Here is a 57,671-nt window from a genome sequence, read left to right on the forward strand (position 1 = left end):
CCACTTTTTATAAGACCTCTGTGTACACCAGCAATCACACCAGATAACAGACCTACGAAGGGACCCCCTATAAGTCCACCTGTAGCCACACCTATAATCCGTGTATTTATAAGTCCGCCATAATATTCAAAACTAAAATACGTTCCCACTATACCAAAAATTCCAAAAACAATTGACAATAATATTTTATCAGATAAATTGATATTTTTTTTGGCAACTAAACTTCTAAAGGGTTTTAATCTCGATAATACAAAGGCAAATATAAATAAAATCCCTAATTTATTTCCAAGCAAAGTTATTAAATCCAGCTCCATTTTAGACCCCTTTCAAAAATTAACATCAATTGCAATTACTCAATATATTACTCTATAGCCTAATTATATCATAATATTCGTATAAATGCTTTTTTAGGTCTCCCCGATAAAAAAACCTTCCTAATTAACCTTTTAATAATTAGGAAGGTTGATATTTTTATATTTAATAATTCTTACCTAAGATCATGTATATCAGGTGATTAGTAACCTCTATACTGTCTCCAGAACAGTAATTTTTCCTATACTCATCTTCTAGCCTGTTAAATTTGTCCCGGGTAAAAGGTTTACTATTGGACAAAGCACTATTGGCACCTATACCCTTTATCATTTTTAAAAAATCCATCACGCAGTGATAATTTTCCTTTATCCTTTCCTCTTCAGCAGCAAGTATCTTGTATTTGTCATCCAAAACTTTTTTTAGATCTTCAAGGGATATGAAGTTTTGCGAATATTCCAAGTCTGGATCAATGGACTTAAGACTTTCCCTTAGCTCAAAGTATGTATCCTTACCAAAGGTTGAAAATAAAATGAGCCCACCAGGTTTGAGAAAAGAGTCTAAATGATCAAACAGCCCCTTTTTATTTTGTATCCACTGAAATGTAGCATTGGAGAAAATAAGATCATATTTTTTTTGAGGTTGATATTTTTCAATATCCTCCACTATAAAATTCAAATTTTCTTTAGAACCTATTTTATCCTTGACATTTTTTATCATATCATGAGATATGTCTAAAAAATCTATGTTTGAATTAGGAAATTTATTCAGTATTTTTTCTGAAAATATACCTGTTCCGCATCCTATCTCAAGTATATTAAAAACTTCTTCTGAATCTTCAATAAATATGCCTAATTTATCAGCCATGTGTCTTTGGATTAAAGCGTATTCGTCATAGGTTTTAGCACCTTTGGAAAAATTTCGATTCACTTTTTTCTTATCAATCATAGGTATTCCCCTTTTCTAAATTATGACCACATTTTTTTTATATTTTCAATGAATGCAAAATCTTCTTCAGCAGTTCTTCCCTTAACTGTAAGATAACCTCCTACGAGCATCCCATTAGCACCACTCATAAAAGCCATCCCCATAAAGTCTTTTAAGATTCCTTCTCTTCCTGCGCCTATTTTAATAACTTTATCTTTGAATATTATCCTGTAAACAGCTATAGTTTTGAGTATTTCATCCATAGAAAGGTGTTCTCTGTCTCCTAAAGGCGTCCCCTCTATAGGATTCAAAATATTTATAGGTATCCCGTCTACCTCCAACTCTTTTAGTGTAAAGGCCATGTCTATCCTGTCCTCCCAGGTCTCACCCATGCCGATTATACCGCCACTGCATACTTCCATACCTATTTTCTTAGCAGCTTTTATAGTTTCTAGTCTGTCATCTATCTTATGTGTTGTTGCCACTATTTTGTTGTAAGCACTTATAGAAGTCTGCATGTTGCTATGAAACCTAGTTACACCAGTATCTTTCAGTTCTTTTAGTTCATTTTCATCAAGGAGACCTATAGAACAGCAGATATTTGTATTTATGTTTTCTTCTTTAGCATCTCTTACAAAATCTTTTATACTGTCAAATTCTTCAGATCCTTTTTTTATACTTCTTCCACTTGTTACCAGTCCAAATTTACTGCTTCCAAGCTGTTCTGCTCTTTTATATTCAGACATGAGAGTGTCTTTTTCTTTCAAATCATAGGTTGTAAGGTTGGTATTATAGTGAGCCGACTGGGCACAAAATTTACAGTCTTCTTCACATTCTCCTGATTTTGCATTGGAAATGGTACAGGTATGAATGGTGTTTCCACAATATTTTTCTCTTATTTCATTTGCAACGGAAAAAAGCTCATTTAATTTGGATCCTTTTACTTTAAAAAGCTCTAAGGCTTCCTCTTTTGTTATATCTTCATTTATAAATCTCTTTAAATTCATAAGTTCCCAACGACTCCTTCACAGTTTAAAAAAATTCCCTCAAAAGAGCCCTTAAAGCTGCATTTGAGGGAATCTGTAAATTTTATCCAAATAATGAAAGTAGTACACCTGCAGATACTGCAGATCCTATTACTCCTGCAACGTTTGGTCCCATTGCATGCATCAGTAGGAAGTTTGATGGGTCAGCTTTCTGTCCCACTACCTGTGATACCCTTGCTGCCATTGGTACTGCAGATACTCCTGCAGATCCTAGTAATGGATTTATAGGGGTCTTGCTCATCTTATTCATAAGCTTAGCAAGAAGTACTCCTGATCCTGTTCCTATTCCAAAGGCAACTACTCCTAGTGCTAGGATAGCTAGAGTTTCTACTTTTAGGAAGGCTTCAGCTGTTGCTGTTGCTCCAACTGTTACACCTAGGAAGATTGTGATAATGTTGATAAGCGCATTCTTTGCTGTATCTTCTAGTCTTCCTACTACTCCACATTCTCTGAATAGGTTTCCAAGCATTAACATTCCGATTAGAGTTGCTGCTGGAGGTACTATTAGAGATACTATGATAGTAACTACGATAGGGAAGATTACCTTCTCTTTCTTTGTTACCATTCTTAGTTGAGACATCTTTATCTTTCTCTCTTTTTCACTTGTAAGAGCTGTCATGATAGGCGGCTGAATGATTGGTACAAGCGCCATATATGAATAAGCTGCTACAGCTATTGGTCCCATTAGGTGCGGAGCCAGTTTTGAAGAAAGGAAGATCGCAGTAGGTCCATCTGCTCCTCCGATAATTCCGATTGAAGCTGCTTCCTGAGCTGTAAACAGTCCAGAACCTATAGCTCCTAAGAAAGTAACGAAGATACCAAACTGAGCTGCTGCTCCAAGAAGAAGTGATTTAGGATTTGCAATTAACGGACCAAAGTCTGTCATCGCCCCTACACCCATAAAGATTAATGGAGGGAATATTCCCAAGTGATCTCCTTGGAATAAGTAATAAAGTAATCCTCCAGGTTCTGCTGTATGAACTACATACTGCACAGCTCCTGAAGCTGTTATATGCTCTTTTACTTCCATTAAAGGCTCTGCCATCATACCTGCAAATGGAAGGTTAGTAAGAAGCATTCCGAAAGAGATAGGAACCAATAATAGAGGCTCAAATCCTTTTACTATAGCAAGGTAAAGGAAAATACAGGCAACTATCATCATTAAGATGGAACCTATATTTATACCATAAAAACCTGTACTAGTATAAAAATCCATTAAAGCTTGTAACATAACAATTGTCCCCCTCTAGATTTAAGATAATACTACTAGTATATCTCCTGCATTAACTGAAGCACCTTGCTGCACTCTTACTTCAGAAACTGTTCCGTCATGAGGAGCCATAATTTCATTTTCCATTTTCATTGCTTCTAATACTACTAAGATGTCACCTTTAGAAACTTTTGCTCCTGCGTGGCATCCTACGTTGATTATTGTACCAGGCATAGGTGCAGTTACTGTATTTGTTCCTGCTCCTGCCCCTGCTGCAGTAGTTACTGGTTTTGGTGCTGCTGCTGGCTTTGGTGCTGCTGGCTTTGGCGCTGCTGGCGCTGCTGCAGGTCTTGCTGCTGGTGCAGAAGATACTCCTCCGATTTCTTCTACTGCTACATCATACTCATTTCCATTAACTACTATTTTGAAGTTTTTCATAATTTAATTTTTCCTCCCTAAGATTCATTTAAAATCAAAATGTTTTTTTAATCTACTAAAAATTAAAATCTTGTGCTCATCTGATCTACAATACCTGCTTTTCCCCATGCTGGAGCAGCATCTGCAACTCTTCTGATGTTTCTTACAACAAGGTTACTTGTTGAAGTTCCTAACTGAGCCGCTACTGCAGCAGCTATTACAGCCACTAGCTCTTCATCATTTGTTGCAACCTCTTCTTCCTGTACTGGTGCAGATTGAGCAGGTGTTGCAGATGGTGTACTCTCTGCTACTGGTTTTGGCTTTTCAGCCATAACGCTTGTCATAAATCCTATTAAATACATTATAAATATAAGTGCTAACACTGTGATACCCATTCCTAGTATTACAGTTACACCTACACCCATCATTTTATCCCCGGCACTAAGGGATTTGATGGTTTCAGGATTACCAAACAACTTCATAAGTTCTGCAATATTCATCTATTCATCACTCCAATTGGTTTTTATAAAGGGATATTTCCATGCTTTTTAGCAGGTAATTTTTCCCTCTTACCTTCAAGCATATTAAAGGCGTCAGCTAGTCTCTGCCTAGTAGTCTTAGGTTCGATTACGTCATCGACCATACCTCTTTTTGCTGCTTGATATGGACTGGCAAATTCTTCAGTATACTCGTCAAATCTTTTCTTAGCCATAGCATCCTTGTCTGCGGCTGCTTTGATGTCATTTCTGAAGATTATGTTAACAGCTCCAGCTGCTCCCATTACTGCGATTTCAGCTGTAGGCCAAGCTAACACTACATCTGCTCCCATAGCCTTAGAACTCATAGCAAGGTATGCTCCACCGTAAGCTTTACGAGTAATTAATGTGATTTTTGGTACAGTTGCTTCACTGTAAGCATAAAGCATTTTTGCTCCATGTCTGATGATTCCCCCGTATTCCTGAGTAGTTCCAGGAAGGAATCCAGGTACGTCAACTATTGTTAATAGAGGAATGTTGAATGCGTCACAAGTTCTTACAAACTTAGCACATTTATCCCCTGCGTTCATATCCAAGCATCCAGCCATTACTTTAGGTTGGTTTGCTACGATACCTACAGATTTACCGTTGATTCTAGCAAAACAAGTTATTAGGTTTTTAGAGTAGTGTGGCTGATATTCCATGTAGTCTCCGTCATCAACTAACTGAGATATTACATCAAACATCTCATAAGCTCTGTTCGGGCTGTCTGGAATAATTGTATTTAGATCATCTAACATAACATTTAAATCACCATCGAAAGCAAATTCAGGTGCTTTTTCCATGTTATTTGATGGTAAGAATCCGATTAGTCTTCTGATATCGTCAAGACAAGCTTTGTCGTCTTGTGATACAAATTGAGCACATCCACTTACAGAGTTGTGAGTCATAGCTCCACCAAGCTCTTCAGCCGTAACTATTTCTCCAGTTACAGTTTTGATAACTTGAGGTCCTGTGATGAACATCTGAGAAGTTTGATCTACCATGAATATAAAGTCAGTAAGAGCTGGTGAATAAACTGCTCCTCCTGCACAAGGTCCCATTATTGCAGAGATTTGAGGTATAACACCAGAGTATATAGAGTTTCTGTAGAAGATATCTCCGTATCCAGAAAGTGCATCTACAGCCTCTTGTATTCTAGCTCCACCTGAATCGTTTAACCCTACGAAAGGGGCTCCTACTTTAGCAGACATCTCCATTGCTTTACATATTTTTTTTGCGTGCATTTCACCAAGTGATCCACCAGTTACAGTAAAGTCTTGTGAAAAAGCATATACAAGTCTTCCGTCAATCATTCCGTAACCAGTTACTACTGATTCAGATGGAAGATCTTGTTTGTCCATTCCAAAGTTTGTACATCTGTGTTGTACGAAAGCATCGATTTCTACAAAACTTCCAGCATCAAAGAAATACTCAAGTCTCTCACGAGCTGTCATTTTACCTTTTTCGTGTTGTTTTTCTATTCTCTTAGCACCACCGCCAAGAGAAATTTTTTCTTTCATTTTTAGCATCTTCTCTAATTTAGAAGCAGCAACAGACATAATTTTATAGCCCCCTTAGTTTTTATTGTCTTTCACTTAATTCGATTAATACTCCGCAAGTTCCCTTTGGATGCATAAATGCTATTTTTGCTCCTCCAGCACCATATCTAGGAGATTCGTCGATCATTCTGTATCCTTTTTCTTTCATATCTGCAATAGCTTCCTCAATGTTTTCTACTTTAAAAGCTACGTGTTGAACTCCTTCACCTTTTTTGTCGATGAATTTTGCAATAGGACCGTCTGGAGAAGTAGACTCTAATAATTCAATCTCAGTGTCTCCAACTGGCATAAAAGCAACTCTTACTTTTTGCTCTTCTACAGTTTCGATTCCGTGTAGTGGGATACCCATTACGTCCTCATAAAATTTTACAACAGCGTCAAGATCTTTTACAGCAATACCAATGTGATCTACTTTTAATGCTTTCATTTTTACCTCCCATTTATTTTTATTAATTCATATTTATTTTTTCTAATATCATTTCTGCAGCTGAATAAGGATCTGTTTCCTTTTTGGCAACCTTTTGAGATAAATCATCTATAACTTCACCGTTATATGTTTTCTCAAAAAGCTTTCTTGTCATTCTTTCTTTAACTATTGTCAAAAGCTCACTTTTTCTGTTCTCTACTCTTCTGACATGACCTTTTCCACTACCAGTCATATATTCACGGTGTTCAAATATAGAGTCAAGCAGCTCTTTAATACCCTGATTTTCAACAGCAATAGCCATATTAACCGGAGGATTCCACTCATTTTTATTGAATTCGAGCATCATCCGAATTTCACGTGCTGTTTTTTCAGCTCCGTCTCTGTCTGCTTTGTTTATTACAAACACATCTCCGATTTCCATAACTCCTGCTTTGATTGCCTGGATATCGTCCCCTAATCCTGGGACCATTACCATAAGTGTTGTATCACATGATTTTACGATGTCAACTTCTGACTGTCCTACTCCCACAGTTTCAACAAATATGTACTCGCAGCCGTATATATCCAATACATCCACAGCTACTCCTGTAGCCTCTGAGATTCCTCCCAGATTTCCTCTAGCACCCATTGATCTTATAAAAACACCTGGGTCTGTATTAAGATCGCTCATTCTTATTCTATCACCAAGGATAGCTCCACCTGTGAATGGACTTGTAGGGTCTACTGCAATAACTCCTACTTTGTGTCCTGCGGCTCTGCATACTTTTACAAGTTTGTCTGTCAAAGTACTTTTTCCTGCCCCAGGAGGGCCGGTAACACCTATAACATAGGCGTTACCAGTTTTGTGATAAAGCTCTTTTATCACATCTAAAGCCTCTTGTTGTCCGTTTTCACCCATGGATATCAATCTAGCAGCAGCCCTTTTCTTCCCTTCTAAAAGTCCTTGCTTAAAATCTTCCATAGCACTTCTCCTAAGAAACTATTTTTTTACGTTAGCTTTGATATAATCAATTGTAACTGATGTTGGAGTTCCTGGAGTGAATATTTCTGCACAACCATTTTCTTTTAAGAAAGGGATGTCATCTGCAGGGATTACTCCTCCACCTACGAATAATACATCGTCTGCTCCTTCAGCTTTAAGTAATTTTGCAATTTTTGGAAGTAGTGTGCTGTGAGCTCCTGAAAGGATGCTGCAAGCAACTACGTCTACATCTTCTTGTATAGCAGCATTTACGATTTCTTCAGGTGTTTGACGAAGTCCAGTATAGATAACTTCCATTCCTGCATCTCTAAGTGCTCTTGCTACAACTTTTGCTCCTCTATCATGTCCATCAAGACCTGGTTTAGCTACTAAAACTCTAATAGGTTTATCCATTTTTAAATCCTCCTAAAATCTATTATTAATTATTATAACTTGATGCTTTGCTTGTACTCTCCGAATACCTCTCTCATAACTCCACAGATTTCTCCAAGAGTTCCGTATGCTCTTACAGCATCAACAATGTAAGGCATTAGGTTTTCATCTGTAGAACAAGCAGCTTTTAGAGCAGCTAGTTTTTCAGCAACTGCATCGTTGTCTCTCTTAGCCTTAAGTGCGTTTATTTTATCAGTCTGCATTTGTCCAACAGCTGGATCAACTTTTAATAGATCTTTTGGTGCGTCTTCCTTGATTATGTATTTGTTCATACCAACGATGACTCTGTCACCTTTTTCGATATCCATTTGGTAGTTGTAAGCAGCATCCATGATCTCTTCTTGGATATAACCTTTTTCGATAGCAGCTGGTGCTCCACCAAGCTCGTCAATTTTCTTGATGAACTCCATAGCTTTATCTTCGATATCTTTTGTTTTTGCTTCGATGTAGTAAGATCCTGCTAATGGATCTACTGTATTAGTAACTCCACTTTCTTCTGCAACTATTTGTTGAGTTCTAAGTGCAACCATAACTGATGCTTCAGTAGGAAGAGCTAGAGCCTCATCTTTAGAGTTTGTATGTAGAGATTGAGTTCCACCCATTACAGCAGCAAGAGTTTGGATAGCAACTCTTACGATGTTGTTTTCAGGCTGTTGTGCAGTAAGAGTAGATCCTCCTGTTTGAGTATGGAATTTAAGAGCCATTGATTTTGCACTCTTAGCTCCAAATCTTTCTTTCATGATCTTAGCCCAAAGTCTTCTAGCAGCTCTGTATTTTGCTACTTCTTCTAAAAGGTCATTGTGAGCATTGAAGAAGAATGAAAGTCTAGGAGCAAATGTATCTACGTCTAGTCCAGCTTTTACAGCTGCATCAACGTATGCGATACCATCAGCAAGAGTGAATCCTACTTCTTGAGCAGCTGTAGATCCAGCTTCTCTGATATGGTATCCAGATATTGAGATTGTATTCCACTGAGGTACTTCTTTTGAACAATATTCGAAAATATTAGTTATAAGTCTCATTGATGGAGTAGGTGGGAATATGTAAGTTCCTCTAGCAATGTATTCTTTTAAGATATCGTTTTGGATAGTTCCTCTAAGTTTATCAGCAGAAACTCCTTGCTTTTCAGCAACTACGATGTACATAGCAAGTAGTACAGACGCAGGTCCGTTGATTGTCATTGAAGTACTTACTTTACCAAGATCGATTCCTCCGAATAGGATCTCCATGTCAGCTAGTGAATCGATAGCAACTCCAACTTTTCCAACTTCTCCTTCAGATAATTCGTGATCTGAGTCATAACCTATCTGTGTAGGAAGGTCAAATGCAACTGAAAGTCCCATTGATCCTTGCTCGATAAGATACTTGTATCTCTTGTTTGATTCTTCTGCAGTTGAGAATCCAGCGTACATTCTCATTGTCCAGAATCTACCTCTATACATTGTAGGCTGTACCCCTCTTGTAAACGGATATTCTCCAGGGAAACCTAATTCTGAAAGGTAATCTACACCCTCTACATCAGCAGGTGTATAAAGTCTTTCAATTTCTTCTCCTGATCCAGTTACAAACTGGGATCTCATTTCAGGTCTTTTTTCTAGACCTTTTTTTGTTTTCTCGTCGTACTTTGCAAATCCTTCTTTCACTTCAGCGAGTTTTTCCGCTTTGAACATATGAAGTTCCTCCTTGAATAAAATAATTAGTTTGTTGGAAATTTATCTATTTAATTTTCATGCTGCCAGTTTTAACGAACCTATCATGCCAAGAAAGTGACTCACCAATAATGTGCGGCTCGTGACCTCCAACCTCTTTCTCAGCTCTTTCAAGATAATCAAGTAATGCAGGTCTATAGTCAGGGTGAGCACAGTTATTTATTATAGCTCTAGCTCTTTCTCTTGCAGTAAGACCTCTAAGGTCAGCTGTACCCTGCTCAGTAACAATTACCTGCACATCATGCTCAGTATGATCTACATGAGATACCATAGGTACGATTGAAGAGATGTCTCCTCCTTTAGCTGTAGAAACAGTTGTGTATATTGAAATATAAGCATTTCTAGTAAAGTCTCCAGACCCACCTAAACCATTCATCATTCTGTTACCCATGATCATAGTTGAGTTTACATGTCCGTACATATCTACTTCTATAGCTGTGTTCATTGCTATTACACCAAGCTGTCTTGTTAAGATTGGGTTGTTAGAAATTTCCATCGGTCTTAGTATACAGTATTTTGCATAATGTTTCATGTTTTCTTTTAATTTTACCAATCCTGTGTCAGAAGGTGTGAATGAAGTTCCTGATGCAACCCTTACTTTTCCTGCATCGATAAGGTCAAACATTGAATCCTGAATAACCTCTGTATAACATGTAAGATCTTTAAAATCAGAATCTACTAGTCCACCTAGTACTGCGTTTGCAACAGATCCCACTCCCGATTGAAGCGGTAGAAGATTTTCAGGAAGTCTTCCCTCTGCAACCTCTTTTTTGAAGAATTCTATTATGTTTGCTGATATTTTTTTAGAATCCTCATCTATTGCTCCTAGAGGTCTAACGTTATCAGGAATGTCACATTCTACGATTGCTGCGATTTTAGCAGGATCACATGGAATATAAGTAGTTCCTATTCTGTCTCCTGGATCTTTTAATGGAATAGGCTCACTAAATGGTGGCTTTTTCACTGAATATATGTCATGACAACCTTCAAGTTCCATAGGTTGAGTCGAGTTGATTTCAACGATTACGATATCTGCATTTGCTATTCCTTGTGGAGATACTCCTACTGATGTTGTAGGTATAATTCCTCCGTCTTCAGTTATTGCAATTGCCTCTACAATGGCTATATCTATGTTTCCAAAGAAACCATAGTCAATATATCTAGGTACATGGCTAAGGTGCATATCTTGGTATGCCACTGTTCCTGCATTTAGTGCTTTTCTCATATCTTTGTTTGTCTGATATGGGAATCTTCTTGCGATCGCTCCTGCTCTAGTCAGTGCTCCGTCTAACTCATCCCCTACAGATGCTCCTGTAATAAGAGTAAGGTCATATTTTTCCTCTGAAGCTTCTGCCATCTTTGCTAATGCAAGAGGTACAGCTTTAGGATAACCTGCTGGCGTGAATCCACTTGTAACAAGAGTCATTCCAGGTTTTACAAGCTTTGCAGCTTCTTCTGCTGTGGTAACTTTTTTCTTCAGTTCTTCGCAACGAATACGTTCTTTTAACATATACTTTATCCCACCTCGTCTTATAATATGTTTTTGCTATTTATTTAGAGTTCAATACACTAAAATATATTTTAAAAATAAAACTGATTTCAAATTACTGAGTTTATTTTGAGCAGAACACAGATATTGTTGTTTTCAAATCTGTGTTCTGCCATTTTTTATTACATAGGCATTTTATGTAAGATTATTGTGAACAGTACCATTCCAAAGAGTGCAAATGGATATGTAGCTCCGTATCCTGCTGCTGGGTCATCATTACCTACTGCATCGATTGCCACTCCTAGTCCAGGAGTAGATGTCATACCACCACAGATAGCTCCTGAAAGCATGATCCAGTTGATTCCCATAGCGTATTTACCTACGATGAATCCGATTGTCATTGCAATGATTCCAACCATTAGTGAAACAAATGCTAGGAAAAGTCCTGATCCAGTAAGTGAATCAATAACTGCAAATCCATATCTAAGTCCTACTATTGCTAAGAAAAGAGCAAGTCCTACTTCTCTTATAGCTGCAAGGATTTTCTTATCCATTCTAAAGTGGAACATTCCAACTTTACCAATGTAACCAAATACTAGAGATGCTATTAGTACTCCTCCTGTAGAACCAAGTCCGAAGTAACCTAGAGGTCCTAAGAATATTTTGATCTTACCGATAAAGTAACCTACTGCACATGCAAGTATAAATGCTGTAAGGTCAAAAGTTACTGTTTCTATCTCTTTTACTCCGCCAGCTGCTTCTGCTGCTGCCATCTCTTCGTTAAACTTTTTATATTCTTCATCTACATTAAGTCTGAATAAAATTGGGAAGAATCTCATAGCTAAGATAACTATTATTACTCCGAATGGATATCCGATAGCATGTCCTACTCCAACTCCTGCTTCTGCTTTTACTACGAATTCATCAATTTGTTCTGGTGTAAGAGAAGCTGTATTTTCAAGTGTTACTGCCTCTTCACCAAGGATGTTTAGTATTCTTTCTTTATTATGATCATTTTGGTTGCTATAGTCTTCAGCCCATCCTCTAGCGTGCTCTCTAGCTGTCTCGATGGCTGCTGCCAGTCCTGGAGAACTTGTAAGAGCTCCTGTATAAACACCTGAAACCTCATAAGGGCTTGCACTTTTACTCATAAGAGTAAGTCCGTAAGTAGTAGCCGCTCCTAAAAGAGTGATGATAAATCCAAGAATTATGAATTTTGCACCGTATTTTTTAATAATAATACCGATCTTGTCTGCTGCAAGAAGTCCAACCGCTGCAACGAATAGTATCAAGAAAAGTAAAAAGAACATTTTATCTACAACTGATATCTTTAGAAGCTTGTGAGCCGCTTTTACATGACTAGCAACATCTCCTGCTGCGACAGTATCTACTGCCATCTTTCTTACTGCCCATCCCATTCCAAGTCCTGTAAAAAGGGTCCCTGAAGTTCCTATTTTTAAAAGTTTACCAAGTATCATTCCTGTAACAACTGCGACGAACATCAGAACAAACTGGTCCATCATAAAAGTCATCAAATCAAATTTCATAATTCCTCCCTCGTTATGTTTTGGTGAAAATAATAACTCATAAAGCTATAGTATTCCTAAAAGATGTACACGCAAGGTCAGCAAAGCTGCCCCGAAAGATTCTTAAGATGCTGTTAGGGTCCGGATCCTATTTTCTCAAGAAAATTTTAGTATGTTTCTATAAAATAAAAAAGTTGATATACTCTCTCCTCGGTCCATACATTATAGCGGTTACATAAAAATGTTTCACGCCTAATATACTTCTCTTAAAGAAAGTAAATCAACTTTTATTTTACCGTTTAAAGAACAAAGGGTCGCTTTATTCCCGCGGCAAAACCGTCACTTACTAGTTTCCAGGGCTTTTCTGTTTTCTAAAGCTTTGAGGTATCGATCACAACATATTTTCGTCGCAGTTATTAATGCCTTCCTAGTGGAGCCATGATAATCGTTTTTGAATTTATGCTCGAGAGCACTGATATCAGTCAGCTTCTCTCCTTCAAGTATCCTCTTTACAAATTCTCTAGCTAATTTCGTTACCAGCGAACAGTCTGCTTTAATAATTTCTCCAGTTTCTACATCTACTTCCATGCTAACACCTATAACGGAATAAACGTCAGATGCAGAAATTCCTCCTGGTATTTTTGAATACCCTGTGACTAACACTCTATTTCCCATTGCAACACCCCTGAGAAAATTTTCTGTAATTATCGTTTAGTAACATCATTCACATTAAAGGTATACCTCTTTTTTAGCATTATATTCAATCACTTTTTATCAATGTTAGTCATATATAGAGTATATATTACCCCTCTGCCCCTGTGATACCAAAGAAATTAATTCTATAATCGCTTTTAAAAAAAATTAAAAAAACATAAAAAATGTTTTGATTACACACGTTTTGAAATTTCTTCGAATTCAAAACATTTATAAAATTTATCTTTAGAATTCTTTTTGTAAATAATTCAAGCTGTAACTTTTTTTGAAATACAGTTATATAATTCACAATCTATAACAAAAAATAAAATCAGTGCACTGAAAACTGCTATTTATACACTGATTTTTAAATAAAAACAATTTAGGGTATTCATTCTGGGAAAATATTAGCTCTGAAAATTACTGTACAGTGAACTCTCTAGATTCCAAAATTACTCCGTTATCGTCGGTCAAATCGACTATCCAGCTCCCTTTGTCATATAAATTTTTGGATGACCATGTACGCCATCTATAACCTTTTATTTTAAGTGAAACAGATGCCATCATTTCTTTTGTTCCGTCGTCTTTTAATAGATACCAGTTATGAAAAACTTTTTTTTCATCTGTTCCTATATCTGTAAGTTCCGTAAAAAATACCGCTCGCTCTCCAAAATAAAACAAATTTCTATGGGGAGCAGGTTCTTTTTGAACTATAGCGTCAGTCAGAACAGATCTCGAGACGTTATAGGATGTCTCTCCATAGGCTAAACTTAAAACTGCCATAAAAAATATCAAACTTAATATTTTCTTCATGATAAATACCTCCCTAGTTTAAAAGAAATACCCTTTAGTATCTCAATGTTATTATTTTTTTATTCATTGGTAAAAAACCTGTGATTATAAATATTATATACTAAATTTAAATCCAATACTTTTTTTAATAAAATTTAATTAAAAAAACACAATTTTGACACATAGGATACCTAGTATTTTATTTAGTTATTATCTAATTTAAAATTTTTATTTAAATGGAGGTATGCCTATGAAAAAAATGTTGATTGTATTGATGTTACTGGGGTGTTTTTCTTTTTCCCAGGCAAGACCCTTTGAACATGTTCACTTTAGTAAAGATCCACTGCTAATTCCTTTTGCAGCAGCAGTTACCATATTTGGACTGGTAACTTTAAACAATCAAAATGACTATAGGGAATTTGAAAACGGAATAAAAGAGACTGTATTCCTTATAGACGAGGCTGACAATATTGAAGAATTGACCAGAATAAAGGCCACCCACTCAAAATATTTTACAGAATCTGTAGAAAGCCTTTATCATGACAAAAAAAGAAGTCTTGAAAGTACAAAATACATCTCTGAAAATCTCAATAAAGAGGAAGAGCTTACAATATTTCTTATACATGATGCAGAAAGTATAGAGGAACTAGAAATTATAAAAGAAAAAAGATTAAAATATTTTTCAGAAGATGTTCAGGATGAATATTTTTCCAAGAAAAAATTCATCTTGAAAAATTAATAATCAAATTTGCATTTTATTTTAAGGGCTCCTATATAGGGGCTCTTTTATATTTAGATATTATTTCAAGATTCTTCATATAAATATATCCGAAAGATCAAAATCTTACAATTTTATCAAAAGAAATTATTAGTTGTTTATACTTTTGATATAATATCTGTTATTTTCTTTTTGTAAATCAATTTTTATATCAAAAATTTTAGATAAATTTTTTGAATTAAGTATTTCGTTTTTCTTTCCCTGTTTAAAAATTGTTTTGTTGTGCATCAAAGCCACATGGGTAATTTCCTGAAAAATTTCTTCGATATGGTGCGTAACTAGTATAATAGTAGTTTTTCTAGAAAGCTTTTGTATAAATTTTATAAAACTGTCCTGAGCTTTTATATCCAATCCCACTGTGGGTTCATCTAGTATCAATGCCTTGGGATCGTGAATCAATGCCCTTCCTATAATACAACGCCTCAACTGTCCTGTACTCATCTGATGGACTTTTTTATCTTTTATTTCTAAAATCTCAAGAAATTCTAAAACCTCCAAAACCTTTTCATGCTGTTCTTTTGTAAAGTCGTGATATTTGTAGATTCCAATAGAACTATAATATCCGCTTAAGACTACCTCATAGGCAGTTTCAAATTTTCCATGGATGCCAAAATGATTATGAAGGTCATTTGTGATAATCCCAAGTCTTTTTCTGATTTCAAATAAACTCCATCTGTCTTCTCCGAATAATTTTTTTCTAAAGGGGTAACCTGTATTTGGATGCAGATCATTTGAGATCAATTTAATCAAGGTTGATTTCCCACTTCCATTGGCTCCTAAAATAGCCCAGTGCTCATCTGTATTGATTTTGAGGTTAATATTCTCTAGAACCGGTTGGCCCACTTCATAATTTATATGTATATTTTCAAAATCAATTATATTTTTTAAAAAATCTTTATCTTTCTCCAAATTTTTGACCTCCTATATTGTTTATTTTAAATTTTAATCTTAAATTACTATTATATCTTATCATATATCTGATATTTTATTAAAGTTAATCGAAATCATATTATTTTAAGTAGTCACGTCTTTAATTTAGATAATGGAAAAAAAATAGAAAAAATAACCTATCTCATAATACATTTAATACATTATTTTTTGGTAGAGTAATTTTTTTATTCTATTTTATGATATAATCATATTATTAAACAGACTTTTTTAACAAGTATATAGTTTTATGATTTATATAGTAGTAAAGGAGAGTATCATGGAAAATAAAGATATCTTGGGGGATTGTTCTAACGGAGCTATCTGTCATATGGCATATACAATGAATAGAATCGCTGGAAAATGGAAGTTGGTTATTTTGTGGCATATCTATGACAAAGAAGTTATCAGATATGGAGAGTTAAAAAGAAATATTGGAAAAATAACACATAAGATGCTCAGTAATCAACTTAAAGAGCTTGTAAGTGACGGTATAATTCACAAAGAAATTTATCATCAGGTTCCTCCAAAGGTAGAGTATTCACTTACTGAATATGGTAAAACTTTGGCCCCTATAATGGACATGCTATATGAATGGGGAAAGAAAAACAGAAAAGATTGACTTTTTTATCCAAATGTTCAAAAAATTTGATATTAACTTCTGGATTAATGTAGCGTCGCATTAATCTGGAAGTTTTTTATTTTACCTGTATATCTGTCAAAAATAATCAAAACAAAAGTTATAATAATTACAAATTGTTATCTTTTGTACAACTTTACCACAGGATCACTATTTAAAAAATTATATTTTTTATAAATAGTATTAGCGTCCCATTAAACAGCCTTTTAAAATCCAAATTTTGAGGACAAAATATAAAATATATATAACTAACATCCTATCATTCAACTAGACATAAAATACCACATATGGTATCATCTAATTTAGATTTAAACTAAATATAGGGGGTTTCTCATGTTTGTTATAAAAAGAGACGGAACAAAAGTTCCCTTCAACAAAGAAAAAATAATCAATGCCATTGAAAAGGCTGGAATTGCAGCAGGTAAAGATATACCTAAAGAATTTTCAGTGACTGCGGCGTCAAAAATACTGAATTTAAGTTCAGATACAGAAGTAGAGTCTATTCAGGATATGGTAGAAAAAGAACTAATGCAGGAATATCCGGAAGTTGCAAAAAAATACATCTTGTACAGAGATATGAGAAATGTAGAAAGGCACAAAAGAACACACATAAAAAAAGCCTTTGACGGAATTGTCACAGTGGAAAAAAATAATATCAACAAAGAAAATGCAAATATGGCCGGGGACACACCAAGTGGTCAGATGATGACATTTGCCAGTGAGACTACCAAAGACTATACACATAAATATCTTCTTAACCAGGAATATTCAAGGGCCCATATGAGCGGCGATATCCATATACATGATCTGGACTATTACCCGACTAAAACGTCTACCTGTGTGCAGTACGATTTGAAGAAACTTTTTGATAACGGCTTCTCATCTAAGCATGGAAAAATAAGAGAACCAAAATCTATATCAACTTATGCTGTACTTGCTACAATTATCTTTCAGACAAATCAAAATGAACAGCACGGTGGTCAGGCAATTCCTGCTTTTGATTTCTTCATGGCTCCTGGAGTTTTAAAGTCTTTCAGAAGGCATTTTAGATATAGAGCCCTCACTTTTTTAGAATTTGACTATATAGAAGAGAAAAGCAAAGAGGTCAAATTAATAGTAAACAGCCTTGTGACTACTATAGATGTAGATGATAAGACAAAGGAAAAATTGGCATCTGAGTTAAATCTGCCTTTAAAGACAGTAAACAGACTTGTTACTATTGCATATAACGATACAAAAAATGAGACTCATCAGGCTATGGAAGGATTTATACACAACCTCAATACAATGCATTCTAGAGGAGGTAATCAGGTAGTATTCAGTTCTATAAACTATGGTACCGATACTTCTCCAGAGGGAAGAATGGTTGCTTTTGAACTTTTAAACTCTACTGAAGAGGGACTAGGGGATTCTGAAACACCAATATTCCCAATACAGATACTCAAGATAAAAGAAGGAATAACTTATTCTGAAAAAGATTTTAAATTAGCCTGCCAAAACTGGGATAAGGCTATAAAGGGTAAACTAGAGTTTGAAACTCCTAACTTTGATCTATTTATAAGATCATGTGAAGTTTCTTCAAAGAGACTTTTCCCTAATTTTGTATTTTTAGATGCACCATTTAACCATAATGAAAAATGGGATATAAATGACCCAGACAGATACAAGTACGAAATAGCCACAATGGGCTGCAGAACAAGGGTATTTGAAAATGTAAACGGAGAAAAGACATCTGTAGGAAGAGGTAACATCTCATTTACATCTATAAATATGCCTAGACTTGCAATCAGGGCGAAGTTAGATGCAGAAAGAGAACTAAATGGTGCTTCTGAAAATGAAATCCAAAAATTAGCCATAGAAAAATTTTATGACAGAGTAAAAAATATGTCTCTGTTTGTAGGAAAACAGCTAGCTGACAGATTTTCCTTTCAAAAGACCGCTCTTGCCAGACAGTTCCCATTTATGATGAGTAACGGCATATGGAACGGCGGAGAAACTCTAGGTCTAAATGAGGAAGTAGGAGACGCACTGTCTAGCGGTACTTTAGGAATCGGTTTTATCGGCGGACATAACGCAATGATGGCTCTTTTTGGTAAAGGCCATGGTTCAGACGACACAGCCTACGAAACTCTGTATAACGCTGTAAAAATAATCAAGGACACTGCTGAAGAACTTAGTAAAAAACATAAATTAAACTTCTCTGCTCTTGCGACTCCTGCGGAAGGTTTATCTGGTAGATTTACAAAAATAGATAAGCAGGTATTCGGTGAGATAACTGGAGTAAACGACAGAGACTACTATATAAATTCTTTCCACGTAGATGTAAAAGAAGATATCTCAGCAATTGAAAAAATAAAAAAAGAAGCCCCTTTCCATGAATTGACAAGAGGTGGGCACATTACATACATAGAACTAGACGGTGAGGCAAAGAAAAATGTACTGGCTATCATGAAGCTTGTAAAAGAGATGCACGAAGCCGGTATTGGTTACGGTTCTATAAATCATCCTGTAGATAGATGCAAAGAGTGCGGTTACAAAGGAATAGTCCAGGACAACTGCCCTGTTTGTGGGAGTACGAATATCTCAAAAACAAGAAGAATCACAGGTTATCTTACTGGAGACCTTGACAACTGGAACTCTTATAAACAAAAAGAAGAAGAGGACAGAGTCAAACACGGAATGTAATAATATAAATTTTAAAGGGGGAGAGATACTATTCCCCCCTTTAAATTGATCAAAAATCAAAAGTAATTTTTATTAAATATTTTTCATGTAATCAGGAAGGGATATAATTTGGAGTTAAAAGGTCTGTTTGAGCTAGAATCAGCTCTAAAGAAAATTAACGATAATGGTACAATAAACAAATATAAGGAAATTTTTTCTGAAAATTTTATGATAGATAACACACAATTTGATGATATAGAGGACTTTTTCTACTTTGGCAAAATAGAGATAAAACCTATAGAGGAATACAGCACCGTTGAAATATGGATGATAGATGAAGCGGTTGATAAGTACACTGATTTTTCTACTTGGGATGAATTTTTTAAAGCTGCTAAAGGAAAAGGTTAAACTTTATCTTTATGAGGTATAGAGGACAGAAAGCACAGGTGTAAGTAATTTTGAAAATAATAAAAATATTTAAAGAGACCATCTCAGACGGACCTGGATTCAGATATAGTATTTATTTTTCCGGGTGCAGCCATTATTGCCAAGGATGCCATAATCCCGAGACATGGAAGGGAGATATAGGGGAAGTCTTAGATGAAACCTATATGAAAAAAATAATATCTCAGATAAGCAACAACCCCCTTTTAGATGGCGTAACTCTTTCTGGAGGAGATCCGTTTTTCATTCCTGAAGAGCTTTTAGGCTTTCTGAGACGTCTCAAAGAGGAAACACATAAAAATATATGGGCATATACTGGATACACCTTTGAAGAATTGCTTAAAAAGGATATCACAAAAAAATGCCTAGAATATATAGATGTCCTAGTGGATGGTAGGTTTGAGAAAAATCTTGCAAATCCTGAGCTTTTTTACAGAGGAAGCTCAAATCAAAGACTTGTGGATGTAAAGGCTTCCCTCAGTGAGGGTATAGTCTGTACAAAAGATTATGACTAATAGAGGAGGAAAGAGATGTTAAAGGTTTTTAACACCAGGGTATACGGGTTGGAAGAGAGCATCATCGCGGGGGGATATCCCATGAGGGCTGATGAGATAACAGAATGGAGTGATGATGAAGTCCAACTTACTGAAAAAGATGTATCAAGAGCTATTAAACTAGGTACAGTCCCTACAGGGAGTGGACACGATAATTTTTTGAAGGGAATAGTCGTACAGTATGACGTGAGATACCCCAACTACTGGACACCTCAATTTCAGAGATATTCATTTCACGACATAGTATCTTCAAACAGTAAGATGCATAGAATGACCAAAATGAACCTAAAAGAGTGCTGCAACAAATATGTGGACGATATTGTTATCGAAAACCTTCAGAAATGGGTAGATATCTACAATTCTTTTGAGGCTGGGATGAATGAGATTCGTATAGAGGGTAAAGCCTATTCTAAGTACGAGATCTTTATGAAGGTCATCTCAAATGCTCCTCTAGGATTTGAGCAAACCATGAGAGTCACTTCAAACTATCTCCAGCTAAAGACAATCTATTTGCAAAGAAGACATCATAAGCTTAAAGAGGATTGGGGAAGCTTTTGTGAGTGGTGTGAAACTCTGCCTCATTTCAAGGAATTTTGTCTAAAAAAATAAAGTCGGTTTCCCGACTTTTTTTATTTTCTCCAAAAAATAAAAATGGCGACCCTGGCGCGATTCGAACGCACGGCCTACGCCTTAGGAGGGCGCCGCTCTATCCATCTGAGCTACAGGGTCAACGAAATAAGTATACAATATTTTCAGATAAAAATAAAGATTTTTTTGTAAAAAAACCATTGTTTATGAAAACTCTAGACTTAGAGAATTTTTTTTCTATATTCCTCATATATCATAAATCCTTAATAAAATATATAAAAAATATTCCCTTTATACAGGGAATATTTTTTACTTGCTCAAATCTTTTTAAATTAACCAACAAGTTTTCTTTTGCTTTCTTCATACTGATTAAAAGTATCTTCGCTCTTGCAGACTATGTAAATATTTTCTATTTCATTTTCTTCGCTGTTCAGAAACTCTGAAATTGTATTTAAAGCAATCTCACTGGCCGTGTCCAAAGGAAACTTATGCCCTCCTGTACTTATAGAAGGAAAAGCAATTGATTTTACTTTTAACTCTATGGCTTTTTTCAACGAACTAACATAGGATTTACGCAGTAGACTTTCTTCGTCAAAAAAACCTCCTCTCCATATGGGCCCTGGAGTATGAATTATATACTCTGCATTCAGGTTATACGCTTTTGTCACTCTGGCTTCTCCAGTAGGGCACCCATGAAATTTTTTACATTCTTTTAAAAGCTCTGGACCTGCTGCCTTATGGATAGCTCCGTCCACTCCACCGCCTCCTAGTAAAGATACATTGGCGGCATTAACTATCACGTCAGCTTTTTGCTTTGTGATATCGCCTCTTACTATACTTAATTTACTCCAATCCCACATAAAAACACTCCCATTTTTCTGCATTAAACTACTCTGAAATTAATTTCTGCGTTACCTCTACTAATAACATATAATTATTATTTTTAAAAATTAAATAATTATATGTAACATATATCAAAGGTAAATATAATAAGTTTTATTTATACAACTCTTCATATCTTTCTTTGAGCATGACATAGTGTAAGTGATCTTCCCATTTTCCATTAATTTTCAGATATTTTTCTGAAATTCCCTCTTTTATAAAACCGACTCTTTCTACAGCCTTTATTCCTAGGTTATTCTGTGGCATTAAATTAACCTCTATCCTGTGTAATTTCATTACATCAAAGTAAAAAGCCATCCCCTCCTTCAACGCTTCAGTCATATATCCTTTCCCTGTTTCATCTTTATCTAATTTGTAACCTAAAAAACATGAATCAAAGGCTCCTCTAATTATATTCCCAAAATTTAAAAACCCAATAATTTTATTATTTTTCCTGTTAAAAATCCATAATTTCATTCTGTTACCGTTTTCAATATCCTCTTGTTCTAATTTTAAAAGCATCTTTTGATATGATTCTGAAAAAAAATCATCCCTTTTTGAGCTTTCCCATCTTTTGAAAAAATCTCTATTTCTCTTATAATATTCTGCTACTTGTGAAACTGCTTCTTCTCCAAGAACTTTTAGATATAATCTTTCTGTTTTCAATGTAACCATTAGACTGCTCCCTTCGAATATTTAACTTTTTTATATCTAATTTAATTATACTAGATACAGCTCTAAAACCCAAAAAAATACATAGCAAACATTAAAAATACACTTTTCTAAACCAAGGAAAAATACAGATGAAGATTCAAATAATTTTCTAATTATCAAATTTAAACTAGGTTACTGCCTATATCTGAATTAAAGTAATGAATTTCTCCAAAAGCTTCTGTTACTTTTCCTTGATGAAAAGTAACCAAAAATCAAGGCCTGTGAAAAATAAGCTAAATGCCTTCGGAAATCTAAGTAAAAATCAAAACTCGCTTTGCTCAAACAGTTGATTTTTCTAGAGATTTCTCTCAGTCATTCTTAACGCTTATTTTATCAATGGCCAAGTAGATCAAAAGATTTTGAATATTGTAAATCTAAACATAGCTATAGGAGTATTTTTTATTTTTTTTGAATTTCAAGTCGCAGGGCTTATACAGGAAAGAACCTGCGCTCAGCCGTTCTACAGAATAAGTTAAGGGAGTTCAAGGAGCGATAGCGACTATGAAACACCTTATCCTGTGGATGAGCAGGGAACCGAGGACTGTAGCTTACAAAGGCGATAAAAGAAATACCTACTTCCTAGACATTTGAAAATTCTTGAACTTTTGGTTACTTTTTTTTCAAGAGAAAAGTAACAGGTTCAAATAAAGTCAGTAATTTATAAAAACTTCTCTCAAATACAGCTAAAGTAAATATATATAATTTAAAAGTTTGTTGACTTTTTTTTTACCATATGATACTATTTTTCTGTCCTGAATACACCAATTTGATCTGGAGTTAAGTTTTCCTGTCAGTGTATCATGCATGGGGATATAGCTCAGTTGGGAGAGCGTCGCACTTGCACTGCGAAGGTCAGCGGTTCGACTCCGCTTATCTCCACCATTTATATGCCTAGATAGCTCAGTTGGCTAGAGCACACGGTTCATACCCGTGCGGTCGGTGGTTCGAATCCACTTCTAGGCACCATCTTGAAGTTAAAATGCATCTTTGTTCTTTGAAGGATGCTTTTTTTATTTGTATTATTATTTTATTAACTTACTATGAAAAATACTATTTAAGAATTACAGTTGTTATTTTTTTCTTGATTTAAAGGAAAATCAATTTACTTAAAAAAAAAGTTGTGATATAATTTTCAAAATCTTCATCATCAGATTTTCAGGGGGAACAAATAGTGAACAATTTAGGAGAAAAAATTAAATTTTGCAGAAAAGAAAAGGGGCTTACTCTAAAAAAGCTTTCAGATATGACTGGGTTGTCCGTTGGCTTTATCAGCAACATTGAAAGAAACCAAAACAGTCCTTCTGTTTCTAATCTTCAGCAAATTTGTGCGGCGCTTTCTATCAATTTAATGGAGATCCTACAGGTTAACTCTGATTCATCTCCAGTGGTAAAAAAAGAAGATAGAAAAGAAGTTTTTTCTTCTAACAGCGACCACACAAAAATTGAGCTACTCACAAAGGGATCACATAAACTTAATAGTATTGCCATTACCATCGATGGAAACAGTGACTACAGCGATCTTTCTTGGGGACACGATTATGATGAAATAGGAGTTGTAATCAAAGGAGCTCTAGAGATAGAGGTGAATAATGAAATTTTCAATCTAAACGAAGGAGATTCTGTCTATTTGGAAAAATTTACCCCTCATAAATATAGAAACCCCTTTAAAGACCCCAGTGTTGTTTACTGGTTTTCTGTAAAAAAATAAAAGAGTTCCGAATTTTTATTTCGGAACTCTTTTATTTTAATATAATTATCAGCTATTATTCTCTCTATACCACTGTACAAACTTTCTTATCCCATCCTTAAACTCAGTCTTGGGATTATAACCTAAAATCTCTTTTGCTTTACTTATGTCTGCATAAGTCTTCTCAACGTCTCCAGGCTGCATAGGCTGTCTGTTTATCTTCGCCTCTATACCTAGCTCTTCCTCTATAGTTCCTACCATCTCCTTGAGAGATATAGTGTGAGATTCCCCCAGGTTAAAGATTTCATATACATTATCGTTATTTTCGAGGTATCTTATTGATTTCACTATTCCGTCTATAATATCATCTATATAAGTATAGTCCCTCTGAGTTGTCCCGTCACCATAGAAAGGAATTGCTTCTCCAGCTGTTATCATCCCTGTAAACTTATGTATAGCAAGATCCGGTCTCTGCCTAGGACCATACACTGTAAAGAACCTTAGCTGGATCATATCGATGTTATAGAGGTAATGATACACATGCCCCATCACTTCTCCGGATTTTTTTGTTGCAGCATAGGGGGATATGGCAAAATCCACCACTGCCGTTTCCTTAAATGGCACTTTTTTGTTATTACCATACACCGATGAAGAGGATGCCTGAATAAATTTATTTATACCATTAGCCTTACTAAGCTCTAAAAGGTTCATTAGGCCCCTTATATTTACCTCTTCATAAAGCATCGGGTTCTCTAGAGAAGGTCTGATCCCAGCCATGGCTGCCAGATTTATAACTGCATCTATCTTTTCATCTTGAAATATCTTTTTGAGAAAATCAATATCCCTTATATCCCCTCTATACAACTTGTAGTTTGGATTATCTAGATTACTCCCTACATTTCTTTCTTTTATTTCCACATCATAATAGGCATTAAAATTATCTACAACCACTACTTTGTGTCCTCTATCGAGCAAGTAGTCGCATAGATGTGAGCCTATGAATCCTGCTCCACCAGTTACAAGGTATTTTTTCATTAGATCATCTCCTAATCTATATTTTCCAACCTTTATCCCTCAAGATCTTCTTATTCTTTTTTATCTTTGCCACTATGGGATTTCTTTTAAAAAATTTCACTAAAAGTACGAGATAATAAAAAATATTTTTCCTATACGGGTATATCATCTCCTTATAAGAGTCATTTTTCATAGTGACCATATCATAATGTGCCCTGTAATTTCCAAAACACATTTTTTTGGCCTGAGTATCTATCACCTTGACACCTTCTTTTGTAATTATAAAATTACTCGGATTACAGTCTCCATGATAGACTCCGTACTTATGCATTTCTTTTGTAGCCTCTACCGCCATATGCTTATTTTTTAAAACAGCTTCCCCGTCTGCCATCTCGAAAATTATACAGGATTCTTCAATCATACCATATTTTCTATTTACAATAGCTCCTAGAGGCATAGCAAAGATATCCAAACCTTTTTCTTTTAAGATATTAATATTTTTAAGGGTCTCCACTGCTTCTCCAGACTTGAAAAGAGTAAAAAATTTCCTCTGGGGTATTCTAAATTCGTTTCTTGGAGATTTCATAACATAATCTTTACCATCATAATTTATTTTCACTACATAATTACGCAGAGTATTTTTAAACTCCTCTTTTATTTCAATGTCATTATCTGCTATTTTTTTTAAAATATTTTCGATTTCGGAATCATAAAAAAACAATTTATATCCCTTATACTCTTTTTCTATAAAATCATTCATAAGGTTCCTTTCAAAGTTAAAAACAGAAAATTATCTTTTCTCAACATACCTGTCTATCATATCGTCCAGTTTTTCTATTACATGACTGGGCTTTATATCAAAATATTCTTTAGCCCCTATATCCTTTGTTTCTATACCCTGATGCCTGTCATTTGCATTGGATAGCCACTCCTTTTTAGAAGCACTAGGACTGAATATAGCGAGACTTGGAATATCTAAGGCCTGTGCTATATGCCTTGGCCCCCCCTCGTTTCCCGTAAAAAAGTCACAGTTTGCAAGAAGCATGGCCAGTTCTCTTATAGATTTAGTCTCTACGTTGGAAAATATATTTTCATTCCAATTCATTATCTCGTGGGTTTCCTTGGCATAGGCCTTTTCCGCTGGAGAATAATAGAATATTATCTGAGCATTATATTTTTCTATACAATGCTTTATAACCTCCATCATATGCTCTTTTTTCCATATTTTATGAGGCCTTCTGGAATTTATAGCGAAGGCAAACACAGGCCTGTCAAAATCTACGCCTGATTTCTCCATTCTTTTTTTGAAAATATTTTTCTCTTCAACGCTTACATAGATTTTATAATCTGAATCATATTTCACGTCTATTCCGTCATTTTCAAGAGGTTTCAGCATTTTCAGAAATTTATCCACTTTGTCCTTTGCATCTTTTGGTTCGTCCGTTTTGTGAGTATATGTATAACCCCTCTTTGGCTTTCTTCTCCCTATCCTGTATTTTGCACCTGGAGATAAAAGAGTGAAAACTTCACTCTTTGGAGTGGACATTATATCAATAACTATATCGTACTTTTTCCTGGTAACCTTCCATACCTTGGAAAGATATTTAAAAGGATTTTTCTGTTCCTCTCTTGTTATGGATATTACATTGTCTATACAGGGATGATTTTCAAAAAGAGGAGCTATATGCTCATATACCACGTAATCTATTTCACTGTCTGGATATGTTTTTTTTAAACTTCCGCAGATAGGGGTTGCCAATACAGAGTCCCCTATCTGCTTAAATCTGACTACTAGTATTTTCATTAGTACGCTCCATTTATTTTTTTTACCAACCTAATTCCTTACGGACTCTAAAAACTTGACTTTTCAAATAGTGATCAAATTCTTTTCCAAGATTTGTCTCCATATATGTTCTTCTAGCTAATTTGTAAATAACATATTTTTTAAATTTTTTTGTAACAACTAATTTCGTTCTATAGGAATCAAAATCTATTAGATAAAGCTCATCATTATTTACTAAAGTTCCTTTATAGTTATAATCAGTAGGATATATACCATTTTTACAAAGTCTTATAAAATAATCAAAAAATTTATCTAGAAGTTTCATATTTTGATGAAAATTTGAAATTTCTACAAGCGGCACTCCTCCATCTTTTGTTACCAATATCGACTCTCTTTCAAAAAATGATTTTTTGTTAATAATTACAAACTCCGGCTTTATATGTGGGATGTCTAGTTTTTCTAGTTTTCCCGATATAAATTTATAGTGTTCCGCCCTGTCTCTTTGAAGCCCAAAAGCTATGGATCTTTTTCTTTGTTTCCGTGGTATGTATTTTTTTATATAATATTTTTCCCCATTAATTTCTTCCATAAATACAATTCTTCTATTTTTTGTATTTTGTATACACTTTTTTTCTTTTGTTTTATTTTCATCAAAATATTCTAAAAATTTTTCCCTATTTACCATATTTCCCGCCACCTCGTAAACAACTATTTTTCACAATACATATTCTCATAGTATTTTACATAGTCTCCACTAACCACTTCCTTTACCCATTCCTGATTATCAAGATACCACTTTATAGTTTTTTCTATCCCTACTACAAATGAAGTTTCTGGATAGAAACCTAATTCTCTTACTGTCTTAGTAGGATCTATGGCATATCTTGCATCGTGTCCAAGTCTATCATGTACATGAGCAATTAAATTATGATTTATATTCTCTAAACTAGTCTTTAAAATCTTCTGATAATTTGGCTGTTCTTTCATGAGTCGAGCTATAGTATCTATAGTTAACTTCACTATAGTTATATTTTGCTCTTCATTAAATCCACCTATATTGTATGGTTCTCCAAGTCTGCCACTATTGATTACCATGTCTATCCCTTTACAGTGGTCTTCCACATAAAGCCAGTCTCTTACTTGCTTTCCGTCACCATACAAAGGAAGTTTTTTCCCTTCTAATATATTTTTTATAATCAATGGAATTAATTTTTCCGGAAAATGGTACGGTCCATAGTTATTTGAACATCTGGTTACATTAACCGGCATATGATAGGTTTCCCAATATGCCCTCACAAGCATATCAGCACCAGCCTTAGATGTGGCATAAGGAGAACTCGGATCAAGGGATGTTTTTTCTGTAAAGAAATTTTCTCCAAAAATCCTTGGCATTACTTCTCTGTCCTTAAGTATAACTTTCAACTCTTCAGTTTCAACTTTCAACTCTGTACCTTCAGGTATGTCTCTCTCAAGACTTCCATAAACTTCATCTGTTGATACTTGGAGGAATTTTTTACCATCTTTATATAGAGGGTATCCTTTTTCATCTTTTCCAATTGTCCAATGTGCCTTGGCTGCATCCAGTAAAGTCTGCGTCCCTATGATATTGGTTTTCAAAAATATACCTGGATTTTCTATACTTCTGTCCACATGAGATTCTGCTGCAAAGTTTACAACGCAATCTATATCATATTTCATAAATATATTTTCAACTAATTCCCTATTACAGATATCACCTTTTACAAAGGTAACTCTATTATCTGAAAGTTCCTCTTTGATTGTTCCCAGATTTCCAGCATAGGTAAGCTTATCTAAAATTATTATGCTTATTTTTTTATATTTTTTCAAAATATATTTTATGAAATTGGCACCTATAAAACCAGCTCCGCCTGTCACTAAATAATTCATTTTATACCCCTTTATTTTATCAAGTTTATCAAATACTGTCCATAATGTGTTTTTAAAAGTGGTTCTGTTAACGCTTTAATTTTTTCTTTGGATATCCACCCTTTTAGATATGCTATCTCCTCGGGACAAGCTATCATTATCCCCTGCCTGTCTTGCACAGCCTTGACAAAATTTGTGGCATCTAAAAGTCCCTCAAATGTCCCTGTATCCAGCCAAGCCATACCTCTCCCAAGGTTTATACAGCTCAGATTCTCTTCTTCAAGATAAAGTCTATTTATATCTGTTATCTCTAATTCGCCCCTGACAGATGGTTTTATTTTTTTAGCTTTTCCAACAACTGTTTTATCATAAAAATAGAGACCAGGTATTGCATAGTTAGATTTTGGTTGCTCAGGCTTTTCTTCGAGTGAAATAACCATTCCACTTGAATCAAATTCCACCACTCCAAAAGCACTTGGATTTTTGACGTAATACCCGAAAATTTTTGCCCCTTCTGATAATTTACCGGCATTCCCCAATATACTTCCAAATCCATACCCGTAAAAAATATTATCCCCTAAAACAAGGGCTACACTGTCATTCCCAATGAATTCTTCCCCAATTATAAAAGCCTCGGCTAGACCATTTGGTTTCTCCTGGACAGCATACTCAATTTTTAATCCAAAATCACTCCCATCCCCCAAGAGCTCCTTAAATACACTTATATCTCTCGGGGTTGATATCACCAGTATCTCCCTTATACCAGCTAGCATCAAAACCGATAGAGGATAATAAATCATTGGTTTATCATATATTGGTGTTATCTGTTTACTTATAGCTTTCGTTACTGGATAAAGCCTTGTTCCTGAGCCACCGGCAAGTATTATTCCCTTCAAATCATTTCTCCCCCCTAACTTGAATACAAATTTATTAAACTAACTGGCATTTTTTAATACTATCTAAAATATAATTAATATCTTGGATATTTAAAGATCCATACATTGGTAAAGTTAAAATTCTTTCTCCAACATATTTTGAATTTTTTAAATTTTCTGTTTTATATTTACTCCTGTAGCACTCGTATTCTGTAATAATTGGATAAAAATATTTTCTTGTGAAAATATTATATTCTTTTAATTTATCATGCAACTCATCTCTAGTTATGCCAAATTTCTCTTCATTTACCAAAATTGGAAAATAAGCATAATTATGTCTCACTCCTGGAATATCTTTTAAAAATCTAATACCAGAAATATCTTTAAGACCATCCCTATATTTTTCTGCAACTTTTTCTCTACTCTTTATCTCTTTATCTACATACCTTAAATTTACAATCCCCATTGCTGCTTGAAATTCATTCATTTTTGAATTTCCACCCACAGTTACAACTTCTTCTGGACCTGTTATTCCAAAATTTTTTAAATTCTTAAGGTTTTTTCCTAAAGTTTCGTCTCTATAAGTTAAAATCCCTCCCTCTATTGAATGGAAAACTTTTGTGGCATGAAGTGAAAACATGGATATATCGCCAAAACTTCCTATTCCTTTGCCATCGATTTCAACTCCAAATGTGTGGGCAGCGTCATAGAGAACCTTTATGTTATATTTTTTGGCTATCTCTTCGACTTTTTTAACATTACATGGGTTACCAAATACATGAACCGGAACAATCGCTACTGTTTTTTCAGTTATAAGTTTTTCTATTTTTTCAACATCTATATTATAAGTATCTAATTCAATATCGCAGAATACAGGTTTAAATCCGCAGTTTACAATCGCATGAGTTGTAGATGCAAAGGTAAACGGAGTGGTTATTACCTCTCCCCCCTCTTTTAATTCCAAAGACTTTAAAGCAATTTCAAGTGATTGATGACCATTAACAAAAAGAGAAATGTTCTCGCACTTTAAATACTTTTTCAGTTTTAATTTAAACTCCTGGTGAATGGGTCCCATATTGGTAAGCCAGTTTGTCTCCCAAATTCTTTCTATCTCTTTTTTATATTCTTCTATTGGCGGAAGAAAAGATTTTGTTATCATAATAGGGGAATCAGATTTTTTTCTCATAATTTTTCCTCTCTTTAATAATCATTTTCAAATTCTTTAACTTTTTCAAGAAGTTCTTTTTTTCTATCTCTAATTTTGATTGCTGGAGAACCACTGTATATGGACCATCCTTTCAACTTTTTATAAACTAAGCTATTCGCTCCAACAGCTACCCCTTCTTCAAGATACGCCCCTGGTAAAAGTATTGTTCCAGTTCCTAAAACGGTATATTTTTCTAAGATTACCTTCCGTGACTTAATTCGCCTGTATTTTTCTGGTATAATTGGACCTATTAAAGCTGCTCCAGTGTAGTCATCGGATACAGCATATATTGAACATCTAGAAGATAATCCTACAAAATCTTTTAATACTATTCCTGCATTACCAGCAAAAATATAATTTCCTGCAGCTATATGAATATGAGATCCTATACTTATAACCCCACTAAGTATACAAAAATCATCTATTCTTACATTATCACCAATAGAAATATTTTCAGCCCCGTATATACTCGTTTTTCTGCTAATTAAAACATTTTCACCAAAACTTTTTAATCCGATACCCTTGAGTTCTTCTTTATTATAAAAAGACATCTCGCCTCCTGTTATATAGTTTGTTTAATATTCGACTTATACAAAAAATTTATTTTACATTATTTAGCTTTATATTTTTGAGGTGCCACACATATGACACATAATTTTGAAATAATAATAGAGCAAAAGCTTTTTAAGGTTAAAATTTAAAAGTTACTTTTTAAAAAGCAGTACTTAAAAGAACTAAAAGTTTAAATATTTAAGCAAAAATTGAACAGGGAGATAGTTTTTAAACCCTATTATTATAATATTAAATTTTCACAGGTTGAATAAATTATTATTTATAGATTTTTTTATTTTTTTCTTATATAGGCTATATCTTAAATTATCAAGTGGAGAAAATATATTATATAAAAATAAGCTTACCTTTTCTTCTAGATTTAAAGAGTTTCTATATTTTTTAAAATCTTTTTTTTCTTTTTTTAAAATTTTTATATGTGCCTTTCTTCTTCTGTTTAGATAGCAATTTATAAAAAATGAATATTCTGATCCATAATATTTTTTTATTCCTATTATAACTTTTTCCAATTCAATATTCTGTTTAATTGCTGCCATTGATGAAAAAGAAGTAGAGTCACTTTTTATGTATCTATAAGCACCTGTTTTCTCTTTTAAATTGTAAAATTTACCTAATTTAATTAAAAAAGCAAAAAGAGGTAAATCTCCGATTATATTGCTAGTTGTAAGAAATTCCTCTATTCCTCTGCCATCACAATTGTTTTCTTTATTTTCTAAAAAAATATTTTTAAAAAGAATTGTTCCTGTGGGAATTCCATTTCTGTTTAAGATTAACTCCTTTATATTATTTATTGTGTATATAGGTTGGAATTTTTCCCCTACTATATTACCATTTTCATCAACTGTATGAGAATATGAAAAACACAATATCCCATCTTCATTATCTTCTAAAACTTTTATTTGCTTTTGAATTTTTTTGGTGTCTGTCCAAAAATCATCCCCCTCTAAAACAGCTATATACTCACCTTTAGCTTTTTTAAATAGATCATATAAATTTTTAGTAGCTCCAATATTCTTTTTTCTGTTCAGAATAATAAATCTTTTATCATTTTCATATTCTTTTAATACTCTTTCTGTGCTATCAGGAGACTTATCATTTCCTACTAGAATTTCCAGTTGAAAATCTCCTTTCTGTTCTAATATACTATCCAAACATTTTCTAATATACTTTTCTTGGTTATACGTTATAACCAAAACACTTATAAGCATTTATCTCACCCCTGCTTTTTTTCATAATTTAGCCTTAAAATCGCCACTCAAAATTTCTAGAAATTTTTTTCTACCTTCAAGGTTTAAATGATCGAAATCATTAAACAAGTCCCTATTATTGGCAATATATTTATTGTCTGAATAGTTTAAATAAGTAGCATTGTGCTTTGTGGCAAAATTATTTAAATAAGTAAAAAAAACTAGTAATTCATCCTTTGAGAAAAAATTATTATATTCTCTATAGAATGGAGTAGTGATTAAGAAAATCTTACAATCCTTTTTTTGTAAAAGATATATTATTTCTGATAAGAGACTTTCATTATGTTTTAAATATTTTTTATCTCTAAAAAGTTTTACATGTCCTTCAATTCTTTGTTCTCTAGTTTTTTTAACCCTGATTTTCTTTTTATTTAATTTCTTTTTTAAACTGTAAAATAAAGGAAAAAAATTATAAAAAATATATTCTAATTTTATTTTCCCTTTAAAATCTCCTAACGAAAATGTTTTTAAATATTTAATCAAGTCACGAGATGACCACAATTCATTGCTTGAAAAAGAGAAATAACTTACAGGTAGTAATACTGTTGCCCCCTCTTGAATATTCGAATATATTTTTTTCAAAACTTTTAAATCATAATAAAATGTCTGGGAGTCCTGAGCTCCATTAAATTCATTTTTCCCTGTATGGTCAAAAGAAAATACCCCATGTGAACTTCCAAGGTTTAATTTTTTTATGTCTCGAGGCAAACTTCTAAGAAAAGACCCTTTCCGGTTTTTTTTGAAGATAATGTAACTCCAAAGTATGTAAAAAAATAGATAAATCATAATAAGACTCCCTTTGAAATAAATGTTTCTGTTGACTTACATTGCATTTGAGTCACTCCCGACTTACAAATATAATTTAAATTAATTTAAAATTTTAAGATGAATTTTATTATCATTCTTAGATGAATTTTTATATCCATTTACACACCTGTAGTTTTTTCTTGAAATTTCTTCTTTTCTTTTCCTATAATATCTTTCATTCGGACTTTCCTTTTTACTTTTCTCATGATGATGCCACATATGAATAGGAGGCATATCAAAAAATATAGGTTTTGACGCAAAGCCAGCTTTATAGAGTCTATTAAAAAGGTCATCATCTTCATGCCCCCACCCTTCAAAATTTTCATCAAACCCATTGACTTTTATAAAGTCATTTTTATTTATAGAAAATATCATTGAAGGAATCTTAGCACCTCTACTTCTTAATTTTATAGAGTAAAGAAAATTATAAAAAATATCTTTATTGTTTTTCTGCTTTCTTTGTTTTATTTTTTCTCTATAGTCAACATCTTTATAAATTTTTGAATATTTTCCATCTAAATTAATTAATTCTTCTATTCTTAATTTTTCATTTTCTGTACTATTAATAGCTCTAGAAAAAATAAATTTCCCTTCTTGACTATCATTTAAAAATTTTTCTATAAAATTATCAGGGAATATAACATCTTGATCCATGAACAATAGTATGTCCCCTTCCGCTTCTCTTGCACCATTATTTCTATTTTTTGATGCTCTAAATCCTAAATCTTCTTGATATATATGCTTTATTTTAAAATTGCATTTAGGTATCAAATCCTTTACTGCATCAAATAAATTTTCCTTAGATCCATCATCTGCAAAAATTAATTCGTGTATCGTGCATGTCTGATTTATAAGACATTTTAAGATGTTTCTTGCATATTCAAACCTGTTATAAACAGTTACAATTACACTTATTTTCACTTTTATTCACCCGTCTTAAAGTTTCTTTTCTTTGAAAAGTTTTAAGTAAATATCTTTAACTTCTTTCTTATGGTCTTCTGTCAATATAGTAGTCAACCTAACACCAATTTTTTCTGTATTTTTTCAAACTCAACAGGGGAGACATTTCCTAAGAAACTGTGTCTCCTCTCTTTATTATAAAATTCTATGTAATCAAATACCATTGCCTTCATATACCTTTTAGTTACTAAACCTTCTACATAAATCATCTCTTTCTTCAAAGAAGCATGAAAGGATTCTATTACTGCATTATCATAACAGTTCCCACGTCTACTCATAGATTGGATTAATCCTAGCTTCTTTACAAGGTTAGAGTACTCCCTACTCGAATATTGCGATCCTTGATCACTATGAATTATCAGTTCTTCCTCTGGTTCCTCCAGTAAAAATGACCTTGTTAAAGTATCTATTACTAACTCACTAGTCATGCGCTTACCTATATCGTAGGCGATAATCCTTCTAGAAAAAAGATCCATAATTGTGCTTAAATATAGCCAACCTTCGCTTGTCCAAATATATGTGATATCTGTAACCCAGACCTCATTTTTTCTACCTACTTTGAATTTTCTTTTTACAATATTTCCTGTGATATTTTCTCTTTTACTCTTTTCATTTCCTGTTTTAAACTTCTTGGTAGAATTAACTGATATATCATTTTCTTTCATTATTCTATTTATTCGTCTTTCGCTTGTTATTATGCCATATTCATCTTTGAGCTCAACCTTTAGTCTAGGGGCTCCATAGCTCCTCTTATGTCTGTTCTTTCTGACCTCTAGAATACTATCTAGAATCCCTTGATCCTTTTTCTTTCTCTCAGTAGTTTTGTTATTCTGAAACTTATTAAAACCACTTCGAGAGACTTCTAGGGCTCTACATATCTGAGATATAGAATGAACATTTCTGTGTATTTCAACGAAGATAAAGAGTTCCCTCTTAGTTATCTTTTTTTCCTTGAGAATATGGCTGTAGCCTTTTTTAAGATCTCTATATCCTCTTCTTTTTCCTTAAGTAGATTTTTCAACCTGATAATTTCTTTGTCTTGAGCGCTTAACTCCATGTCCTTCTTAGGACCTCCAAAGTATTTCTTTTCCCAGGCAGCAACAGTATTAGTGGTAATACCGTATTCATTTGATAGCTCTACCTTTGTTTTTATTTTAAGGAAAGAAAGCTCAGCGATTTGCTTCTGTTTCTCCTCTGAAAATCTTGCATATCTTCTTTTTTCTTCCATCATAGCCACTCCTAAATATGTTTATTTTTTATTATATATTTTTGAGTGCTAAACTGTCTACTAAACCATCATAACACCACTTATGAGTTATCAAATCTTTAGACTTATTTTCTATCTCTAAAATTAATTTATCAATTGTATCAAAGAATACATTTTCATCTTCTCCAATTTTCACAAGTTCACCTTTGAAACCTTTAACTGTATCTGCTCTGAAATCATGTGCCAACATTATCCCCGGTATTCCCTGTGATGCAGAAATTCCAACTCCATGAACCCTTGTTCCTATAATTAAGTCAAACTTACCATAAATATCTATATAATCTTTAGAATCATATGAATAATTTATAATTTCATTCGGAAAGTCTTTCTTGAATTCAGGTAATTCATCAATATAATGAGCAACAAATTCTATTTCATATTTATCTTTATATCTCACTAAAAATTCCCTATATAAAGACATTATGTATTCGTATGTTTCTGCCGAAACATTGTTATTTTTTACAGCTTTATTGGTAGCATACATTATACCTACCTTCTTTACTTCTTTTACTTCCCTTTCTTTTTTAGCAGATAAAAGTGCTGGACAAGGGATATATCTAGCATCTAAACCTTCTAACCCATTTTGTGTTGTATGATCTCTCACAGTTATGACTTTAGATTTTCTAAAAATTTCTCTTTCTAGGTCGCTAAAAGATTTATCTTCAAATTTAAATTCTCCACCTGTTCCTATCCCTAAAAATATTGCAGGGATATTATAATCTTTTGCATATTTATATAAGCTTTCCACTCTTCTACCTCTCCACTCTGGAGATCCAGCAAAAACAATTAAATCCGCAAACGAAAGATCCATCCCGTCTTTTACAGAGTTATCCAAAAACTTTTCAATAACTTCCCCGCCCAATAATTTGTCTGTTGCTTTTACAACATCATATTTTCTGGCTCTTCTCGTCTGTGGATTCCTGTTGTAAATTACAGGATTAAAATCTCCAAAATATTCTTTCAGTAAATTTATAGCTCCCATTAATATAAATTCATCACCTGGATTCCACTGTCTTGTTGTTGAAAATACTATGTTCATAATTTTAAACCCCTCCAAAATTTTATATTTTAAATTCAAATCTGTTTATATCTGCCTCTTCACCCTCTATAAAATTGGGATCAGAATAAATTATACTTACCTTGTCTGAATTCGGACCCCACACTAGACTGTTGTGTTCTCTGGTTCCTTCATCACTTCTATACACAGTGATCATATTCTTATCTAGTGCAACGCCTAGATGAACTATTGAGGTATCCGTTGTAATTATAAGATCTGAATATTTTAGGATAGCCGCCGAGTCCATTATATCTATTGCCTCCTCACAAAGGTAAACTCTTTCGCCAAGTTCTTTTACAAATATTTCTATCTCTTTTTTCTTATCTGGTGAAAAAATAAAAGTTAATGCACTTTCCGAATCACTCAAAACTTTTCTTCCTATTTCCAGTATTTTTTCTGTATTAAAGGTCCTATACTTACTGGCTCCATATGGATTTAATGCCACTAATTTTTTTTGTGGTATATTTTTTCTGAAGTTTTCCCCCATTTTATCTTGTTCAATCGTAAGATAAATATCATAAGATATATCTGCATTATTTATATTAAATAATTCCAAAACTTTAGAATATCTATTTGTTATATGTTTTTTTTCCTCCTTGTAATCGAGGCTTACATCGAAAATATTCCAGCCATTTTTATTTATGCCTATATTTTGTTTGGCTCCACAGAGACTAATAAACATCATTTGTTTTACTCTAAGGATTTCAGAAAAATCTATCAAAAGGTCATAGTTCTCTTCTTTTATTTTCTTAGCCAGACTCTTAATTTTTTTACTATTCTTATCATATTCATATATTTTATCCACATTAGGATTATTCTCTATTACTTGTCTATTGGCACCACGAGCGACTACACCGATTTCAATATCAGGGTATACTTTTTTTATTTCTCGAAACATAAAAGTATTAATGATCATATCCCCTATTTTCCCATCATATCTCAAAAACAATATTTTCTTTACTTTATCCATATCTATATTTTCAATTTTATTGTCCTTACGATCCCAAAAATATCTTCCTATGGCCAGTCTTTTAGGCCTAAACCAATCTTGTAAAACTCGATTAATTTTACTTAACATAATCAACCCCTAATAATTTAAATATTAATAAATATAGTTACTCTCTAAACTTATTCTTCTTCAATAAGGTTTATTACATAACGGTACCACTTATCATTTTTTAAAGTTTTTTTCAGCCTTCTTAAAGCTTCATTTTTATCTCTCTTTAGAAGTTTTTCTTTTCTGTAGTCTTCTAAATCTATTGCAAATATTTCGCCATCTGAAAAAATAAAGTTGCTTGTATTAAAATCTCCAAAATATATATTTGAATTCAGTATTCTTACAATTATATTTAGAAACTCCTTTACAACCTCATCATCATAGCCATTTTCATCAAAATATTTAGATAATATAACACCCTCAATCTTTTTTGTAATGACCTCATACTTATTTGAAGATACGATTTGAGGCACTTTTACTCCTATTTTCCTTAATTCTTCTGAGATATATCTAAAATTTTCTCCAGGATATCTTCTAAATCGTAAAAAGAATTTTAATCTATTTTCAAATTTAGGATAAAATCTTTTTACGAAAACATTTTTTTCCGTATCAAAAAAAACTTTACACCTTTTATGGTCAACAATTATTTCCATTTTTTACCTCTCAAAGTTTTTTATTTCAAGTGGTGCACTTTATTTGATGATATAGCATTTTTATAAAAATTCTTACTTTATATATATTATCATAAAAACCTCTCTTTTTTAAAATTTATTTGTTATTTTCAGTCTACTATAAAGTATAGTATTTTATAAAATTTACTCAAAAGGAAAATATCTTCATTTATTTGAACTTTTAAAGAAAATAAACTATAATTTATATTGATAGAATCTATATGTTTTGGAGGCAACTTATGTCTAAAAAAGAAAGTTTTTTTGGAAGTATTTTTAAAAACAAAAGAAATGACGAGGCAAATGAGGTAGATATTCTAAACAGCATCATCGAAGAGAGAAACCAGATCATAAATCAGATGAAGGAAGAACTCATTGAGGAGAAAAAAAAAGTAGGGATCGATTTAAAGCAGCTTGAAATCTATGAAAAGAACCTAAAAAACAAGGACAAGAAAAACCTTGAACTTTCAAATCATATCCTAGATTTAAAAAATTCCAAGGTTGAACTTGAGAAAAATTTAGAGAATTTAAAAAATAACCACGAAAAATCATCTCTAGAACTTAAATATCTTAGGGAAGAGAATCATGAAATAAAAACCAAATACTTGCAGCTTTCAGAAACATACAGACTTATAGAGGGAGAAAATCAAAACCTAAAACTTTCCAAGGAGGAAGTTAAAAACCAGCTAGAAGAAAAGATAAACCGTTTAAACGAATTGAAAGACGAAGGAAATCAGATGCAGATCCTAGGAGATTCATTTATATCCAAGGATGAGCTAGAAGAAATGAGACTCAAAATTGACTCTTTAAACAAGTTGTGCGGTGAACAGAGAGACAAAATAAATGCTTTGGATTCTGAACTCTTGAACAAGGAATCTATGGTGGAGGATTTTAGGGAAAGGTTGGCCAAGGCCCTCAGTCCAAAATCTGATAAAATCAGATACAAACTGCCTATAGAGGAGCTTTTTTCTGCCTCAAAATTTTCAGAGATTAAAACTGCCCTTGCCGAGATGAACTTTTCTTTAGTAAGAGAGCTCAAAGAAAAATCTCTTGTTGAAATTTTGGGAGAGGGGATCAAGAATATAGAAACAGCCTCAAAAGTTCTTGAAGATTATTTTTCAGGAAAAACAAGTTGGGAAATAAAAACATACCTCTATAAGGGAGATAAACTCTCAAAGATTTTCAGCCGTCAGAGAAAACTTTTGAATTATTTCAGTGATAACTATATGGAATTTGCCTCCGACCTTGATAATTTTGAATTTGATATCCTACTTCAGGAAGGATTCTCAGCCAATCATGTGGAAAAATTTAGAGATATACTTGATGAATATAATAAACAGAGAAGAATATAGAAAAAGAAGCTCTTGGAAATAAATATCCTGTGAGCTTCTTTTTATTTAAAATAAATTGATGAATTTATTCTAAGATCAGAGTCAAAAGATTTTGTCACGAATGAAAACCAATAAAAGGCAAAAAAATTAACACGAATAAGGATAAAACCTTTTGGCCACAGAGACCACAGAGAAAAAGAGAAAGAGTTTCACAGAGTTAAAACCGAAACTATAAACACTCTCTTTTGCGAAAGGTTTTTTTATCCCTTTTCTTTTGCCATTGACAAAATCAGCGTTAAGAATAACCGCAGCGAAATCCTTAGAAAAAATCGACTGTCTGAGCGTAGCGAGTAGCCAAAAAATAACGAGTTATACGAGTATATTTTCTGGTTCTCAGAAACTTGTTTTCTGAGTCTCATTACTCTTCTTGGATTTTCAAGGTTATTTAGCTGATTTTTCACAGGCTTGAACTTTTGGTTATGCCCTGACCGAAGGGAGGAAACACTCTTGGGGTGCTTTTCTTTCAAGAGAAAAGTAACGAATCCCAATAAATTCAATACTTTAATCTAGTGTCCTTAAAAGTGCATCATAAAAAAGACTGTGTTGCTCCATCCCACGCCCTGAATAGATTGTCCCAAATAAATATACTTCTTCAGTAACACTTTTAAAAAGTCTTTTCAACACTGCGTCTAAATCCAGTTTTTCCATCTGAAGTTCATCCTCTCCTGTGAAGACTCTGCCTACAGGCCAGTCTTTATTTAAGGACCATAAGTTTTGAAATTCATTATAACTTTTAAGGGTATAGAGGGGATTTCTCACATCAGTAAGTATGAGTATTTTACTCTTTCTACCAGTTCCTATAAAACTCCCTGGAGTGGATAGGGACATGTAACCTCCTTCTAATTTAACCCCTATATCCTCTAAAGTAGGCGTCGTCTTAGCCCCCTCCCTTATAAATTTTATAAACTCATAATTTGCATCCTTTAGCATCTGAAAACTCTCCATCACCCTCACAAAGTCCTCTGATGAATCCATTAATTCCCTACAGGCCTTTATATCCTTGGCATCGTCACTTCTGCCTACGAAATATTCTAGATACACCGACGTGAAAAACTGATTTATGGTCATTTCCCTGTCCAAGGATTCTACGAATTCAACCATGTTGTTGTATTCTTCTATTTTCTCCTTAGGTAGCCTTTTTAATAGCTGCTTGTCTTCTACCTTTTCCAGTCTGTAGTCTCTTTTAGACAGATAATCGGCTAAAAGGGCGGAACTTATGAGATCCATCTGCAGGACTATATTTATAAAGACCTTCATTTCATCATAATTTATTCTTATTTTGTCAAACCTGTAAAAAACCAAGGCAAAAATAATCAGAGCAAAAACATAGGGATTATCGGTAACCTTATCATTTTTGGAGGTATACAAGTATTTTATATCCATTTTCTCTGATATTCTGGAAAGTCCAAAATCCAAAGTCACATTATATCTCGGGGTAATTACTGATATTTCATTTCCGGGTACTCCCTGTTCCAAAAGTTCAGCCACAAGTCTTAGAACCTTCTTGTCCTCTTTACTTCTGAATTCATTGTCAAGATCTGTTTTTATAGCTGAATTTTCAGATATTTCTTCGGTGTCCAGCATGAGATTTTTTGAAAGAGCCTCTATAAATTCTCTAAATTTTTCTGCATTTTTATTTTCTTCCAGCCTTTCCTCCTGAAAATTTGGAAGTAATTCCTTTTCTATATAATTTCTTGAAAACTGGTATATCCCATAAGGCCCATCAGTATTGTAATAAAGGATGCTTCCCTTTACCCACTTAGAAAGTTCAATTATAAAATCTCCCTGTGATATAGATATATTTTCTAGGTTGTCCACCACGAGATATTTTGTGTTATTTTGAAGATGTTCCAGGTATTTTCCATCTTTTAGAAGATAGTTAAAATAAAGATAAATTGATACTGCGTTGTCTACAATCCCCTCTTCAAGTATTCTCTCGATATATCGGACTGTTATTTCGTTTATCTCTTTGTAAAATTCCAATTCTAGTTTTTCGTCTTCTGTCTTGCTCTTATATATCCTTTCACCAATTTTCTTATAACTTGTATTAGACAATGAGGCCCCTGTGATGTTTGACAAAAGTTTCCTAGATATTTCCTCATCGCTGCTTATGATTCCCTTTAAGTAATCTTTTTTTCTGTAAAATTCCACTGTCTTGGACATCAAGCTTTGCGAGGCTTCATAGTGCATAAAAACAGGTTCAATCTCATGTTTTTTTACAAGACTGCACTTGTCCAAAATCAATGGCCAGAATAGTTTTAATTCCCTCTGGATAAAACCAAAATAAGAGAAAATTCTAAGCTGCGAGGTTACCTTATAATCAACATTTTTCATCCATTTTATTCTCTCTGTCCTATTGGCAACAAGAACAAGTATATCATTGGAGTTTATTCCGTCTGACAGCATACGGCAGTATCTTTTTATGGCATTTTTTGTTTTCCCACTTCCGGTTTCTCCTAAAATAACTCTTCTCATAAAATCATCACCCTAACCAATTTTACACGGGAAATAAAAAAAAGAAAACCTCTTTATAAGGTTTTCTTTATCTAGCTTTCATTAACTCCTCTGAATTTAGCTTATCTCCTCTAGGTCCGCAAAAATTCCTCCTAGTATAAAATAACTTAAACTTATAAGGAAAATAGATATTACTATTCCTATGAGGCTCAGAGCCATTAAAACTGCTGTCAGTATGCAATTGGTGTATAGGGGAAGGTCTTTTAATTTTACCAGCAATTCCAAAGGGGCATCTAGCCTCTTTAAAGAAACTGCATAAATTACCAAGAGAATAAGATCTGCAACTCCAAAGGCTAGCTGAAACCAGAAAAGCTGCATAGGATAAGATTTTGCCAAAATCATTCCACCATGACCTGCAATGGTGAGACATATCATCAGATTTATTATTTTATTCATTTTAAAACTGTGAAGTTTATTATTTAGCTCTTCCTTAAATCTCAGCATTATAAAAGTGAAAATTAAAACAGAAATAAATGTCCCCATTGTTATGAACCAGAAAGGAGGTCTCTGAGATTCTTTGGTGATCTGAAGAGACTGGAGAACAAGGTTATACCCTCCATAAAAAAAGCATATTTGCTTCATCACGTTAAGAGATACCTCTTTCATAAAAATCACACCTTTATAATAGAGTTTTTTACTCCTTGGCCTCTTCTAGATAACTCATCTCCATAAAAATATTTCCAAGAATAAAATAACTGAGACTAATAAGGAATACTGCAAAAATAATTCCCACTATGGTAAATATCATAAATACTGCAACTAGGATGCAGTTACTATAAAGTTTCAGGCTTTTTACTTTCTCAAGTTTCTCAAGGGGAGCATCCAAATTTTTCAAAAAAAGAGCATAAATAACGTCTAAAACTATACCCCCTATACCCAGGAAAAGCTGCATATAGACAACACTTTGGGGATAGGCTCTTCCCAATAGTGATGTGGCATATCCGGCAATAGACAGATATATCATTATTATTATTACCCTGTCCATCTTTACACTATTCAGCCGTTTGTTCAATTCTTCTTTAAATCTCATCATTATAAATATAAATACGACCACTGAGAAAAAAGAGATAAGTATAACTAACCACGTGGGAGTTTTTTCAGGAGATATGCTAAACTGAGTCACGAGGCTAAACATACCATAAAAATAACATATAGCTTTCATTGCCTCTAAAGAAATCATATTCATAAATACCCCTCCAATATTTCTCTCTACAACTACTTTACTTTAATAAATTGCATAGACCTTTTATTTTATTGATTTTTTAAGAAGATTGAAGTAATATAGGCATTAGGAAGATTATGAGGTGATTTTATGAGCAGTTCTGAAATATTAAATAGAGAGAGTTTTTTTAAAGAATTCTCTATAGACGAAGAGTACTTTAAAAGTACCGGACTAGAGTGGAGTGAGCTTGAAAAAATATATCAAGATTACACGTTACTGGTTCCTCTTATGGAAAAGAGAGCCGAAGAGATCGTTTTATATATAATGGCATTAAAAGATGTCCATTCTGTAAGACGTCGGGTAAAAAAACCGGAACATCTTATTGAAAAAATCATAAGAAAGGGAAAGAAATACACAGACAGAGGCATCAATGTCAAAACTTACAAAAAAATTGTAACTGACCTTATAGGGGTTAGAGTTTTACATCTATTCAAAGATGACTGGAAAAGCATACATGAAGAAATAATCGATTTATGGGAAACAAAAGAAACCCCTCAGATCAATATAAGAAGGGGAGACTACAACCTTGATAAGCTGAGGGAAGGGATAAAAAACTACAATTGTGATATTATTGTGAGAGAACACGGTTACAGATCTGTACACTACCTTATAGGAGCCTCTCTAAGCCCTCAAAAGGAAGTCTTTGTAGAGATTCAGGTGAGAACTGTTTTCGAAGAGGCCTGGAGCGAAATAGACCATATAATAAGATACCCATATGATATAGACAATCCTATTCTTTCTGAATACCTGGGAATATTCAATAGAATTGTAGGAAGTGCAGATGAAATGGGGATGTTTTTAAAAAAATTAAAAAAAGAGGTCGGTAAAAACAATCCAAACCCTAGAGAATTGGATAATAAATTCAAATAATATTATGAGCTGTCCTTATATTGGGACAGCTTTTTTTATTTATACCTGTAAAAACATATTTTTGACGAAAAATACCTTCGGTAATTATTCATTTTTTACTTTTTTTATACAATTTTATATAATTTATTTTTTTATTGAAAAGGAAAACAACCAGAAATTTATAAAATTAAAAGTATAAAGAAGGAGGTGAAAATATGGTTTCAGATCTTAGAATTTATAAAGGAGATTATGAAAGAGGGAAAATACCTATCAAAGATTTCCAGGAATACCCATTAGAGCATCTTCACGAATGGCTTATAGAAGCCTATGAAAAAGGAGAAAATTTTCCAAATACCATGACTCTTAGCACAGTAACCCAGTCCGGTGTCACAATGAGCACTGTTCCTCTAAAATCCTTTAAAAATGAAAAACTCAGATTTTTCGGTAATTATGATAATTATTATAATTCAGAATTAGGTTCCAAAAGCTCTGTGGGTGTTCATTTCTTTTTCAAAAAAACAAAAAGACAGATTTTTATAAGAGGTGATCTCGAAAAAATACCTGCATCGGAATCTAAGGATTATTTTAATGAACAACCAAAGGAAGATAAGATCATGATATGGGCTACAAAAGAAGGAAAGGCAATCTTAAAAGAAGACGAATTAAAAAATCATTTTGATCAAATCAGAGACAAATTCAAGGACAACTCTATTCCCTGCCCGAAATTTTGGGGAGGTTATGATATCACTCCTAAATATATCGAATTCCTTGAGGGTATAGAGGGTGGAGTGCACCAAAAATTAACTTATCAACTTATTAATGGAAAATGGGCAAAGAAAAAAACTACATCTTAGTGTAATTATGAAAATAAATTAAACTACAAAAAGGAGTTTGTACAAACTCCTTTTTTAATTATACAAAGATTAGATTTTATGTGTTCAAATAAAAGTTATCCCAGTATTTTTCTAGCCTCTAAAAGTCTTTGGGATGCTGTAAAAATAACCGCTGATAAAAATACCACCCCTATTGGATTTATATACTTTGTAAAAAGCATCATCATTGTAAAAAATATAAACCCCTCAGTCCTTTCAGCCACTCCAGCCTGATAATAAAAGGACTTACTTCCCTTTTTTTCGGCCATCATTCCGGTGGTTAGGAAAACTGTCATGGAAAATATTATACTGCAAGTCAAAATTAGCATTGTCATTCTAGTATTTGAAAACCTAAATGCCAGCCCTAATATAACGGATATTTCCACAAGTCTGTCAAAGGTTATATCCATAACTGTTCCAAAGGGGGTCGACCCATTTTCCCTGGCTATAGTTCCATCTACCGCATCGAGGAGACCTGACAACCACAAGACTGCTATGGCCATTAGCGGCATTTTAAAGTAGATAAAAATCCCCGTTGATATTCCCATAAAAAAAGCCATAACAGTAACTTGATTGGCAGTAAAATTATATCTCATAAAAAAATCTGCTACTTTTTCAATAATTGGTTGTACATGTTTCCTAGCGTGTGTGTCTAGCATTTTTAGCACCTCTGTTTATATCAATATAATATTATCTTTGTTATACCTTATATAGAGTTCCATATGATTCTCTATAGGAAATTCAACACGGTTTTGAATCACCTCTATACACTCTCCGCCTATATCAATATCCAAATGATAAAAGCCACTTTTAAAGGAGCTGTCCTTTACTATGCCTTTGAAAACACCCTCATTACCATCTGTTTTTTCCTCCAATGTTACTCTTAGGTCCTCTGACTTCAAAGCCAGACAGACTTTTTCAGCCTCACTAAATTTTACAGGAAATTCTATGGTTTCATTATAAAAGATACCATCTTTGATCTTTCCAGTGAATATGTTATTTATTCCTATAAATTTTGCCACAAAGGGTGAGGACGGTTTTTTATAGAGGTTCAATGGAGTATCAAACTGAGCAAGTTTTCCATTATCCAATATGGCAATTTTGTCCGATAGATAAAATGCTTCATTTCTGTCGTGAGTCACAAAGAGTACAGTACTTTTATGTTTTTTCTGAATTTTTTTTAGAAGTTTCTGTAGTTTTCCTCTGAGTCCTTCATCTAGTGCTGAGAAAGGTTCATCCATAAGAAGAAGTTTAGGTTCCATGACAAGTGCTCTTGCTATAGACACCCTCTGTTTCTGGCCTCCACTGAGGTCATATGGATGTCTTTTTTCAAAACCACCTAGTCCAAGCTCTTTCAACACATCTCTAGCCTTTTCCAGTCTCTTCTTTTTACTTATTCCCATCATTTTTAGGCCAAAGGCTACATTATCCTCTACATTTAGATTTGGAAGAAGCAGGGAATCTTGAAAAACCATTGACAGGCCTTTTTCTTTAGGGGATTTTCCTCTAGTTTTTTCACCCTGTATGTAAACTTCCCCATCATAGTCTTCTGTTAATCCAGAAATTATATTTAACAAAGTGGTCTTTCCACATCCAGATTCTCCCAGAAGGGTTACAAACTCACCTTTTTCAATTTTTAGATTAAAATTTTTCATTTTAAAATTATCATAATTTTTACCAATATCTTCCAAAATTACCATACTATGTCCCCTGTCATTTTTTTATTGTAGATCCTCTTTAATTTTCTCTCCAAAATAAAGAGTAAAGAAAAGTTTATAAATATATAGAGTACGCTGTATACAGCCCCCACCTTTATATTCCCTCCCGATATATACGGAAACATCAAAATAGGGATGGTCAAAACCTTCCCCCCTCCTATTATGAGGGTATTTAAGTATTGTGCAAAGGATACTATTATCACCAGGCTACCACCTGCGATTACAGAAGGCATAATATGAGGCAAAGTAATGTAAAAAAATCTCTGTATTCTGTTGGCCCCTAGCATCTTACCAACTATTTCATAATTTTCATTGAGAGTCCCATACCCTATGGTTGTAGAATGAATGTAATACGGAAGGGTAAGTACCGTATGTATAAAAACAACCCCTATAAGAGTTTCTGAAAGCCCTAGCCTGATAAAAGTAAAATAGATTCCCATACTGGTAACAAAAGATGGAATAATCAACGGGAGAAAAACCAGCCCCTGGATAATTTTTTTACCTTTGAAATTCTTTCTTGCCAGTATATTTGCAGCTGGAGTCCCAAGCATAATATTAAGAAAAAGGGTCAGCATAGCTGTTATAACAGTGGTAATTGAAGCATCATAAGTTTTTTTGTCATTTATTATATAAAGCCATGAATCAAAGTTTAAACTTTCGTATATAAGAGCTCCAAAGGGAAGTATAAAACATATCATTATAATAACCCCAATTAGTTTCATTCCTAATCTTTTCATCTAATCCCACGCCCTTTGATTTTTACCTACGGTGAATCTGTGAAGACAGTATACCAATACTCCCCCTGTCATACTAACCAATGAGATAAACATATTTATCACCATAAGGTTTGGCCTGTCAGCAAGATTCCCCTTAGAATACATATCATAAGCCATTACTGCCAGAGCCTTTGGATAAGTCACACCAAGTATATAAGGCGTTTCAAATGCTGTAAACATATAAGCAATTATGATAAAAAAACTCATAAGAAGAGATGGGCCCATCAATGGAAGCGCCACTTCGAAAAAAAACCTTATTTTCCCCACACCAAAAATATAAGCTACCGAATCCCATTTTTTATTTATTCTCTGAAGAACCGGAAAAGACATCATAACTACAAAGGGACAGGTTTTCCATATATAAGTTAGCATTATCCCAATTCCTTTTTCGTCATTTGTTATGATAGGAAACTCCCTGTAACTTTCTATTAATCCAGTAGCCACTAGGCAACGACTGATAAATCCATTCTGTAAAAGAAGGATCAGTATAAGGTAAGATGCCACTAGGTAAGGCACTAGTAAAGGGCTTTCTATTATTTTCTTTAAGTAATTACCTTTGAAATATCTGCCCTTTATATTCATATATAGAAAAAAAAGCAATCCTATAGAAACCAATAGAGATAACATTGAAGAACAGATTGCCATTTTTGATGTAAATACCAGCGAATCCAAAAAGCTTTCACTGCCTAGAACCTCCATGTAATACTTTAGTGTAAACTCGGATTTCCCAATTATTTTATTTAGTCCGAAGCTCTGCAACAGCCCATAGATAAATCCATAAACAAAAAACAATGTTATGAATAAAATTACAGGCATCAGATAGATATATCTTTTAATTCTTTCCAATCTTCTCTAGCCATCCCTTTTCAATTATTTCAAGCTTTTCCGGAGAAAGCTCTCTCACTCTTTTTGTCGCTCTTTCCTCTAGCGTAGGAAGTGCATCTGACTGTCCTAGTATTTCAAAATTTTCTTTATCCTCTTGAGATAATTTACTCATATCTAGAATAGTAGAATCCCCCCAGTTTTTTGGATCCTGTTTTGCTAGCTGTGCATCTTCTGACAACAGATAATTTACTACATATAAGGCTCCTGCCTTATTTTTAGAGTTTTCAGGTATACTCAAATAATGATTATTAAACAGAGTTCCTTTTTCTATAAGAAAGCTTTTACTGTTCTCAGAAAATTCTCCAGATGTGATTTTATTGCTCGCTTTATTGACTGCATATCCCATAGTTACAGCAATCTCTTGGTTGGAGTATAGTATATCCAGTTTCCCTTCACTCTCAGGATAGGTTTCACCCTTTCTCCATAAATAAGGTTCTAACTCTTCAAAGTAATTCCATACCTCTTCAAGAGCTACCTTAAATTTTTCATTACTCATACCTTGAGCCTTCTCTTCTCCTATTATATCTATAACCATATTTCTCACAAAAGCGCTTCCTGTAAAATCAGGGATAGCCGGATATGTAAAAACTCCCGGGTTGTTTTTTACATATTCCTTGAGAGTCTCATGATCTATGAAAGGTAGGGTTCCAGTAGAGCTGTCATATATAAAATTAAACTGTGTTTCTCCCCAGGGAGCCTCCAACCCGTTTATAGGTTCTCCAAAGTCACTTATCAGAGTTTCTTGTTTCACTTTTTCTATTATAGGAAGATTTTTCACAAAATTTCCCCATAAAACATTACTTTCTTTAAGAAGTTTAAAATTCTCTCCGTTTATCCATATAATATCCACACTTCCATTTTTTTTACCCGCCTGATTTTCAACGATGAGCTTATTTACAGTGTCTTTTATATCTGTGATTGGAACTCTGTTAAGAATTATATTATTTTTTTCTTTTAGTGAATTTGCTACAAAAGTATCCATAAATTTATTTATCTCTGCAGATCCACCCCACATATATATGCTTACCTCTGTTCCTTGAGAATTTTTTTCCACTTTTCCCCAGCTATAATCAAGCTTTGTAGCATCCTCTTCTTTTTTACCACAGGCCACTGCCATAAGGACTAAAATCAAAAATACAACTTTTTTCATCGTGCTCCCCCATTCCAATTATTCATCAGTATCTAATTTACCATATTTTCTATTAGAAAATTCAAATTTTTAATAAAAAAATTAAATCTTCTAATATTTAATACATTATTAGACTTATATCTTGATTATATAATATACATTCTCCATTAGCAAATATGAGGTCTTTTCTTCCTGTATCTAGTAATAATATATTCTTAAAAATTTAAAACAACCATTTAATTTATAAAAAAATTATTTAGGGAGTGATGGCGGTATATTATTTATCAATTTTTATCCAATGTAAAAGCCCTCCTTAGAGGGCTTTTCACTATACTGATTTTACAGAAGCTTTTGACTTTTTAGCTATTATTTTTGTTATTACTGTCAATATAAAGAATATCAGAGATGCTGTAAGAGACATCTTTATAGCCGTAGCCTTATCTCCTGATGCCACTGCTCCTGCTAATAGAACAAAAACAGCGGTTCCTGGAAGGATAAATAAGGTGGATAATAAAGAATACTGCATAAAGTTAATTGATGTAAGTCCGTAAACATAATTCTGTATCCCGAATGGGAAAACTGGAATCAGCCTTGTTGTAGCAAGGATAAACCAACCATCATTTTTGACCCCTTCATTTATCTTTTTAAAGACCTCTGAATTCCCAAATTTAGATTCAATAGGCTTTCTAGCAATATATCTAGCTATCAAAAATGCCATGGAAAGTCCTAGAGAAGCACCGATTGCAGTATAGATAACCCCTTTAACTCCTCCGAATACGAGCCCTCCCACTAAAGTTATAGGCAGTACAGATATACAGGTAATTGTTATCAGGGCATACATGAGTATGTATGCTGCAGGAGCCCATACCCCAAGACTTCCAATTAACATTTCCATTTTTTCTCTAGATTTCATATAGCTGAAAAAAACTTTGAAAAGACTTGTTTTTTCAAGCTCTACATTCCCATTCACTGCATTATAAGACCACTCAATCCAAGAACCATCATAATTCTTTACGTTGTCCCAGCCTAGTAACTGACTCAATACAAAGGTCATATGAGCCGATCTTACTCCCGACTGACAATAAGAGATGATCTGCTTATCTCTAGTGATTCCGTTTTCTGCAAGGATAGCCTCCATCTCTTCTTTTGACTTGAAGCTTTTATCCTCATTTACCATTTTATCCCAAGGAACATAGTATTCACTAGGAATTCTTCCTTTGGCGAAAGCTCCTTTATACTGAGCTAGCCCATCATGTTCAAAGTCTGTCCTTGTATCTATTACGACTGTATTATCATCCCCTATACTTTTTTTCACATCCTCTATAGTGGCAAACTTAGAGGTGTCCTCAGACTTTGGAAACTCGTATTTTACAGATTCAGGTTTTGCAGAAGTCTCAGCTACCATCGGTAGCCCTGCATTTTTCCATCCATCTATTCCGCCATCTATAAGAACCATTTTTTCGTGGCCATACATATCAAGGATCCACCACAGTCTGGCTGCATCATACTCTGCTTTTGCACTTACTAGCATTATATATGTGTCTCCAGTTACTCCGTAACTTCCGAGAACTTCAGCCATTTTTTCCCTTGTAGCCCTCATACCACCGTATTCATACTCGCCTTTATCTGCTGAAAAAGATGGCCTCCAGATCTGGTACGAACCAGGTATATGACCCTTGTTATAGTCAGGCTCTTTTCTTACATCTAATACAACTATATTTTTATCCGCTGTCAGCATTTCATTTGCTTTTTCAGGGCTGATCAGTATTTTAGAATTTGAATATTGATCATAATTTTTTACTGCTGTAGGATTTTCATTAGCTACTCCAATCACAAATACCAATAAAAAGATTACAGAAACAAGTAGTTTTTTCATTTGACCCTCCATTAAGTGCAGGAAATTACACCACACTATACTATTTACTTTTTTTATCAAGTTCTTGTTTTGACTTATATCTATTCATCCATTGTTTTACAGGCCCCATGTTTCTATTATTAACTTTTTCTTTAGTATAGGTTTCTCCAAATAACAGGTCTAATATATGAACTGAGTCTGCTCCCCCATTTTCCATAGATTCTCTACAGGCTGCACAATAAGAGATCATATGACCCGTTGTAGTTTCTTCAGCTCTTCTTTTCATTACCCTTCCTGCCAAGTCTGGATTTGCAGGAACTACCATCCCTCCGAAACCACAGCATCTGGTCTTTTCTCTGGAATTTTCAAGCTCTTCTACTTTATAACCCATATTATCTATTATCCATCTTATTCCATCATGAAGATCACTTCTCTCTCTAGCAGAACACGAATCATGGATGTTAAATACAATATCTGAACCCTTACCTATTCCATATTTTTCATCAGGAAGACCTATTTCAGGAAGCAGAGTCCACAGAGAAACCACATTCTGTTTCAGATATTCTGAAAACACTGCAAGACAAGACTGGCAGGCAACGATTACAGTATCTGCTCCCAATCTATCAATCTCAGCTTGAACCTCACCAAACCTCTCTTTAAATTTTTCCTTTTGACCTAGAGCTTTAGTTGGCTTCCCACAGCATTTCAAGACAGAACCTACCCCTCCATCGAGTTTATCTTGTAAGTGCCCCAATACATTCCCTACTGCTTCTGGATTATATGATGGCAAAGAACATCCAGGGAAAAATACATATTTTGTTTTCTCTCCTTCTGGAGCCTTATTTGTTGTATTAAAGAATTTTGAGTATCCTAAATATTGATGTACCTCTATAGCACTATGACCCTTCATCGGAGATTTTCCTCCGTTGTCTTTTATATATTCCGGTCTCATGCCCATAAAGGCTCCCTTCATATCAAAGTCCTTTGGACATTTGAGTGTACACTGGGAACATGCATTGCAAGAATAACTTATTTTTGGGTCCATTGCTGCATAACCCTTTTCAAGGTATTCCTCAAAAAGTGTCTTAGGACAATCTGTAAAGTCATTTAACATAATACACTCTTTCATACATAATTTACATGTACACTGAAGACATCTATTGGCTTCTTTTTCTGCCTGCTCCTTGGTGAATGTAAATTCTGTCTCATCGAAAGATTTTATCCTTTCAGTTGGATCCAACTCTTTAGCAATGACTCTTTCTACCTTTTCAGCAGCGTCCCATCCTTCTGACAAATACTCAGTTGGAAGCTCTAGTTTTGTCTTATATGCAGCTTCTTCCTCTGTTGTTCTGCCAGACATCAGGTCTTCACCTTTTAAGAATCTATCTGCAGATATGGCAGCACTCCTACCCTCAGCCATAGCTTCTATAACTATGAAAGCCGAGGCACAATCTCCAGCCACAAAAACATTCTCATTATTTACAGACTGCTTTGTAAGCTCATCAGTTTCAAAGGTCCCGTTTTTTCTTTTAGCGAGAGTTTCTTTCTTGTCAAATCCAGAATCTACACCCTGACCTATTGCAAAAACAACTGTATCAACATCTAGCATTTTTTTGTTATCTTCATTGCATGTAGGGTTAAATCTCCCTTCATCATCAAAGATAGATATACACTCTTTGATCTCTAGACCTTTTACTCTACCATTATCATCAATTAAGATTTCATTTGTTCCCATCGCCAGATTAAACTTTACTCCCTCTGCTATGGCACCCTTAACCTCATGCATAGAAGAGGTCATCTCTTCATAGCTAGGCTCTAGGCAAACAGAATAGACCTCTTCAACTCCCTGAAGCCTGAGAGAAGACCTAGCACAGTCCATGGCAACATCTCCACCACCTATTACTGCAACTCTTTTCCCAACTCCTTCAGAGCCATTAGTAAGAGATATTTCCTTTAGATATTCTGCGGCATCATATACTCCTTGAGCGTCGTGATTTTTGAGACTACGGTCTATTCTTCCAGCCTGTCTTCCAACTGCTATGATTACAGCATCATTTTCTTTCTTGAGAGTTTCAAAATCTATATCCTTACCTATTTCAGTATTTAGCTTGACACTTACTCCTAACATTTCAAGTATTGAGTATTCTTCATCAATTATGTTTCTAGGAAGCCTGTAAGCAGGGATCCCTACTCTCATCATACCTCCATATACCGGAAGTTTATCGTAAATAGTTACTTCATGACCATTTTTAGAAAGGTCAATCGCTGCCTGTGCCCCTGCAGGTCCTGCCCCTATAACTGCAACTTTTTTTCCTGTGGCAGGTTTTTTATTCAGATCCCAGTTTACCGGGTTGTCAAAATTATCAGCAGCATACCTCTTTATATTTGCTACAGATATAGGTTTATCTTCATCCCCTCTTCTGCATCCCGCTTCACAAGGATGGGCACAGACTCTACCAAGAGTTTTAGGTAAAAATAATTTTTCTCTTATTACCCCTATAGCACCTTCTCCGTCTCCTTCTCCTACAAGTCTCACATACTCTTTTATATCTGTATGCATAGGACAAGAAGATTGACATGCCGGATTGGAATCACCCATACAATTATCTACAATATCCTTCATATTTTCCATTACTTCTTTTGGCAATACACCCATTTTTATCCTCCTAAATTACCTCGACTCTTACATCCCGTATTTTACAGGTGCTTTTACAGCCTCATACTCAAGCCAAGATCCATCGTAATTTTTTACATTGTCATATCCAAGAATTTCCACAAGAGCAAACATAGACTGAGTTGATCTTACTGCAGATTTACAGTGTGGCATTATAGCCTTTAGATTTTTAGTTATCCCTGAATCTCTATAAAGCTTTTTTAGTTCAGCTTTAGATTTGTATTTTCCATCTTTTGTTATATTTTCTTTCCATTCAATAAATACGGAATTTGGTATATGTCCCTTGATTCTCTCAAGTTTAGATCTCGCATCAAGCACAACCATTTGATTGTCTTCAATTGATGCTTTTACCTCTTCCAGAGTTGCAACAAGCTTTGGATTTGCATCTTTCGCTACATATTTTGAAGTTTTTGAAGGCTTGCTAGGTGCCGCCATTGGAAGACCTGATTTTTCCCACGCCATTATTTGACCATCTAATATAAAGACATCTCCCTTATGTCCATAAAGGTTCAGTATCCACCATAATCTTGTGGCATTCATCATCCCATTATCGTCTACAATCACTACTGTATCTTTATTTTCTATTCCCATTTTTGACATAAAACTTTCGAATTCTTCCTTTGGAAGAACCATTCCCTTGACTCCGTCTCTCTCCCTTGAAAATTCTTTATTCAATACCACCATGGCTCCTGGTATTGTTTTTTCAGGAACCTTATTCCATCTGTAGTCCAATACCACCACATCTTTTTTATCCTTGATCTTATTCAATTTTTCCGGTGTGATTAGACCTCCCGCCACTGAAACTGCATAAAGTGTCACCATCATCAATAAAGCTACTAATTTCTTCATCTTTTCTCCCTCCTAGATTTTATTTTTATGTTACTGTTAATAATTTAACTATATTTAAACTAAAATAATTTTTCTTGTTTAAAAAATTATTGATATTTCAAGATTTCAAACCTTTTTTAATATCTAATTTTATTAAAATTTAAATTTCTAAATATAAAAACCAATTTTTAAAAAGCTTATTCTTTGAATCTGAATAAATTAAATAAACATATTTTTTTCACAAATCCAAACATTCGTAATCTCAAATCAGATATTTTTATTGTTTTCTTTTTGCCAAGCTTTGATCCCACCTGCCATGTCATAGACTTCGTTAAAACCCATTTTAGTCATCAAGGCAGCAGCAGCCTTACTTCTTCCCCCAATTGCACAAAATACAAGATACGGCAACTCTTTGTCTAGTTTTTCCAGCTCTTTTTTAAAATGATTTAGCTTTAGAAAATCAATTAAAATCGCACCATCAATATTACCTTCAAATTTGTTTTCTTTTTCGGTTCTTACGTCAATTAAAATCATATCCTTTTTCATTTCAATAAGATTTTTAGCCTCTTCAACTGAAACTATTTTGAACCCATCAGATTTTCTTTTGAAAAAATTTAACACCATAAACCACATCCTTTAATTCTATTAAATAATAATTTTTTTCCCGTAAAAAAATTTATCTGTGTTACTATTATTTTTCTTTAAACTCTTCATTTTTTTTCAAAAATTTTGGAATCAAAGATATAAATACAAAACAAAGGACAGCAATTCCAAGATAAGTAAGATTTTTAGTAGATAACCCTTCACCACTGGCTATAGCCCCTGCACTAAGTGTATAGACAGCCGTACCAGGGATTATGAAAACTGTAGAAAGAATCCAATACTGCAAAAAACTGATACCCGTCAGTCCATAGACATAATTTTGAACATTAAAAGGAAAAATAGGGACCAATCTTGTGGTCATTAGAATTCTCCAACCTTGCTTTTTAACTCCCTGATCTATCCTTTGGAAAATCAGAGAATCCGAAAATTTTTTCTCTATAGATCTCCTGAAGAGATATCTAGCCACAAGAAATGCCGATGACAGTCCCAGACTAGCTCCTATAACTGTGTATATTGTCCCCATAATAGGTCCAAATACTATCCCTCCCAACACTGTAATGGGAAGTCCTGGCAAAAAGAAAATGCATGCTACTATGTAAAGTACCACATAAACTAAAGGCCCTAATACTCCAAAACTATTTATCCAATTTTTTAACTCTTTTATATTTTCAAGACTGATATAACCGAAAACTCCGCCTTTATACAACAAGAAAATCACAATAAAGAAGGTTATCAAAATTACCATTCCTTTTTTATTTTTCATACCCCACTCCCCACAATAGGCAGACCTTATTTCCAGTATATTTTACTTATTTTATCATTTTTATTAGCACATTAACCATTCATTACATTATATTACCCTAATATTTAAATAAGGGCAATTTTTATTTTAAAAAATGTTTTTTAGGTTTTTTTATTTATCATATATATTATTTTTAATATTTTCATTGTAAGTTATTGCCGCTGATATATTCTATATTATTTTTATTTTATTATTGAAAAAGTTGTTTGATACTATAAAAAAATCGACCTGTTACAATTTATTTATACTTTTTTGGTAGACTTTGATCTTAAATAAAAAGGAAGACTAAAATTAGCCATATTTCTAATAAGAAACATAAAAATAACTTTATATCACACATAATTCTTGTGTTTTAAGTATTTTTCTCCTGGATCAGAATATCATGGGTTTTTTATAAAGTCAACCTTCTATCTATCGTATAAGTTTGGAAATAAAAAAAAAGCACCCATTAGGTGCTTGAATATCAATGGTGCCTAGAAGTGGATTCGAACCACCGACCGCACGGGTATGAACCGTGTGCTCTAGCCAACTGAGCTATCTAGGCTTATAAATAATGGTGGAGCTAACCGGGATCGAACCGGTGACCTCTACGCTGCCAGCGTAGCGCTCTCCCAGCTGAGCTATAGCCCCAACTTTTAAAAATTAATGGTGGTGAGAGAAGGATTCGAACCTTCGAAGGCGGAGCCGGCAGATTTACAGTCTGCTCCCTTTGGCCACTCGGGAATCTCACCATTTTTGGTACCCCGTAGGAGAATTGAACTCCTGTCTCCAGAGTGAAAATCTGGTGTCCTTACCACTGGACGAACGGGGCTTATTTGGTGGTCGCAACAGGACTTGAACCTGTGACCCCCTGCTTGTAAGGCAGGTGCTCTCCCAACTGAGCTATGCGACCATATTTTTGGTACCCCGTAGGAGAATTGAACTCCTGTCTCCAGAGTGAAAATCTGGTGTCCTTACCACTGGACGAACGGGGCTTATTGGAGCGGGAAACCAGGTTCGAACTGGCGACATTCAGCTTGGAAGGCTGACGCTCTACCAACTGAGCTATTCCCGCATAATAATGGTGCCGCTTATCGGAGTCGAACCAATCACCTACTGATTACAAGTCAGTTGCTCTACCAGATGAGCTAAAGCGGCATAAGTGGTGCGTCACACAGGGATCGAACCTGTGACAACACGATTAAAAGTCGTGTGCTCTACCAACTGAGCTAGTGACGCATTTCCTCTTGCAACAGGATTAATAATATCATAGCTACAGGGCTTTGTCAACGCTTTTTTTTATCTTTTATTTAGATTATTA

Annotated in this window: 57 protein-coding genes and 12 tRNA genes (1 of these 69 only partly in view); 12 read left to right on the forward strand and 57 right to left on the reverse strand. The window is 33.9% G+C overall.

Annotation, left to right across the window (positions count from 1 at the left end; translation table 11 throughout):
* The 15 genes from ILYOP_RS13875 to ILYOP_RS15370 form a co-directional block, all read right to left on the reverse strand.
* Positions 1-314 carry the beginning of a LytS/YhcK type 5TM receptor domain-containing protein gene (locus ILYOP_RS13875; protein ID WP_013389129.1) on the reverse strand. The gene continues 1,363 nt to the left of window position 1, outside the view, so only the first 314 of its 1,677 coding nucleotides appear in the window; it begins with the start codon at positions 312-314; the stop codon falls past the left edge of the window.
* Between the two features lie 163 nt (positions 315-477).
* Positions 478-1,257 (reverse strand): malonyl-ACP O-methyltransferase BioC, encoded by a 780-nt coding sequence (gene bioC, locus ILYOP_RS13880; protein WP_013389130.1) that lies wholly within the window; start codon positions 1,255-1,257, stop codon positions 478-480.
* A 20-nt stretch (positions 1,258-1,277) separates the two neighbouring features.
* Positions 1,278-2,243: a biotin synthase BioB gene (gene bioB / locus ILYOP_RS13885; RefSeq protein WP_013389131.1), complete on the reverse strand. Its 966-nt coding sequence runs from the start codon at positions 2,241-2,243 to the stop codon at positions 1,278-1,280.
* An 82-nt stretch (positions 2,244-2,325) separates the two neighbouring features.
* Positions 2,326-3,513 carry a sodium ion-translocating decarboxylase subunit beta gene (locus ILYOP_RS13890; protein WP_013386760.1) on the reverse strand — a complete coding sequence of 396 codons (1,188 nt, stop codon included), beginning with the start codon at positions 3,511-3,513 and terminating at the stop codon, positions 2,326-2,328.
* Positions 3,514-3,534: 21 nt separating this feature from the next.
* Complete coding sequence (locus ILYOP_RS13895) at positions 3,535-3,930, reverse strand: biotin/lipoyl-containing protein (protein WP_013389132.1); 396 nt, start codon at positions 3,928-3,930, stop codon at positions 3,535-3,537.
* Between the two features lie 62 nt (positions 3,931-3,992).
* Positions 3,993-4,409 (reverse strand): OadG family protein, encoded by a 417-nt coding sequence (locus tag ILYOP_RS13900; protein WP_013389133.1) that lies wholly within the window; start codon positions 4,407-4,409, stop codon positions 3,993-3,995.
* A gap of 23 nt (positions 4,410-4,432) precedes the next feature.
* Positions 4,433-5,986: an acyl-CoA carboxylase subunit beta gene (locus ILYOP_RS13905; RefSeq protein WP_013389134.1), complete on the reverse strand. Its 1,554-nt coding sequence runs from the start codon at positions 5,984-5,986 to the stop codon at positions 4,433-4,435.
* 22 nt (positions 5,987-6,008) lie between these two features.
* On the reverse strand, positions 6,009-6,413 hold the full coding sequence (gene mce, locus ILYOP_RS13910; RefSeq protein WP_013389135.1) for a methylmalonyl-CoA epimerase: 405 nt from the start codon (positions 6,411-6,413) through the stop codon (positions 6,009-6,011).
* Positions 6,414-6,435: 22 nt separating this feature from the next.
* Positions 6,436-7,374, reverse strand: coding sequence for a methylmalonyl Co-A mutase-associated GTPase MeaB (gene meaB / locus ILYOP_RS13915; RefSeq protein ID WP_013389136.1), 939 nt, complete (start codon positions 7,372-7,374; stop codon positions 6,436-6,438).
* Positions 7,375-7,392: 18 nt separating this feature from the next.
* Positions 7,393-7,788, reverse strand: coding sequence for a cobalamin B12-binding domain-containing protein (locus tag ILYOP_RS13920; RefSeq protein ID WP_013389137.1), 396 nt, complete (start codon positions 7,786-7,788; stop codon positions 7,393-7,395).
* Positions 7,789-7,820: 32 nt separating this feature from the next.
* The gene (locus ILYOP_RS13925; protein ID WP_013389138.1) at positions 7,821-9,497 is read right to left on the reverse strand and encodes an acyl-CoA mutase large subunit family protein; all 1,677 of its coding nucleotides are present in this window, start codon (positions 9,495-9,497) and stop codon (positions 7,821-7,823) included.
* A gap of 46 nt (positions 9,498-9,543) precedes the next feature.
* Positions 9,544-11,046, reverse strand: coding sequence for a succinyl-CoA:acetate CoA-transferase ScpC (scpC, locus tag ILYOP_RS13930; RefSeq protein ID WP_013389139.1), 1,503 nt, complete (start codon positions 11,044-11,046; stop codon positions 9,544-9,546).
* A gap of 161 nt (positions 11,047-11,207) precedes the next feature.
* The gene (locus ILYOP_RS13935; RefSeq protein ID WP_013389140.1) at positions 11,208-12,572 is read right to left on the reverse strand and encodes an aspartate-alanine antiporter-like transporter; all 1,365 of its coding nucleotides are present in this window, start codon (positions 12,570-12,572) and stop codon (positions 11,208-11,210) included.
* Positions 12,573-12,890: 318 nt separating this feature from the next.
* Positions 12,891-13,226, reverse strand: a complete 336-nt coding sequence (locus tag ILYOP_RS13940) for a DUF3870 domain-containing protein (RefSeq protein WP_013389141.1) — start codon at positions 13,224-13,226, stop codon at positions 12,891-12,893.
* A 438-nt stretch (positions 13,227-13,664) separates the two neighbouring features.
* Positions 13,665-14,057, reverse strand: a complete 393-nt coding sequence (locus tag ILYOP_RS15370; RefSeq protein WP_013389142.1) for a DUF2914 domain-containing protein — start codon at positions 14,055-14,057, stop codon at positions 13,665-13,667.
* A 229-nt stretch (positions 14,058-14,286) separates the two neighbouring features.
* On the opposite strand from ILYOP_RS15370, the gene ILYOP_RS13950 reads away from it, so the two are divergent.
* A complete protein-coding gene (locus ILYOP_RS13950; RefSeq protein ID WP_013389143.1) occupies positions 14,287-14,775 on the forward strand; it encodes a hypothetical protein in 489 nt (162 codons plus the stop codon).
* 129 nt (positions 14,776-14,904) lie between these two features.
* Here the strand turns inward: ILYOP_RS13950 and ILYOP_RS13955 are convergent, their stop codons facing one another.
* A complete protein-coding gene (locus ILYOP_RS13955; RefSeq protein ID WP_013389144.1) occupies positions 14,905-15,723 on the reverse strand; it encodes an ABC transporter ATP-binding protein in 819 nt (272 codons plus the stop codon).
* Between the two features lie 298 nt (positions 15,724-16,021).
* Between ILYOP_RS13955 and ILYOP_RS13960 the strand changes: the two genes are divergently transcribed.
* The 5 genes from ILYOP_RS13960 to ILYOP_RS13980 all read left to right on the forward strand — a co-directional run bounded on the left by ILYOP_RS13960 (position 16,022) and on the right by ILYOP_RS13980 (position 20,652).
* Complete coding sequence (locus ILYOP_RS13960; protein ID WP_013389145.1) at positions 16,022-16,363, forward strand: winged helix-turn-helix transcriptional regulator; 342 nt, start codon at positions 16,022-16,024, stop codon at positions 16,361-16,363.
* Positions 16,364-16,714: 351 nt separating this feature from the next.
* Complete coding sequence (locus ILYOP_RS13965) at positions 16,715-19,066, forward strand: anaerobic ribonucleoside triphosphate reductase (RefSeq protein ID WP_013389146.1); 2,352 nt, start codon at positions 16,715-16,717, stop codon at positions 19,064-19,066.
* Between the two features lie 108 nt (positions 19,067-19,174).
* Entirely contained in the window at positions 19,175-19,453 is a 279-nt protein-coding gene (locus ILYOP_RS13970) for a hypothetical protein (RefSeq protein ID WP_013389147.1), read from the forward strand.
* 50 nt (positions 19,454-19,503) lie between these two features.
* A complete protein-coding gene (gene nrdG, locus ILYOP_RS13975; protein WP_013389148.1) occupies positions 19,504-20,004 on the forward strand; it encodes an anaerobic ribonucleoside-triphosphate reductase activating protein in 501 nt (166 codons plus the stop codon).
* A gap of 15 nt (positions 20,005-20,019) precedes the next feature.
* A complete protein-coding gene (locus ILYOP_RS13980; RefSeq protein WP_013389149.1) occupies positions 20,020-20,652 on the forward strand; it encodes a hypothetical protein in 633 nt (210 codons plus the stop codon).
* A 43-nt stretch (positions 20,653-20,695) separates the two neighbouring features.
* Here ILYOP_RS13980 and ILYOP_RS13985 read toward each other — a convergent pair.
* From ILYOP_RS13985 to ILYOP_RS13995, 3 genes are all read right to left on the reverse strand, one after another.
* Positions 20,696-20,772, reverse strand: a tRNA-Arg gene (locus tag ILYOP_RS13985).
* 191 nt (positions 20,773-20,963) lie between these two features.
* Entirely contained in the window at positions 20,964-21,491 is a 528-nt protein-coding gene (locus tag ILYOP_RS13990; RefSeq protein WP_013389150.1) for a macro domain-containing protein, read from the reverse strand.
* Between the two features lie 136 nt (positions 21,492-21,627).
* Positions 21,628-22,188: a GNAT family N-acetyltransferase gene (locus ILYOP_RS13995; RefSeq protein ID WP_013389151.1), complete on the reverse strand. Its 561-nt coding sequence runs from the start codon at positions 22,186-22,188 to the stop codon at positions 21,628-21,630.
* Positions 22,189-23,033: 845 nt separating this feature from the next.
* On the opposite strand from ILYOP_RS13995, the gene ILYOP_RS14000 reads away from it, so the two are divergent.
* The 3 genes from ILYOP_RS14000 (at position 23,034) to ILYOP_RS14010 (ending at position 23,935) form a co-directional block, all read left to right on the forward strand.
* Positions 23,034-23,109: transfer RNA gene (locus ILYOP_RS14000), tRNA-Ala, on the forward strand.
* A gap of 7 nt (positions 23,110-23,116) precedes the next feature.
* Positions 23,117-23,193, forward strand: a tRNA-Met gene (locus tag ILYOP_RS14005).
* 205 nt (positions 23,194-23,398) lie between these two features.
* Positions 23,399-23,935 carry a helix-turn-helix domain-containing protein gene (locus ILYOP_RS14010; protein ID WP_013389152.1) on the forward strand — a complete coding sequence of 179 codons (537 nt, stop codon included), beginning with the start codon at positions 23,399-23,401 and terminating at the stop codon, positions 23,933-23,935.
* 48 nt (positions 23,936-23,983) lie between these two features.
* On the opposite strand, the gene ILYOP_RS14015 is transcribed toward ILYOP_RS14010, so the two are convergent.
* From ILYOP_RS14015 to ILYOP_RS14090, 16 genes are all read right to left on the reverse strand, one after another.
* Positions 23,984-24,949: a GDP-mannose 4,6-dehydratase gene (locus ILYOP_RS14015; protein WP_013389153.1), complete on the reverse strand. Its 966-nt coding sequence runs from the start codon at positions 24,947-24,949 to the stop codon at positions 23,984-23,986.
* A gap of 16 nt (positions 24,950-24,965) precedes the next feature.
* Positions 24,966-25,688 carry a lipopolysaccharide core heptose(II) kinase RfaY gene (locus tag ILYOP_RS14020; RefSeq protein WP_013389154.1) on the reverse strand — a complete coding sequence of 241 codons (723 nt, stop codon included), beginning with the start codon at positions 25,686-25,688 and terminating at the stop codon, positions 24,966-24,968.
* Positions 25,689-25,718: 30 nt separating this feature from the next.
* The gene (locus ILYOP_RS14025) at positions 25,719-26,732 is read right to left on the reverse strand and encodes a glycosyltransferase family 9 protein (protein ID WP_013389155.1); all 1,014 of its coding nucleotides are present in this window, start codon (positions 26,730-26,732) and stop codon (positions 25,719-25,721) included.
* 22 nt (positions 26,733-26,754) lie between these two features.
* Positions 26,755-27,396 carry a hypothetical protein gene (locus ILYOP_RS14030; protein WP_013389156.1) on the reverse strand — a complete coding sequence of 214 codons (642 nt, stop codon included), beginning with the start codon at positions 27,394-27,396 and terminating at the stop codon, positions 26,755-26,757.
* 23 nt (positions 27,397-27,419) lie between these two features.
* Complete coding sequence (locus tag ILYOP_RS14035) at positions 27,420-28,619, reverse strand: dTDP-glucose 4,6-dehydratase (RefSeq protein WP_013389157.1); 1,200 nt, start codon at positions 28,617-28,619, stop codon at positions 27,420-27,422.
* A gap of 11 nt (positions 28,620-28,630) precedes the next feature.
* Positions 28,631-29,494, reverse strand: a complete 864-nt coding sequence (gene rfbA / locus ILYOP_RS14040; protein ID WP_013389158.1) for a glucose-1-phosphate thymidylyltransferase RfbA — start codon at positions 29,492-29,494, stop codon at positions 28,631-28,633.
* Between the two features lie 34 nt (positions 29,495-29,528).
* Entirely contained in the window at positions 29,529-30,659 is a 1,131-nt protein-coding gene (locus ILYOP_RS14045) for a DegT/DnrJ/EryC1/StrS family aminotransferase (RefSeq protein WP_013389159.1), read from the reverse strand.
* Positions 30,660-30,673: 14 nt separating this feature from the next.
* Positions 30,674-31,231: an acyltransferase gene (locus ILYOP_RS14050; protein ID WP_013389160.1), complete on the reverse strand. Its 558-nt coding sequence runs from the start codon at positions 31,229-31,231 to the stop codon at positions 30,674-30,676.
* A gap of 258 nt (positions 31,232-31,489) precedes the next feature.
* Positions 31,490-32,458 carry a glycosyltransferase gene (locus ILYOP_RS15375; protein ID WP_013389161.1) on the reverse strand — a complete coding sequence of 323 codons (969 nt, stop codon included), beginning with the start codon at positions 32,456-32,458 and terminating at the stop codon, positions 31,490-31,492.
* Positions 32,459-32,479: 21 nt separating this feature from the next.
* Complete coding sequence (locus ILYOP_RS14060) at positions 32,480-33,283, reverse strand: hypothetical protein (RefSeq protein ID WP_013389162.1); 804 nt, start codon at positions 33,281-33,283, stop codon at positions 32,480-32,482.
* A gap of 81 nt (positions 33,284-33,364) precedes the next feature.
* On the reverse strand, positions 33,365-34,231 hold the full coding sequence (locus ILYOP_RS14065; RefSeq protein ID WP_041921307.1) for a glycosyltransferase: 867 nt from the start codon (positions 34,229-34,231) through the stop codon (positions 33,365-33,367).
* Positions 34,232-34,317: 86 nt separating this feature from the next.
* A complete protein-coding gene (locus ILYOP_RS14070; RefSeq protein WP_148223647.1) occupies positions 34,318-35,223 on the reverse strand; it encodes an IS3 family transposase in 906 nt (301 codons plus the stop codon).
* A complete protein-coding gene (locus tag ILYOP_RS14075) occupies positions 35,202-35,495 on the reverse strand; it encodes a transposase (RefSeq protein ID WP_083789061.1) in 294 nt (97 codons plus the stop codon). Before ILYOP_RS14075 ends, ILYOP_RS14070 begins: the two co-directional genes overlap by 22 nt.
* 28 nt (positions 35,496-35,523) lie before the next feature.
* A complete protein-coding gene (locus tag ILYOP_RS14080) occupies positions 35,524-36,570 on the reverse strand; it encodes a polysaccharide pyruvyl transferase family protein (protein ID WP_013389164.1) in 1,047 nt (348 codons plus the stop codon).
* Between the two features lie 22 nt (positions 36,571-36,592).
* Complete coding sequence (locus ILYOP_RS14085; RefSeq protein ID WP_013389165.1) at positions 36,593-37,666, reverse strand: glycosyltransferase family 9 protein; 1,074 nt, start codon at positions 37,664-37,666, stop codon at positions 36,593-36,595.
* 50 nt (positions 37,667-37,716) lie between these two features.
* Complete coding sequence (locus tag ILYOP_RS14090) at positions 37,717-38,238, reverse strand: RIO1 family regulatory kinase/ATPase domain-containing protein (protein ID WP_013389166.1); 522 nt, start codon at positions 38,236-38,238, stop codon at positions 37,717-37,719.
* A 257-nt stretch (positions 38,239-38,495) separates the two neighbouring features.
* On the opposite strand from ILYOP_RS14090, the gene ILYOP_RS14095 reads away from it, so the two are divergent.
* Complete coding sequence (locus ILYOP_RS14095) at positions 38,496-39,605, forward strand: coiled-coil domain-containing protein (RefSeq protein WP_013389167.1); 1,110 nt, start codon at positions 38,496-38,498, stop codon at positions 39,603-39,605.
* 540 nt (positions 39,606-40,145) lie between these two features.
* Here the strand turns inward: ILYOP_RS14095 and ILYOP_RS14100 are convergent.
* The 3 genes from ILYOP_RS14100 to ILYOP_RS14110 all read right to left on the reverse strand — a co-directional run bounded on the left by ILYOP_RS14100 (position 40,146) and on the right by ILYOP_RS14110 (position 43,344).
* Positions 40,146-42,119, reverse strand: coding sequence for a UvrD-helicase domain-containing protein (locus ILYOP_RS14100; protein ID WP_013389168.1), 1,974 nt, complete (start codon positions 42,117-42,119; stop codon positions 40,146-40,148).
* A 96-nt stretch (positions 42,120-42,215) separates the two neighbouring features.
* Complete coding sequence (locus ILYOP_RS14105; RefSeq protein ID WP_013389169.1) at positions 42,216-42,764, reverse strand: hypothetical protein; 549 nt, start codon at positions 42,762-42,764, stop codon at positions 42,216-42,218.
* Positions 42,765-42,792: 28 nt separating this feature from the next.
* Complete coding sequence (locus ILYOP_RS14110; protein WP_013389170.1) at positions 42,793-43,344, reverse strand: hypothetical protein; 552 nt, start codon at positions 43,342-43,344, stop codon at positions 42,793-42,795.
* Positions 43,345-43,470: 126 nt separating this feature from the next.
* On the opposite strand from ILYOP_RS14110, the gene ILYOP_RS14115 reads away from it, so the two are divergent.
* Complete coding sequence (locus tag ILYOP_RS14115; RefSeq protein ID WP_013389171.1) at positions 43,471-44,250, forward strand: nucleotidyltransferase family protein; 780 nt, start codon at positions 43,471-43,473, stop codon at positions 44,248-44,250.
* Between the two features lie 194 nt (positions 44,251-44,444).
* Positions 44,445-45,083: a pyridoxine/pyridoxamine 5'-phosphate oxidase gene (locus tag ILYOP_RS14120; protein ID WP_013389172.1), complete on the forward strand. Its 639-nt coding sequence runs from the start codon at positions 44,445-44,447 to the stop codon at positions 45,081-45,083.
* A gap of 95 nt (positions 45,084-45,178) precedes the next feature.
* Here the strand turns inward: ILYOP_RS14120 and ILYOP_RS14125 are convergent, their stop codons facing one another.
* The 19 genes from ILYOP_RS14125 to ILYOP_RS14215 all read right to left on the reverse strand — a co-directional run bounded on the left by ILYOP_RS14125 (position 45,179) and on the right by ILYOP_RS14215 (position 57,589).
* Positions 45,179-45,760: a CDP-alcohol phosphatidyltransferase family protein gene (locus tag ILYOP_RS14125; protein WP_013389173.1), complete on the reverse strand. Its 582-nt coding sequence runs from the start codon at positions 45,758-45,760 to the stop codon at positions 45,179-45,181.
* A gap of 15 nt (positions 45,761-45,775) precedes the next feature.
* Positions 45,776-46,801 carry an ABC transporter ATP-binding protein gene (locus ILYOP_RS14130; protein ID WP_013389174.1) on the reverse strand — a complete coding sequence of 342 codons (1,026 nt, stop codon included), beginning with the start codon at positions 46,799-46,801 and terminating at the stop codon, positions 45,776-45,778.
* Entirely contained in the window at positions 46,795-47,556 is a 762-nt protein-coding gene (locus tag ILYOP_RS14135) for an ABC transporter permease (RefSeq protein ID WP_013389175.1), read from the reverse strand. Before ILYOP_RS14135 ends, ILYOP_RS14130 begins: the two co-directional genes overlap by 7 nt.
* Positions 47,557-48,441, reverse strand: coding sequence for an ABC transporter permease (locus ILYOP_RS14140; protein WP_013389176.1), 885 nt, complete (start codon positions 48,439-48,441; stop codon positions 47,557-47,559).
* Positions 48,428-49,630, reverse strand: coding sequence for an ABC transporter substrate-binding protein (locus tag ILYOP_RS14145; protein WP_013389177.1), 1,203 nt, complete (start codon positions 49,628-49,630; stop codon positions 48,428-48,430). Before ILYOP_RS14145 ends, ILYOP_RS14140 begins: the two co-directional genes overlap by 14 nt.
* Positions 49,631-49,937: 307 nt before the next feature.
* The gene (locus ILYOP_RS15580; protein WP_013389178.1) at positions 49,938-51,485 is read right to left on the reverse strand and encodes a rhodanese-like domain-containing protein; all 1,548 of its coding nucleotides are present in this window, start codon (positions 51,483-51,485) and stop codon (positions 49,938-49,940) included.
* 40 nt (positions 51,486-51,525) lie between these two features.
* Positions 51,526-54,120, reverse strand: coding sequence for an FAD-dependent oxidoreductase (locus tag ILYOP_RS14155; RefSeq protein WP_013389179.1), 2,595 nt, complete (start codon positions 54,118-54,120; stop codon positions 51,526-51,528).
* Positions 54,121-54,147: 27 nt separating this feature from the next.
* Entirely contained in the window at positions 54,148-54,987 is an 840-nt protein-coding gene (locus tag ILYOP_RS14160) for a sulfurtransferase (RefSeq protein WP_013389180.1), read from the reverse strand.
* A 246-nt stretch (positions 54,988-55,233) separates the two neighbouring features.
* Complete coding sequence (locus ILYOP_RS14165) at positions 55,234-55,590, reverse strand: rhodanese-like domain-containing protein (RefSeq protein WP_013389181.1); 357 nt, start codon at positions 55,588-55,590, stop codon at positions 55,234-55,236.
* A gap of 67 nt (positions 55,591-55,657) precedes the next feature.
* Entirely contained in the window at positions 55,658-56,332 is a 675-nt protein-coding gene (locus ILYOP_RS14170) for a TVP38/TMEM64 family protein (protein ID WP_013389182.1), read from the reverse strand.
* A 506-nt stretch (positions 56,333-56,838) separates the two neighbouring features.
* Positions 56,839-56,915, reverse strand: a tRNA-Met gene (locus ILYOP_RS14175).
* Between the two features lie 10 nt (positions 56,916-56,925).
* A tRNA-Ala gene (locus tag ILYOP_RS14180) sits at positions 56,926-57,001 on the reverse strand.
* A 16-nt stretch (positions 57,002-57,017) separates the two neighbouring features.
* Positions 57,018-57,102: transfer RNA gene (locus ILYOP_RS14185), tRNA-Tyr, on the reverse strand.
* A gap of 5 nt (positions 57,103-57,107) precedes the next feature.
* Positions 57,108-57,182, reverse strand: a tRNA-Glu gene (locus ILYOP_RS14190).
* Between the two features lie 5 nt (positions 57,183-57,187).
* Positions 57,188-57,263 (reverse strand) — tRNA-Val (locus tag ILYOP_RS14195).
* A 7-nt stretch (positions 57,264-57,270) separates the two neighbouring features.
* Positions 57,271-57,345: transfer RNA gene (locus tag ILYOP_RS14200), tRNA-Glu, on the reverse strand.
* A 4-nt stretch (positions 57,346-57,349) separates the two neighbouring features.
* Positions 57,350-57,425: transfer RNA gene (locus ILYOP_RS14205), tRNA-Gly, on the reverse strand.
* A 7-nt stretch (positions 57,426-57,432) separates the two neighbouring features.
* Positions 57,433-57,508, reverse strand: a tRNA-Thr gene (locus ILYOP_RS14210).
* Positions 57,509-57,513: 5 nt separating this feature from the next.
* Positions 57,514-57,589 (reverse strand) — tRNA-Lys (locus ILYOP_RS14215).
* Positions 57,590-57,671 lie beyond the last annotated feature (82 nt).

The organism is Ilyobacter polytropus DSM 2926 (genome assembly GCF_000165505.1).
In the GTDB taxonomy this organism is placed as follows: domain Bacteria; phylum Fusobacteriota; class Fusobacteriia; order Fusobacteriales; family Fusobacteriaceae; genus Ilyobacter; species Ilyobacter polytropus.

Coding starts and splice junctions, on each gene's coding strand:
- bioC (WP_013389130.1), bottom strand. CDS start 1,257: ATGATTGATAAGAAAAAAGTGAATCGAAATTTTTCCAAAGGTGCTAAA.
- bioB (WP_013389131.1), bottom strand. CDS start 2,243: ATGAATTTAAAGAGATTTATAAATGAAGATATAACAAAAGAGGAAGCC.
- ILYOP_RS13890 (WP_013386760.1), bottom strand. CDS start 3,513: ATGTTACAAGCTTTAATGGATTTTTATACTAGTACAGGTTTTTATGGT.
- ILYOP_RS13895 (WP_013389132.1), bottom strand. CDS start 3,930: ATGAAAAACTTCAAAATAGTAGTTAATGGAAATGAGTATGATGTAGCA.
- ILYOP_RS13900 (WP_013389133.1), bottom strand. CDS start 4,409: ATGAATATTGCAGAACTTATGAAGTTGTTTGGTAATCCTGAAACCATC.
- ILYOP_RS13905 (WP_013389134.1), bottom strand. CDS start 5,986: ATGTCTGTTGCTGCTTCTAAATTAGAGAAGATGCTAAAAATGAAAGAA.
- mce (WP_013389135.1), bottom strand. CDS start 6,413: ATGAAAGCATTAAAAGTAGATCACATTGGTATTGCTGTAAAAGATCTT.
- meaB (WP_013389136.1), bottom strand. CDS start 7,374: ATGGAAGATTTTAAGCAAGGACTTTTAGAAGGGAAGAAAAGGGCTGCT.
- ILYOP_RS13920 (WP_013389137.1), bottom strand. CDS start 7,788: ATGGATAAACCTATTAGAGTTTTAGTAGCTAAACCAGGTCTTGATGGA.
- ILYOP_RS13925 (WP_013389138.1), bottom strand. CDS start 9,497: ATGTTCAAAGCGGAAAAACTCGCTGAAGTGAAAGAAGGATTTGCAAAG.
- scpC (WP_013389139.1), bottom strand. CDS start 11,046: ATGTTAAAAGAACGTATTCGTTGCGAAGAACTGAAGAAAAAAGTTACC.
- ILYOP_RS13935 (WP_013389140.1), bottom strand. CDS start 12,572: ATGAAATTTGATTTGATGACTTTTATGATGGACCAGTTTGTTCTGATG.
- ILYOP_RS13940 (WP_013389141.1), bottom strand. CDS start 13,226: ATGGGAAATAGAGTGTTAGTCACAGGGTATTCAAAAATACCAGGAGGA.
- ILYOP_RS15370 (WP_013389142.1), bottom strand. CDS start 14,057: ATGAAGAAAATATTAAGTTTGATATTTTTTATGGCAGTTTTAAGTTTA.
- ILYOP_RS13950 (WP_013389143.1), top strand. CDS start 14,287: ATGAAAAAAATGTTGATTGTATTGATGTTACTGGGGTGTTTTTCTTTT.
- ILYOP_RS13960 (WP_013389145.1), top strand. CDS start 16,022: ATGGAAAATAAAGATATCTTGGGGGATTGTTCTAACGGAGCTATCTGT.
- ILYOP_RS13965 (WP_013389146.1), top strand. CDS start 16,715: ATGTTTGTTATAAAAAGAGACGGAACAAAAGTTCCCTTCAACAAAGAA.
- ILYOP_RS13980 (WP_013389149.1), top strand. CDS start 20,020: ATGTTAAAGGTTTTTAACACCAGGGTATACGGGTTGGAAGAGAGCATC.
- ILYOP_RS13990 (WP_013389150.1), bottom strand. CDS start 21,491: ATGTGGGATTGGAGTAAATTAAGTATAGTAAGAGGCGATATCACAAAG.
- ILYOP_RS13995 (WP_013389151.1), bottom strand. CDS start 22,188: ATGGTTACATTGAAAACAGAAAGATTATATCTAAAAGTTCTTGGAGAA.
- ILYOP_RS14015 (WP_013389153.1), bottom strand. CDS start 24,949: ATGAAAAAATACCTTGTAACTGGTGGAGCAGGATTCATAGGCTCACAT.
- ILYOP_RS14020 (WP_013389154.1), bottom strand. CDS start 25,688: ATGAATGATTTTATAGAAAAAGAGTATAAGGGATATAAATTGTTTTTT.
- ILYOP_RS14025 (WP_013389155.1), bottom strand. CDS start 26,732: ATGAAAATACTAGTAGTCAGATTTAAGCAGATAGGGGACTCTGTATTG.
- ILYOP_RS14030 (WP_013389156.1), bottom strand. CDS start 27,396: ATGGTAAATAGGGAAAAATTTTTAGAATATTTTGATGAAAATAAAACA.
- ILYOP_RS14035 (WP_013389157.1), bottom strand. CDS start 28,619: ATGAATTATTTAGTGACAGGCGGAGCTGGTTTTATAGGTGCCAATTTC.
- ILYOP_RS14045 (WP_013389159.1), bottom strand. CDS start 30,659: ATGAGAAAAAAATCTGATTCCCCTATTATGATAACAAAATCTTTTCTT.
- ILYOP_RS14050 (WP_013389160.1), bottom strand. CDS start 31,231: ATGTCTTTTTATAATAAAGAAGAACTCAAGGGTATCGGATTAAAAAGT.
- ILYOP_RS15375 (WP_013389161.1), bottom strand. CDS start 32,458: ATGCTTATAAGTGTTTTGGTTATAACGTATAACCAAGAAAAGTATATT.
- ILYOP_RS14060 (WP_013389162.1), bottom strand. CDS start 33,283: ATGATTTATCTATTTTTTTACATACTTTGGAGTTACATTATCTTCAAA.
- ILYOP_RS14075 (WP_083789061.1), bottom strand. CDS start 35,495: ATGATGGAAGAAAAAAGAAGATATGCAAGATTTTCAGAGGAGAAACAG.
- ILYOP_RS14080 (WP_013389164.1), bottom strand. CDS start 36,570: ATGAACATAGTATTTTCAACAACAAGACAGTGGAATCCAGGTGATGAA.
- ILYOP_RS14085 (WP_013389165.1), bottom strand. CDS start 37,666: ATGTTAAGTAAAATTAATCGAGTTTTACAAGATTGGTTTAGGCCTAAA.
- ILYOP_RS14090 (WP_013389166.1), bottom strand. CDS start 38,238: ATGGAAATAATTGTTGACCATAAAAGGTGTAAAGTTTTTTTTGATACG.
- ILYOP_RS14095 (WP_013389167.1), top strand. CDS start 38,496: ATGTCTAAAAAAGAAAGTTTTTTTGGAAGTATTTTTAAAAACAAAAGA.
- ILYOP_RS14100 (WP_013389168.1), bottom strand. CDS start 42,119: ATGAGAAGAGTTATTTTAGGAGAAACCGGAAGTGGGAAAACAAAAAAT.
- ILYOP_RS14105 (WP_013389169.1), bottom strand. CDS start 42,764: ATGAAAGAGGTATCTCTTAACGTGATGAAGCAAATATGCTTTTTTTAT.
- ILYOP_RS14110 (WP_013389170.1), bottom strand. CDS start 43,344: ATGAATATGATTTCTTTAGAGGCAATGAAAGCTATATGTTATTTTTAT.
- ILYOP_RS14115 (WP_013389171.1), top strand. CDS start 43,471: ATGAGCAGTTCTGAAATATTAAATAGAGAGAGTTTTTTTAAAGAATTC.
- ILYOP_RS14120 (WP_013389172.1), top strand. CDS start 44,445: ATGGTTTCAGATCTTAGAATTTATAAAGGAGATTATGAAAGAGGGAAA.
- ILYOP_RS14125 (WP_013389173.1), bottom strand. CDS start 45,760: ATGCTAGACACACACGCTAGGAAACATGTACAACCAATTATTGAAAAA.
- ILYOP_RS14130 (WP_013389174.1), bottom strand. CDS start 46,801: ATGGTAATTTTGGAAGATATTGGTAAAAATTATGATAATTTTAAAATG.
- ILYOP_RS14135 (WP_013389175.1), bottom strand. CDS start 47,556: ATGAAAAGATTAGGAATGAAACTAATTGGGGTTATTATAATGATATGT.
- ILYOP_RS14145 (WP_013389177.1), bottom strand. CDS start 49,630: ATGAAAAAAGTTGTATTTTTGATTTTAGTCCTTATGGCAGTGGCCTGT.
- ILYOP_RS15580 (WP_013389178.1), bottom strand. CDS start 51,485: ATGAAAAAACTACTTGTTTCTGTAATCTTTTTATTGGTATTTGTGATT.
- ILYOP_RS14155 (WP_013389179.1), bottom strand. CDS start 54,120: ATGGGTGTATTGCCAAAAGAAGTAATGGAAAATATGAAGGATATTGTA.
- ILYOP_RS14160 (WP_013389180.1), bottom strand. CDS start 54,987: ATGAAGAAATTAGTAGCTTTATTGATGATGGTGACACTTTATGCAGTT.
- ILYOP_RS14165 (WP_013389181.1), bottom strand. CDS start 55,590: ATGGTGTTAAATTTTTTCAAAAGAAAATCTGATGGGTTCAAAATAGTT.
- ILYOP_RS14170 (WP_013389182.1), bottom strand. CDS start 56,332: ATGAAAAATAAAAAAGGAATGGTAATTTTGATAACCTTCTTTATTGTG.